At 68.6% G+C, this 54,862-nt stretch carries 55 protein-coding genes and 1 pseudogene (2 of these 56 running past the window's edge); 31 read left to right on the top strand and 25 right to left on the bottom strand.

All coding sequences use genetic code 11. The features are described 5' to 3' along the window. Nucleotides 1-1,304: the 3' portion of a Dyp-type peroxidase gene (locus AC4HOU_RS01575; protein WP_490724030.1), read on the top strand. Its footprint begins 10 nt before the window's first position; 1,304 of the gene's 1,314 nt are visible here — the last part of the coding sequence; its start codon lies beyond the left edge, outside the window; the stop codon is at nucleotides 1,302-1,304. Between the two features lie 552 nt (nucleotides 1,305-1,856). Here the strand turns inward: AC4HOU_RS01575 and AC4HOU_RS01570 are convergent. Both AC4HOU_RS01570 and AC4HOU_RS01565 read right to left on the bottom strand, forming a co-directional pair. Continuing rightward, entirely contained in the window at nucleotides 1,857-2,309 is a 453-nt protein-coding gene (locus AC4HOU_RS01570) for a MaoC family dehydratase (RefSeq protein WP_195007105.1), read from the bottom strand. A 122-nt stretch (nucleotides 2,310-2,431) separates the two neighbouring features. After that, on the bottom strand, nucleotides 2,432-2,863 hold the full coding sequence (locus tag AC4HOU_RS01565; RefSeq protein ID WP_194991168.1) for a MarR family winged helix-turn-helix transcriptional regulator: 432 nt from the start codon (nucleotides 2,861-2,863) through the stop codon (nucleotides 2,432-2,434). Between the two features lie 107 nt (nucleotides 2,864-2,970). On the opposite strand from AC4HOU_RS01565, the gene AC4HOU_RS01560 reads away from it, so the two are divergent. After that, complete coding sequence (locus AC4HOU_RS01560) at nucleotides 2,971-4,098, top strand: NADH:flavin oxidoreductase (protein ID WP_195019435.1); 1,128 nt, start codon at nucleotides 2,971-2,973, stop codon at nucleotides 4,096-4,098. Nucleotides 4,099-4,187: 89 nt separating this feature from the next. On the opposite strand, the gene AC4HOU_RS01555 is transcribed toward AC4HOU_RS01560, so the two are convergent. After that, the gene (locus AC4HOU_RS01555; RefSeq protein ID WP_490724029.1) at nucleotides 4,188-4,718 is read right to left on the bottom strand and encodes a hypothetical protein; all 531 of its coding nucleotides are present in this window, start codon (nucleotides 4,716-4,718) and stop codon (nucleotides 4,188-4,190) included. Between the two features lie 386 nt (nucleotides 4,719-5,104). Between AC4HOU_RS01555 and AC4HOU_RS01550 the strand changes: the two genes are divergently transcribed. Next, on the top strand, nucleotides 5,105-5,527 hold the full coding sequence (locus tag AC4HOU_RS01550) for a Zn-ribbon domain-containing OB-fold protein (RefSeq protein WP_195020762.1): 423 nt from the start codon (nucleotides 5,105-5,107) through the stop codon (nucleotides 5,525-5,527). Further along, complete coding sequence (locus AC4HOU_RS01545; protein ID WP_195019433.1) at nucleotides 5,520-6,722, top strand: lipid-transfer protein; 1,203 nt, start codon at nucleotides 5,520-5,522, stop codon at nucleotides 6,720-6,722. The genes AC4HOU_RS01550 and AC4HOU_RS01545 overlap by 8 nt, the downstream gene beginning before the upstream one ends. 274 nt (nucleotides 6,723-6,996) lie before the next feature. On the opposite strand, the gene AC4HOU_RS01540 is transcribed toward AC4HOU_RS01545, so the two are convergent. Both AC4HOU_RS01540 and AC4HOU_RS01535 read right to left on the bottom strand, forming a co-directional pair. Continuing rightward, nucleotides 6,997-7,356, bottom strand: coding sequence for a hypothetical protein (locus tag AC4HOU_RS01540; protein WP_195019432.1), 360 nt, complete (start codon nucleotides 7,354-7,356; stop codon nucleotides 6,997-6,999). Between the two features lie 173 nt (nucleotides 7,357-7,529). Further along, nucleotides 7,530-8,102, bottom strand: coding sequence for a hypothetical protein (locus tag AC4HOU_RS01535; protein ID WP_195019431.1), 573 nt, complete (start codon nucleotides 8,100-8,102; stop codon nucleotides 7,530-7,532). Nucleotides 8,103-8,394: 292 nt separating this feature from the next. Between AC4HOU_RS01535 and AC4HOU_RS01530 the strand changes: the two genes are divergently transcribed. After that, the gene (locus AC4HOU_RS01530; RefSeq protein WP_490724028.1) at nucleotides 8,395-9,117 is read left to right on the top strand and encodes a class I SAM-dependent methyltransferase; all 723 of its coding nucleotides are present in this window, start codon (nucleotides 8,395-8,397) and stop codon (nucleotides 9,115-9,117) included. 84 nt (nucleotides 9,118-9,201) lie between these two features. Here the strand turns inward: AC4HOU_RS01530 and AC4HOU_RS01525 are convergent, their stop codons facing one another. Beyond that, complete coding sequence (locus tag AC4HOU_RS01525) at nucleotides 9,202-9,966, bottom strand: SDR family NAD(P)-dependent oxidoreductase (RefSeq protein ID WP_163813246.1); 765 nt, start codon at nucleotides 9,964-9,966, stop codon at nucleotides 9,202-9,204. Nucleotides 9,967-10,196: 230 nt separating this feature from the next. Here AC4HOU_RS01525 and AC4HOU_RS01520 point away from each other — a divergent pair, with 230 nt between their 5' ends. Together AC4HOU_RS01520 and AC4HOU_RS01515 are read left to right on the top strand one after the other, a co-directional pair. Beyond that, nucleotides 10,197-11,831, top strand: a complete 1,635-nt coding sequence (locus AC4HOU_RS01520; protein WP_490724242.1) for an acyl-CoA dehydrogenase family protein — start codon at nucleotides 10,197-10,199, stop codon at nucleotides 11,829-11,831. A gap of 28 nt (nucleotides 11,832-11,859) precedes the next feature. After that, nucleotides 11,860-12,864 carry an AurF N-oxygenase family protein gene (locus AC4HOU_RS01515; RefSeq protein ID WP_163813245.1) on the top strand — a complete coding sequence of 335 codons (1,005 nt, stop codon included), beginning with the start codon at nucleotides 11,860-11,862 and terminating at the stop codon, nucleotides 12,862-12,864. Between the two features lies 1 nt (nucleotide 12,865). Here AC4HOU_RS01515 and AC4HOU_RS01510 read toward each other — a convergent pair whose 3' ends face one another. From AC4HOU_RS01510 to AC4HOU_RS01500, 3 genes are all read right to left on the bottom strand, one after another. Continuing rightward, nucleotides 12,866-13,621, bottom strand: coding sequence for a PaaX family transcriptional regulator C-terminal domain-containing protein (locus tag AC4HOU_RS01510; RefSeq protein ID WP_490724027.1), 756 nt, complete (start codon nucleotides 13,619-13,621; stop codon nucleotides 12,866-12,868). A 38-nt stretch (nucleotides 13,622-13,659) separates the two neighbouring features. Then, nucleotides 13,660-14,244: a TetR/AcrR family transcriptional regulator gene (locus AC4HOU_RS01505; protein WP_194991160.1), complete on the bottom strand. Its 585-nt coding sequence runs from the start codon at nucleotides 14,242-14,244 to the stop codon at nucleotides 13,660-13,662. Between the two features lie 82 nt (nucleotides 14,245-14,326). After that, nucleotides 14,327-16,099, bottom strand: coding sequence for an N-acyl-D-amino-acid deacylase family protein (locus tag AC4HOU_RS01500; RefSeq protein ID WP_490724026.1), 1,773 nt, complete (start codon nucleotides 16,097-16,099; stop codon nucleotides 14,327-14,329). A 113-nt stretch (nucleotides 16,100-16,212) separates the two neighbouring features. Between AC4HOU_RS01500 and AC4HOU_RS01495 the strand changes: the two genes are divergently transcribed. Genes AC4HOU_RS01495 through AC4HOU_RS01485 form a run of 3 tightly spaced genes read left to right on the top strand, consistent with a single transcriptional unit; the run spans nucleotide 16,213 to nucleotide 19,122 of the window. Continuing rightward, nucleotides 16,213-17,124 (top strand): alpha/beta fold hydrolase, encoded by a 912-nt coding sequence (locus AC4HOU_RS01495; RefSeq protein ID WP_194992585.1) that lies wholly within the window; start codon nucleotides 16,213-16,215, stop codon nucleotides 17,122-17,124. Beyond that, complete coding sequence (locus AC4HOU_RS01490) at nucleotides 17,121-18,029, top strand: metal-dependent hydrolase (protein ID WP_163813240.1); 909 nt, start codon at nucleotides 17,121-17,123, stop codon at nucleotides 18,027-18,029. Before AC4HOU_RS01495 ends, AC4HOU_RS01490 begins: the two co-directional genes overlap by 4 nt. 4 nt (nucleotides 18,030-18,033) lie before the next feature. Continuing rightward, nucleotides 18,034-19,122 carry a PDR/VanB family oxidoreductase gene (locus AC4HOU_RS01485; protein WP_490724025.1) on the top strand — a complete coding sequence of 363 codons (1,089 nt, stop codon included), beginning with the start codon at nucleotides 18,034-18,036 and terminating at the stop codon, nucleotides 19,120-19,122. A 64-nt stretch (nucleotides 19,123-19,186) separates the two neighbouring features. Here the strand turns inward: AC4HOU_RS01485 and AC4HOU_RS01480 are convergent, their stop codons facing one another. Both AC4HOU_RS01480 and AC4HOU_RS01475 read right to left on the bottom strand, forming a co-directional pair. After that, a complete protein-coding gene (locus tag AC4HOU_RS01480; RefSeq protein ID WP_195019426.1) occupies nucleotides 19,187-19,888 on the bottom strand; it encodes an enoyl-CoA hydratase/isomerase family protein in 702 nt (233 codons plus the stop codon). 26 nt (nucleotides 19,889-19,914) lie between these two features. Next, nucleotides 19,915-20,745, bottom strand: a complete 831-nt coding sequence (locus AC4HOU_RS01475) for an SDR family oxidoreductase (protein WP_280212809.1) — start codon at nucleotides 20,743-20,745, stop codon at nucleotides 19,915-19,917. Nucleotides 20,746-20,976: 231 nt separating this feature from the next. Here AC4HOU_RS01475 and AC4HOU_RS01470 point away from each other — a divergent pair, with 231 nt between their 5' ends. Next, nucleotides 20,977-21,576 carry a TetR/AcrR family transcriptional regulator gene (locus AC4HOU_RS01470; RefSeq protein WP_163813236.1) on the top strand — a complete coding sequence of 200 codons (600 nt, stop codon included), beginning with the start codon at nucleotides 20,977-20,979 and terminating at the stop codon, nucleotides 21,574-21,576. An 84-nt stretch (nucleotides 21,577-21,660) separates the two neighbouring features. On the opposite strand, the gene AC4HOU_RS01465 is transcribed toward AC4HOU_RS01470, so the two are convergent. Together AC4HOU_RS01465 and AC4HOU_RS01460 are read right to left on the bottom strand one after the other, a co-directional pair. Next, nucleotides 21,661-22,515 carry a helix-turn-helix transcriptional regulator gene (locus AC4HOU_RS01465; RefSeq protein ID WP_490724024.1) on the bottom strand — a complete coding sequence of 285 codons (855 nt, stop codon included), beginning with the start codon at nucleotides 22,513-22,515 and terminating at the stop codon, nucleotides 21,661-21,663. Between the two features lie 224 nt (nucleotides 22,516-22,739). Beyond that, a complete protein-coding gene (locus AC4HOU_RS01460; protein ID WP_490724023.1) occupies nucleotides 22,740-23,321 on the bottom strand; it encodes a hypothetical protein in 582 nt (193 codons plus the stop codon). Nucleotides 23,322-23,512: 191 nt separating this feature from the next. On the opposite strand from AC4HOU_RS01460, the gene AC4HOU_RS01455 reads away from it, so the two are divergent. Then, the gene (locus tag AC4HOU_RS01455; protein WP_490724022.1) at nucleotides 23,513-24,835 is read left to right on the top strand and encodes an APC family permease; all 1,323 of its coding nucleotides are present in this window, start codon (nucleotides 23,513-23,515) and stop codon (nucleotides 24,833-24,835) included. Between the two features lie 17 nt (nucleotides 24,836-24,852). Here the strand turns inward: AC4HOU_RS01455 and AC4HOU_RS01450 are convergent, their stop codons facing one another. Together AC4HOU_RS01450 and AC4HOU_RS01445 are read right to left on the bottom strand one after the other, a co-directional pair. Continuing rightward, the gene (locus tag AC4HOU_RS01450; protein ID WP_490724021.1) at nucleotides 24,853-25,599 is read right to left on the bottom strand and encodes an IclR family transcriptional regulator; all 747 of its coding nucleotides are present in this window, start codon (nucleotides 25,597-25,599) and stop codon (nucleotides 24,853-24,855) included. Continuing rightward, a complete protein-coding gene (locus AC4HOU_RS01445) occupies nucleotides 25,596-27,056 on the bottom strand; it encodes an APC family permease (protein WP_490724020.1) in 1,461 nt (486 codons plus the stop codon). The genes AC4HOU_RS01450 and AC4HOU_RS01445 overlap by 4 nt, the downstream gene beginning before the upstream one ends. Nucleotides 27,057-27,304: 248 nt before the next feature. Here AC4HOU_RS01445 and eat point away from each other — a divergent pair, with 248 nt between their 5' ends. Genes eat through eutC form a run of 3 tightly spaced genes read left to right on the top strand, consistent with a single transcriptional unit; the run spans nucleotide 27,305 to nucleotide 30,939 of the window. Continuing rightward, on the top strand, nucleotides 27,305-28,744 hold the full coding sequence (gene eat, locus AC4HOU_RS01440) for an ethanolamine permease (protein ID WP_195019421.1): 1,440 nt from the start codon (nucleotides 27,305-27,307) through the stop codon (nucleotides 28,742-28,744). Further along, complete coding sequence (locus tag AC4HOU_RS01435) at nucleotides 28,741-30,147, top strand: ethanolamine ammonia-lyase subunit EutB (protein WP_490724019.1); 1,407 nt, start codon at nucleotides 28,741-28,743, stop codon at nucleotides 30,145-30,147. Before eat ends, AC4HOU_RS01435 begins: the two co-directional genes overlap by 4 nt. Nucleotides 30,148-30,162: 15 nt before the next feature. Beyond that, nucleotides 30,163-30,939: an ethanolamine ammonia-lyase subunit EutC gene (gene eutC, locus AC4HOU_RS01430; protein ID WP_490724018.1), complete on the top strand. Its 777-nt coding sequence runs from the start codon at nucleotides 30,163-30,165 to the stop codon at nucleotides 30,937-30,939. Here the strand turns inward: eutC and AC4HOU_RS01425 are convergent. Then, nucleotides 30,907-31,338, bottom strand: a complete 432-nt coding sequence (locus tag AC4HOU_RS01425; RefSeq protein ID WP_490724017.1) for a MarR family transcriptional regulator — start codon at nucleotides 31,336-31,338, stop codon at nucleotides 30,907-30,909. The two genes, eutC and AC4HOU_RS01425, sit on opposite strands and share 33 nt — an antisense overlap. Before the next feature lie 109 nt (nucleotides 31,339-31,447). Here AC4HOU_RS01425 and AC4HOU_RS01420 point away from each other — a divergent pair, with 109 nt between their 5' ends. Beyond that, a complete protein-coding gene (locus AC4HOU_RS01420; protein WP_490724016.1) occupies nucleotides 31,448-32,521 on the top strand; it encodes a substrate-binding domain-containing protein in 1,074 nt (357 codons plus the stop codon). Between the two features lie 48 nt (nucleotides 32,522-32,569). Here the strand turns inward: AC4HOU_RS01420 and AC4HOU_RS01415 are convergent, their stop codons facing one another. From AC4HOU_RS01415 to AC4HOU_RS01395, 5 genes are all read right to left on the bottom strand, one after another. After that, entirely contained in the window at nucleotides 32,570-33,619 is a 1,050-nt protein-coding gene (locus AC4HOU_RS01415) for an AAA family ATPase (RefSeq protein ID WP_195019417.1), read from the bottom strand. 8 nt (nucleotides 33,620-33,627) lie between these two features. After that, nucleotides 33,628-34,665: an aliphatic amidase gene (locus tag AC4HOU_RS01410; RefSeq protein WP_195019416.1), complete on the bottom strand. Its 1,038-nt coding sequence runs from the start codon at nucleotides 34,663-34,665 to the stop codon at nucleotides 33,628-33,630. A 45-nt stretch (nucleotides 34,666-34,710) separates the two neighbouring features. Further along, nucleotides 34,711-35,331 carry an AmiS/UreI family transporter gene (locus AC4HOU_RS01405; protein WP_195020760.1) on the bottom strand — a complete coding sequence of 207 codons (621 nt, stop codon included), beginning with the start codon at nucleotides 35,329-35,331 and terminating at the stop codon, nucleotides 34,711-34,713. 258 nt (nucleotides 35,332-35,589) lie between these two features. After that, the gene (locus AC4HOU_RS01400) at nucleotides 35,590-36,933 is read right to left on the bottom strand and encodes a DoxX family protein (protein WP_163813223.1); all 1,344 of its coding nucleotides are present in this window, start codon (nucleotides 36,931-36,933) and stop codon (nucleotides 35,590-35,592) included. Further along, nucleotides 36,930-37,535: a M15 family metallopeptidase gene (locus AC4HOU_RS01395; protein ID WP_195019415.1), complete on the bottom strand. Its 606-nt coding sequence runs from the start codon at nucleotides 37,533-37,535 to the stop codon at nucleotides 36,930-36,932. Before AC4HOU_RS01395 ends, AC4HOU_RS01400 begins: the two co-directional genes overlap by 4 nt. Nucleotides 37,536-37,624: 89 nt before the next feature. Here AC4HOU_RS01395 and AC4HOU_RS01390 point away from each other — a divergent pair, with 89 nt between their 5' ends. The 6 genes from AC4HOU_RS01390 (at nucleotide 37,625) to AC4HOU_RS01365 (ending at nucleotide 42,922) form a co-directional block, all read left to right on the top strand. After that, nucleotides 37,625-38,314, top strand: coding sequence for a response regulator transcription factor (locus AC4HOU_RS01390; protein WP_490724015.1), 690 nt, complete (start codon nucleotides 37,625-37,627; stop codon nucleotides 38,312-38,314). A 10-nt stretch (nucleotides 38,315-38,324) separates the two neighbouring features. Next, a complete protein-coding gene (locus AC4HOU_RS01385; protein ID WP_228815085.1) occupies nucleotides 38,325-39,386 on the top strand; it encodes a sensor histidine kinase in 1,062 nt (353 codons plus the stop codon). Nucleotides 39,387-39,492: 106 nt separating this feature from the next. Beyond that, entirely contained in the window at nucleotides 39,493-40,647 is a 1,155-nt protein-coding gene (locus tag AC4HOU_RS01380; RefSeq protein ID WP_490724014.1) for an esterase-like activity of phytase family protein, read from the top strand. Between the two features lie 107 nt (nucleotides 40,648-40,754). Then, on the top strand, nucleotides 40,755-41,090 hold the full coding sequence (locus AC4HOU_RS01375; RefSeq protein ID WP_163813218.1) for a YciI family protein: 336 nt from the start codon (nucleotides 40,755-40,757) through the stop codon (nucleotides 41,088-41,090). Then, a complete protein-coding gene (locus AC4HOU_RS01370; protein ID WP_195019413.1) occupies nucleotides 41,087-42,304 on the top strand; it encodes an RNA polymerase sigma factor in 1,218 nt (405 codons plus the stop codon). Before AC4HOU_RS01375 ends, AC4HOU_RS01370 begins: the two co-directional genes overlap by 4 nt. A 114-nt stretch (nucleotides 42,305-42,418) precedes the next feature. Continuing rightward, entirely contained in the window at nucleotides 42,419-42,922 is a 504-nt protein-coding gene (locus tag AC4HOU_RS01365; protein WP_163813214.1) for an SRPBCC family protein, read from the top strand. A 290-nt stretch (nucleotides 42,923-43,212) separates the two neighbouring features. On the opposite strand, the gene AC4HOU_RS01360 is transcribed toward AC4HOU_RS01365, so the two are convergent. Continuing rightward, complete coding sequence (locus AC4HOU_RS01360; protein WP_195019412.1) at nucleotides 43,213-43,959, bottom strand: IclR family transcriptional regulator; 747 nt, start codon at nucleotides 43,957-43,959, stop codon at nucleotides 43,213-43,215. A 259-nt stretch (nucleotides 43,960-44,218) separates the two neighbouring features. Between AC4HOU_RS01360 and AC4HOU_RS01355 the strand changes: the two genes are divergently transcribed. The 8 genes from AC4HOU_RS01355 to AC4HOU_RS01320 are packed head-to-tail and all read left to right on the top strand — an operon-like array spanning nucleotide 44,219 to nucleotide 51,802. Next, nucleotides 44,219-45,253, top strand: coding sequence for an NrtA/SsuA/CpmA family ABC transporter substrate-binding protein (locus tag AC4HOU_RS01355; protein ID WP_195019411.1), 1,035 nt, complete (start codon nucleotides 44,219-44,221; stop codon nucleotides 45,251-45,253). A gap of 1 nt (nucleotide 45,254) precedes the next feature. Then, nucleotides 45,255-46,103 (top strand): ABC transporter permease, encoded by an 849-nt coding sequence (locus AC4HOU_RS01350; protein ID WP_163813206.1) that lies wholly within the window; start codon nucleotides 45,255-45,257, stop codon nucleotides 46,101-46,103. Then, nucleotides 46,100-46,849: an ABC transporter ATP-binding protein gene (locus AC4HOU_RS01345; protein ID WP_195019410.1), complete on the top strand. Its 750-nt coding sequence runs from the start codon at nucleotides 46,100-46,102 to the stop codon at nucleotides 46,847-46,849. Before AC4HOU_RS01350 ends, AC4HOU_RS01345 begins: the two co-directional genes overlap by 4 nt. After that, on the top strand, nucleotides 46,846-47,868 hold the full coding sequence (locus AC4HOU_RS01340; protein ID WP_490724013.1) for an ABC transporter substrate-binding protein: 1,023 nt from the start codon (nucleotides 46,846-46,848) through the stop codon (nucleotides 47,866-47,868). Before AC4HOU_RS01345 ends, AC4HOU_RS01340 begins: the two co-directional genes overlap by 4 nt. Then, nucleotides 47,865-48,968, top strand: coding sequence for an LLM class flavin-dependent oxidoreductase (locus AC4HOU_RS01335; protein WP_490724012.1), 1,104 nt, complete (start codon nucleotides 47,865-47,867; stop codon nucleotides 48,966-48,968). The genes AC4HOU_RS01340 and AC4HOU_RS01335 overlap by 4 nt, the downstream gene beginning before the upstream one ends. Continuing rightward, nucleotides 48,965-50,134, top strand: coding sequence for an LLM class flavin-dependent oxidoreductase (locus tag AC4HOU_RS01330; RefSeq protein ID WP_195019407.1), 1,170 nt, complete (start codon nucleotides 48,965-48,967; stop codon nucleotides 50,132-50,134). Before AC4HOU_RS01335 ends, AC4HOU_RS01330 begins: the two co-directional genes overlap by 4 nt. 12 nt (nucleotides 50,135-50,146) lie before the next feature. After that, nucleotides 50,147-50,854, top strand: coding sequence for a class II aldolase/adducin family protein (locus AC4HOU_RS01325; RefSeq protein WP_195007110.1), 708 nt, complete (start codon nucleotides 50,147-50,149; stop codon nucleotides 50,852-50,854). Between the two features lie 18 nt (nucleotides 50,855-50,872). Continuing rightward, nucleotides 50,873-51,802 carry an ABC transporter substrate-binding protein gene (locus AC4HOU_RS01320; RefSeq protein WP_490724011.1) on the top strand — a complete coding sequence of 310 codons (930 nt, stop codon included), beginning with the start codon at nucleotides 50,873-50,875 and terminating at the stop codon, nucleotides 51,800-51,802. 143 nt (nucleotides 51,803-51,945) lie between these two features. On the opposite strand, the gene AC4HOU_RS01315 is transcribed toward AC4HOU_RS01320, so the two are convergent. After that, on the bottom strand, nucleotides 51,946-52,863 hold the full coding sequence (locus tag AC4HOU_RS01315; protein WP_195007111.1) for an NAD-dependent epimerase/dehydratase family protein: 918 nt from the start codon (nucleotides 52,861-52,863) through the stop codon (nucleotides 51,946-51,948). A gap of 23 nt (nucleotides 52,864-52,886) precedes the next feature. Then, nucleotides 52,887-53,339, bottom strand: a complete 453-nt coding sequence (locus tag AC4HOU_RS01310; RefSeq protein ID WP_490724010.1) for a nuclear transport factor 2 family protein — start codon at nucleotides 53,337-53,339, stop codon at nucleotides 52,887-52,889. 364 nt (nucleotides 53,340-53,703) lie between these two features. Here AC4HOU_RS01310 and AC4HOU_RS01305 point away from each other — a divergent pair. Continuing rightward, nucleotides 53,704-54,090 (top strand): annotated as a pseudogene (locus tag AC4HOU_RS01305) (MFS transporter); the annotation flags it as partial. A 93-nt stretch (nucleotides 54,091-54,183) separates the two neighbouring features. Here the strand turns inward: AC4HOU_RS01305 and AC4HOU_RS01300 are convergent. After that, a protein-coding gene (locus tag AC4HOU_RS01300) for a DNA/RNA non-specific endonuclease (protein WP_228815084.1) crosses the window boundary here: on the bottom strand, nucleotides 54,184-54,862 show its 3' portion. The gene runs 1,157 nt beyond the window's last position; only the last 679 of its 1,836 coding nucleotides appear in the window; its start codon lies off the right edge, out of view — the gene reads right to left on this strand; it ends in the stop codon at nucleotides 54,184-54,186.

Here is a 54,862-nt window from a genome sequence, read left to right as displayed (position 1 = left end):
CTACTACTGATCGTAGTAATGGTGTCGGCCCCGGCGGCTTCTCCCGACGCGTCCTGTTCGGTACCGCGCTCACCGCGGCCGGTGCCGCGACCGCCGGCGCGGTAGCAGGCCGAGCTACCGCGCCGCAGCGCAGCGCCTCCGTGATCGAGGCCTTTCATGGTGCTCATCAAGCCGGTATCGCCACCCCGGTCCAATCCCACGCGCTGTTCCTCGCGTGCGACCTCGCGAGACCCGACCTCGGGGCACTGCGTGAGCTGCTCTCCGCATGGACCACCGTCGCCGCGGCAGTGACCGCGGGGGAGCAGATGCCCGAATCCGCCGATGCTCTCCCGGGGGCGAGCGCTGAGACCGATGTCGCCGCCGGGCTCGCGCCCGCTCGGCTGACGGTGACGTTCGGGTTGGGCCCGAGCGTGTTCGACGACAGATTCGGGCTGGCCGCTCGCCGACCGAAATACCTGCACCCGCTTCCCGAATTCGCCGGCGATGCGCTGAATCCGGCGTGGTCGGGTGGCGACCTGCTGGTGCAGATCTGCGCCGATGACGCCCAGCTGGTCAGCCACACCTTCCGGGCCTTGCGCGCCCGCATGCCCGGCCTTGCCCGCATGCGGTGGACCCAGCACGGTTTCCTGAGCCGCCCGGGCGGCGACGGCACCCCACGCAACTTCTTCGGATTCAAGGACGGAACCGCCAACCCCCGCAACGGAACCGTCGACTTCGATCGCGCGGTGTGGGTGGACGCCCCGGACGAGCCGGACTGGTTTCAGGGCGGAACGTATCTGGTGTTCCGCAAGATTCGGATGAAGACCGCCGAATGGGATCAGCTTCCGGTGTTCCAGCAGGATCAGATCATCGGCAGGCGCCGCGGCGACGGTGCCCCGCTGGGTGCGCATTCGGAGTTCGATCCAGTCGACCTGCGTGCCCGGGACGCCAGGGGAGAGCTCGCCATCCCGGACGACGCGCACGTGCGCCTGGTGCACGGCATCCCCATGTTGCGCCGCGGCTACAACTACGACTACGGAGTCCTGATCGCCAACGCGGGCGGTGCACCCGACCCCGAGCCCGCCCGCCCGCACACCCACGCGCCCGGCACCCCCGAACACACCCACGGCGGCCACAGCCAGCTCGACGTCGGCCTGCTCTTCGCCGCGTATCAGAACAACCCGCCCGAGCAATTCATCAGAGCCCAGCAGGCCATGACCACCGACCGTCTGAACCCGCTGATCCAACACACCGGCAGCGGATTCTTCGCCATGCCACCGGGCGTTCGACCGGGCGAGACGATCGGCGCCGGGCTGTTCGGTTGACCGGCGGGGCGGTTGCGGGAGCGCCGCTGCCGCGGACCGATCACTCCCTCGCCGACAACACCACGCCACCGTCATCGACCGCGGCGGCGAGTTCGCCGAGCAGACCGAGCGAGCGGGTCAGCTGGATGGAACCGTTCTTCTCCAGCGCACGGCTGAGCGCGCAAGCGATAAGTTAATGTGTATTCTGTCACTGAAACGAGTTCTAACAGGCAATATAGCCGTCTATGTTAGGTTCAGAACTCTCATAGCAATAGCAGGATTGGGGATGCGTCGGCACTACGAGGGGTCGGTTTCGGTGGTGGCTTCGACACCGTGGAGAGCGCCGTGGGCACGGCGGGTTTCGCGGCGTTGATCTGCTCGAACAGCCGATGGGGGCTGCCCCGTTGCGCACGCGTTCGGGCTGCTGGTCTTGCTCGCCCGGGGGGCGGTGGTGCTCGTTCTGGAAGCAAGATCAGGAGGGCCGCGGGGAGAGCCGTTGCGCGGCTGTATCTTTCGGCGGGAAGAGGCGTCAGGCGCGATAGGGGGCGGCAACCTCCGCTGTGCCGGCTGCGATCAGTCGACGATGAGCACGAGGGTTTCGGCGACGCAGGCCGGCTTGCTCGCTCCGCCGTCCACCACGTACTTCGTCCTGACCAGGGCGCCCGCGGGGGATTCGGTGACGTCGGTGAGGGTGACCGTTGCGCGCAGCGTTGACCCAGCGGGCACCGGCGCCGGAAACCGGACCTTGTCCACCCCGTAGTTGATTCGCGCCGAGCCGAATTCGAACGAGACCAGTGATCGGCTGAAGTGCGGCAGCAGCGACAGGGCGAGGTAGCCGTGGGCGATAGTGCTGCCGTAGGGGCCGGTGGCCGCGCGTTCGGGGTCGACATGAATCCACTGCAGGTCGCCGGTGGCCTCGGCGAATGTGGTGATCCGCTGTTGATCGATCACGAGCGGCTCGCTGGGGCCGATCGGGTCACCGAGCGCGGCGCGGACATCGTCGAGTGAGGTGAAGACCGTGGTCACGGCGAACTCCTGTCTATCGGGCGATGCGATCGACGGTAGCCCGCCGGGGATGCGGACGCCTGTCGCGACGGCGCGGGAATGTCCGGCCGGTAGGCGGCGATGACGTCCGCGAGTGGCCCGGATCAGTCCGGCCGGTGGCAGAAAACTCGCTCCAGGAGAACGCGCAGCTGATCGCGCTCCTGGTCGCTGAGCCGGTCCAGCCCTTCTCGGGTGGTGCGCATCTTGGCGCGGATCGCGTCGGTGACGCGCTCGCCCTCGGGGGTGATGACCAGGGTGGTGACGCGCCGGTCGACCGCGCTCGGCTCGCGGCGCACCAGACCGCGCTTCTCCAGACGGTTGATGATTCCCGTCACGTTGGACGCGTCGCAGGCCAAAGTGTCGGCCAGGGCGCGCATCGCGACCGGCCCCCGGCGCAGCACCGTCAACGTTTTGCCTTGGCTCGCAGTGAGGTTCTCGCTCGCGGCCGCGACGGTGAAGTCCCCGTAATAGGCGCCGAGCGACACCGACAGCAACTCCATGAGCCGGGCCGTCTCGACGTGGGGTGCTTGCGTCATGTCACCACCCTATCCGCAGAAACTTGACTATCTCAAATAGTTACCTCTAGCGTGGCCATTGCTTGAAGTGCTCAACCATTGATGTTGTCAAGTAATAGGAGTATTCAGTGACCACCACCGCGTCCGCGGCTTCCCGCACCGCCGAGGTCTTGTCACGGCCCGTCCAGCTCAACGGCCTGACCGTCCCCAACCGCATCGCGATGGCGCCGATGACGCGCATGTTCTCGCCCGACGGTATCCCCGGTGACGATGTGCGGTCCTACTACGCCCGCCGCGCCGCCGCCGGCGTGGGCCTGATCGTCACCGAAGGGACCTATGTCGGCCACGAGTCGGCAGGCAACCATGACCGGGTGCCGCGCTTCCATGGCGAGGAACAGTTGGCCGGGTGGGCGAAGGTCGCCGAGGACGTGCACGCGGCCGGCGGCACCATCGTGCCGCAGCTCTGGCACATCGGCATGGTCCGCAACCAGGGCGAACAGCCCTACCCCGAGGCTCCGGCCGTCGGCCCCTCCGGCATCCGGGTCGACGGCACCGAGAGCGCGGGCAAGGCGATGACACAGTCCGATCTCGACGATGTCATCGGCGCCTTCGCCGAGGCCGCTGCGGCCGCCGAGCGCATCGGCTTCGACGGCGTCGAATTGCACGGTGCGCACGGCTATCTCATCGACCAGTTCCTGTGGGAACGAACCAACCGCCGCACCGATGGCTACGGCGGTGACGCGGTGGCCCGCACGAAGTTCGCCGCCGAGATCGTGGCCGCGGTGCGAGCGGTCGTCTCGCCGGAATTCCCGGTGATCCTGCGCTACTCGCAGTGGAAGCAGGAGGCCTACGACGCGCGGCTGGCCGAGACCCCGCAGGCGCTCGAGGCGATTCTCGCGCCGCTGGTCGCGGCCGGTGTGGACGCCTTCCATGCCTCCACTCGCCGCTACTGGCTGCCGGAGTTCGACGGTTCGGACCTGAACCTGGCGGGCTGGACCAAGAAGCTCACCGGCAAGCCGGCCATCACCGTCGGCTCGGTCGGTCTCGACGGCGATTTCCTGCACGCGTTCCGGGGCCGGGGGGCCGAGCTCGGCAACCTCGACAACCTGCTCGATCGCATGGAGCGCGACGAATTCGACCTCGTCGCCGTCGGCCGCGCGCTGCTGCAGGATCCGGAGTGGGCGTCGAAGGTGCTCGACGGCCGCTTCGACGAGCTGAAGCCATATGAGGCGACGGCACTGAAAACGCTGAGCTGAGCGAATTACGCTGTGCGATAAGAGGTCTGGTTGTCGGCCGCCGGAGCTGCGCCCTTCGCGCGTTGGGGGTCGGCTCCGGGTGCGGCCCGTCAGTAGTCGAGCGCGTGTGCGGGCTGACAGACCTGCAGTGGCGACGGTAGATATCGCGCTACGGCATCCAGTAGCGGTGTGACGTCGCCGCGAGCGGCCGCATCGCACAGCACGGGCACCGCGTCGCCGACGTGGGTGAGGCGGCGGACATGGTCGTGCACCCTCTCCGGTGGCATATCCGGCCTACCGGTGTCGGCGGACGCGGCGTCGGAATGCATGATCGCCGCCCGCAACCGGCGATACCACGGCTCGGCGAAACTCCACTGCCGTCCGTAGTAGGCGGCGGCCACCGGCTCCATCGCCCACATCGAAATCAGCTGTACGACGCCGTCGAAGAGCGTGCCGAGTCCGTGCGGAACGTGCAGCACCAGCGGCACCGCGCCGTGGGTGCCCGCGATGGTGCCGACGCAGCGATCGAAATCGGCGCCGGGCCGATCGAGGCCGGTCACCAGGCACAGTCGCGCGACCTGGTGATCGTCGGCGACGCGCAGCGCTGCCTCGAGCCGCGGGGAGTCGGCAGTGGCGTTCATGACGGCCAGCATGCCGTCGGCCAGGCGGATGGATCGTTCGAGCAGGGGGATCGGTGCGTGAGTCGACAGTTCGTCCAGTCGTATCGTGTGCCCGGTCGGCCACGCGGCCGATACGGGCCCGGCCCCGGTGGAGGCGCGACGCAGACGGTGGACGACGCCCCTCGTATCCTCCGGGTCGCCGACGACCGTGACATTGCGAATCGACTGCGGGTCAATGAGTTCGGTGCCCATCGCGTGGTGATCTCCAGATCGACTCCAGGAGGCGATCGCCTTCCCGATCCGGCCTCACCGTACCTGCCGCACCGAATCCGTGAAGCGGAATTCCGACCCAAAATAGAACGTGTTCCTATAACGTCGGGTTCGTGCAGAAAGAACAACGCCCCGCCGTGGCCGACTGGTTCACCGCGGACGACGGCACGGTGCGCCTGAAGGGAAGCCGCTGCACGACCTGCGGCACGCCATACTTCCCGCGCAACATCCTGGCCTGCCGGAACCCGCAGTGCGCCGGTCCGAAGGACGGCTCCGAGCTCACGGAGTATCTGTTCTCCACTCGTGGCCGGATCTGGTCGTATGCCGACGCCAGGTACAAACCGCCGGCGCCGTACGTCTCGCCCGATCCATTCGAGCCCTATGTCGTGGCGGCGGTGGAACTCGAGGTCGAGCAGATGGTGATTCTCGGCCAGGTCGTGCGCGGTCTCACCGTCGACGATCTGGCCGTCGGCATGCCCGTCGAGCTGACCCTCGGCGTGCTGTACGAGGACGAGGACGCCGAGCACACGGTGTGGATGTGGAGGCCGGTCGATGCCTGAATCGAATGACCGCGATATCGCCGTCCTCGGTGCGGGCATGCACCAGTGGGGCAAATGGGGGCGCAACTTCGTCGAATACGGGCTGGTAGCGGCGCGTGCGGCGCTCGCGGATGCCGGGGTGGATCACCGCGACGTCGGCTACATCGCCGGTGCCGACACGATCCGCAACGGCTACCCCGGGTTCGTGGCGGGCGCCACCTTCGCGCAGGCGCTCGGCTGGTCGGGTGCGCGGATTTCGAGCAGCTACGCCGCCTGCGCCTCCGGGGCCCAGGCCATCGCCAACGCGCGCGCCCAGATCCTGGCCGGACTGTGCGACGTCGCCCTGGTGGTCGGCGCGGACGCCGCCCCCAAGGGCTTCTTCCAGCCCGTCGGCGGTGAACGCCGCGACGATCCGGACTGGCTGCGCTTCCACCTGCTCGGCGCGACCAATCCCATCTATTTCGCGTTGTACGCCCGCCGCCGGATGGCGCTGCACGGCGCCACGCTCGACGATTTCGCCGCGGTCAAGGTGAAGAACGCCCGGCACGGGCTGAACAACCCGTATGCCCGGTACCGCAAGGAGGTCTCGGCCGAGGAGGTCGCGGCTTCGGCCATCGTCTCGGATCCGCTGCGCCTGCTCGACATCTGCGCGACCAGTGACGGTGGCGCCGCGCTGGTGCTGACGTCGATGGAGTACGCGCGCCGCCACGGGGCCACCGATCCCGTGCGCATCCGGGCCCTGTCCACGGTCACCCCGACCTTCCCTAAAACCGTGCTCGATCTTCCCGATTTCGCGACCGACTCCGCCGTGGCCGTCGAACCGCCGCCGCGCGAATTCCGCTCCGCTGTCGCGCACGCCGCCTACGAGGAAGCCGGTCTCGGCCCCGACGAGCTGTCCCTCGCGGAGGTGTACGACCTCTCGACCGCACTCGAACTGGACTGGTACGAGGACATCGGCCTCTGCGACAAGGGTGGCGCCGAGGACCTGTTACGCAGCGGCGCGACCACGCTGGGCGGTCGCGTTCCGGTGAACCCGAGCGGTGGCCTCGCCTGCTTCGGCGAGGCGATCCCCGCCCAGGCCATCGCTCAGGTCTGCGAACTCACCTGGCAGTTGCGCGGACAGGCCGACGGCAGGCAAGTGGAGAACGCCCGCGCGGGAATCGCGGTGAATCAGGGCCTGTTCGGCCACGGTTCGGCGATCATCGCGACCCGCTGAAACCGCGGCGATCCCGCCCCGGTACCGCACGGAGAACGCTCGACGACTCTCGACAACGCCCGACAGCGGAGCCCGGCCGTCTCGCCGGAGCTCCGCTGTCGGTCTGTGCCGGTGCTATGTCTGGCAGTTACCCACCGGAGTGGCCGGCGCGGCCGGCGTCTGCGATGCCAGCATGGCCGCGATCAGATTCAACAACACGTCCATACACTTCTCCTTGTCTCAATTGTCCGCCGGGGTGACGCTATTCGGCCGGCGGTGTACCCATGTGGGCACGTTATTTCTGATCGAGCTCGACGAGTTTGCAGACACAGAGCGTCACGGTATGCGCGAGGATGCCGCCGAAGTATCGTGTGCAGAACTCGGCGTACCCGACGGGGTCGCATTGGTGCGCGTGCCAGGCCGAGTCGACTTCGAGATCATCGGGCAGGTAGTTGCCCTTCATCCCACTCGCGCGGTATCGCTCGAGTGATTTCCGGTAGCGCGAGACCCGGTCATCGATCTGGGCCTCGGTCAGCGCGGTCGAGCCGGGCCAGAACAGATGCCCCCACCGCAGGTTCTCCCGGATATGGGAGTCATCGAAATCGGCTGGGGGGACCGGTGTTTGCGTTTCGGTCAGAATGGTGCCGGTGGTCATAGCCTGGTTCCTCGATTCGATCAGAACTCACCATGTCGGCCAACAGGTCTCCAGCAGCGCCGGAGCTCCTCGATCTTCGAGGCATCGGTGTGGTGCGTCAAACATCACATGATTCACCTTTGGGAATGTTGGTTGGCTAAATAGCTTGTGCAACAACTTTGTTCGTCTGGACGTCACAGTCCGGGAGGGAACTCGTAGCTACTCGGGACGGCGGGCGTCATCCATCGCGTGCCGACGACGAGTGCGACTTGATCGTGGTGTACGAAGCGGTAGGCGGCCGGGTCGCCCTCGTACCGGGTGCCGTTGACATAGAGCTGAACGGTCTCCAGTGGAGTCAGCTGGATGGGGCCGACCCGGTCGGACGTCAACGGCTGGCCCCACTCGGTGAAGAACTGTCCGAGGGTGAAGGGGATGTCTTCGCCGGACTCGATGTGCACGATGCCGGAGGTGTCATGAGTGTGCAACGGAGACCCCATCTTCCGGGCTTCGTCGATGCCGACCGACGCCGGGACGGTGACGTGCTGTCCGTACACGATGACATCGAGGTGCACGTGGTAGTGATACGTCGTCATGACCGTGTGTGAGAGTGTGAGCCCGGCGGCATGGACCGCGGCTTCGACGTCGGTGGGTAGCGGCCAGGCGGGCTGGAGCAGCGCGGATCCCGACGGAATCGGTTGAGCGGCAGCGAGTCCGGTGCCGGACACGGTGAGGGCGACGGCGGTGACTAGTGATGATGCGATTCGCATCTGTCGACAATTACGCACGAGCACCCACCGGCCCGCACGTGCGCTTCCCATGATCGGGAAACGGCCTGGCTATTGCGCATCGGTATGCTCTCTCGACATCCGGAACGATACTGCCGACCGCGACGCGGTGGACATGGGATTGTCTCGGCGACAACTACTTTCGCTGGCTCTGGCGACGGCGATGGCCGGATTCCAGGGGACTCGGAGGTGGGATTTCTGGTAACCAGAATTGGCACTCTCCCAGTTATACTCGCCGCCGTGCCGTAGTCGGAGGGCTGCTTATGGGAGCATCATGCGAGGACAATGGGCAGTCGAATTCTTCGACGGCGGATTCCGTGAAACCTTCTCCACGCTCGGGATCTACGACGATACCGACGCGGAGGTCGATGCGATCGTCGCCCTGCTCGATCTTCCCCGCGGAGCTCGAATACTCGATATTCCCTGCGGATTCGGCCGGCATGCCGGTCCGCTCGGCCGCCGGGGCTACCAGGTCGTCGGGGTGGACAATTCACCGAGTCAACTCGACGATGCCCGGCGTGGATACCCCGACTGCACGTTCGTTCTGGCGGACATGCGGACGCCGCCGGCCGGGCCCTACGATGCCGTACTGAACCTCTGGACCAGCTTCGGCCTACTCGACACCCGTGACGACGACCGCGCCGCGCTGGCTGCGTGGGCCGACGTGCTGGCGCCGGGCGGCAGACTCGTCATGGATATCGATGTGCTCGAAAGCTTCGAGCATCGGGTGCGTAGCGGCGACGAACCGATCAGCCATCAGCTCATCCGACGACACGACCTGCTCGGCCGAGCTCGATTCGATTGGGCCGAACAGGAACTCGCCTTGCACTGGGCCCGCCCAGGATGGTCGCGACGGTGTCGGCTCCGCATGTACTCGAGGCGGCAACTCGAAACGGCGCTGCGCGACGTCGGCTTCCTCGACATCACATTCGCGGGCGATCTGTACGGCGGCCCGGTCGATCCGGACAGGCGAACCGTGATCGTCGCAACCAAGTAACCGGATCCGACGTGCCGAGCCGCCGCGGCCCGCTCCACGTCCGTCCGGCCCCGCCCGAAACGAGCGGGGCCCGACGGTGTGGCGCTACTCGGACTGCCCGCTGGGGAACGACCCCACCAGTCCACCGTCGACGACGAGATCCTGGCCGGTGATGTAGGAGGCGTCGTCGGAGGCGAGGAATGCCACGGCGGCGGCGACTTCCGCGGCGTGGCCGACGGTGCCCAGCGGTACCTGGGCCGCGTTGCGCGCGTCGGCGTCCGGGTCGGTGTTGGCGTCGCGGTACATCTCGGTGTCGATATAGCCGGGGCTGACCGAGTTGACGCGGATACCTCGTGGCGCGAGGTCGGAGCCGAGGGTGCGGGCCAGATTGTGCACCGCGGCCTTGGTCGCCGAGTACACCGAGGCGACCGGCAGACCGCGGTGCAACGTCCATGAGGCATTGAGGACGATCGCGCTGCCCTCCCGCAACAGGGGCAGTGCCTTCTGGACCGTGAAGAACACGCCCTTGAAGTTGACGTCGACCGAGCGGTCGAAGTCGTGTTCGGTCAGCTCGGCGCTGGGTTTGAAGATGCCGGTGCCGGCGTTGGCGAAGACCGCGTCGAGCCGGCCGCGCCAGGTCTGGATGGCGCGCATCAGGGCATCCAGGTCGTCGAGGTCGGAGACGTCGGCGCGCACGGTCAGCACTCGGGGGCCGGCATCGAGGTCGGCGGCGGCCCGCTGCAACCGGGCGTCGTCGCGTCCGGTGATGACGACGTAGGCGCCTTCATCGAGCAGGCGGCGGGCCGTTGCCAGGCCCATGCCGGAGGTGCCGCCGGTGATCAGGACAGTGCGGTTGGTGAATCGTTGCATGCGAATGAGCCTGCCGCCGGGGCGCGGCTTGCAGCAGTGCGCGCTGAACATGGGTCTGACACCACCACCTTCGGGACCGGGGCAACGCCCTCACCTACGGCTGCTTCCGCGTGCTGGTGGACCCGGACCGCCGCGGCTCTTGCAAATTCTCGTCGAGCGCTTCAAACTCGTAATACACCGGGCGTGACTCGTGCGGTCATCGTCGTCCGCCCCGCGAAGGGAGAGCTCTCATCATGTCCACCCATATCGTCACCAACCAGGTCCCGCCTCTGGTCGACTTCGACGCCGCCGATCAGCCGGTGGTGCTGGAGGCGCTGCGGCGTGGCGGCGCCGAGCACGCGCTGGCCGAACTGCACGAGGTGGGCAGGCTGGCCGGCAGCGCGCACGCCCAGGAACTGGGTGACCTCGCCGAAGAACACCAGCCGGTGCTGAACACCCACGACCGGTACGGCCATCGCATCGACGAGGTTCGCTACGACCCCGCCTACCACGAACTCATGCGGCACGCGGTCGGCTTCGGACTGCACGGCACGCCATGGGCCGACACCCGGCCGGCTCCGCACCTGGTGCGGGCGGCGAAGTTGAGCGTCTGGGGCCAGGTCGACGCCGGGCACGGCTGCCCGATCTCGATGACCTACGCCGTCGTCCCGGCGTTGCGCGCGAACCCGGAGCTGGCCGCGCGATACGAGCCCCTGCTGACCTCCCGCGTCTACGACCCGGTCCTGGCACCGCCCACGGAGAAGGCAGGGCTGCTCGCCGGCATGTCGATGACGGAGAAGCAGGGCGGCTCCGACGTCCGCGCGAACACCACCTCCGCCGTGCCGCAGCCGGACGGGACGTACCGCATCACCGGGCACAAATGGTTCACCTCGGCGCCCATGTGCGATTTCTTCCTGGTGCTCGCTCAGGCGCCGGGAGGCCTGTCGTGCTTCTTCGTTCCGCGGGTGCTGCCCGACGGCACCCGCAACACCTTCCGGCTCCAGCGGCTGAAGAACAAGCTGGGCAACCACTCCAATGCCAGCAGCGAGGTCGAATACGACGACACCGTCGGCTGGCTGGTCGGTGACGAGGGCCGCGGCGTACCGACCATCATCGAAATGGTCAACCTGACCAGGCTCGACTGCACCCTCGGCTCCGCCACCGCCATGCGGGCCGGCGCGGTCGCGGCCATCCACCACGCGATGCACCGGCGGGCCTTCGGCGCGAGCCTCGTCGACCAGCCGCTGATGCGGAATGTGCTGGCGGATCTGGTGATCGAGGCCGAAGGCGCGAGCACGGTCGCGCTCTGGCTGGCCGAGCTGACCGACCGCGCGGTGACCGGCGACGAGCAGGCCGACCTGCTGCGCCGGATCAGCCTGGCGGTCAGCAAGTACTACGTGTGCAAGCGCGGGCCGATTCACGCCGCCGAGGCGCTGGAATGCCTGGGCGGCAACGGCTATGTCGAGGACTCGCGCATGCCGCGGCTCTACCGCGAGGCGCCGCTGATGTCGGTGTGGGAGGGCTCGGGCAACGTCGCCGCATTGGACACGCTGCGCGCCATGGCCAAACAGCCCGCGGCGCTCGGCGCCTTCCTCGACGAGGTGAAACTCGCGGCCGGCGCCGACGCCGAGCTCGACGGGGCGATCGCTCGGCTGGAGTCGCAGTTCACCGATTTCGACACCGCGCAGCATCGCGCCCGCCGCATCGTCGGCGACATGGCACTCGTGCTGCAGGGCTCACTGCTGGTCCGGTTCGGTCATCCCGCTGTCGCGGAGGGATTCACCCGGACCCGGCTCGGCCGCGACCGCGGCGACGTCTTCGGCACGCTGCCGGTGGGGCTGGACACCGGCGCGATCATCGATCGGCTGACCCCGAAGCTCGGCTGAATCGACCGGCACGAGAGGAGTAAGCACGATGACCGCGACGAACCCGATCGCCGGCCCCCGCAACCGTGCCGGCGAACCCGCCGACTACGCCCGCCTGCTGCACGAACTGGCCGATGCCTCGGTGCACCGGCATTTCGACCCCTACCGTGATGTCGCCTGGGATGCGCCGGAGGTGCAGGTCGTACCCGACGACCCGCGCTGGATCCTGCCGAAGTTCGACCCGCTCGGCGGCCATCCCTGGTACCGCGCCCAGCCGAGGGAACGGCAGATCGCCATCGGCATGTACCGCCAGGCGAACACCGCGCGGGTGGGCCTGCAATTCGAGCAGCTGCTGATCGCGGGCTTCATGGTCTACCTCGGGCAATTGCCCAACGGGTCGGCCGAATTCCGCTACGCCACCCATGAGGTGATCGAGGAGTGCAACCACACCCTGATGTTTCAGGAGGCGGTGAACCGGTCCGAGATCGACGCGCCCGGATTCGGGAAGCTGTTCCACGCGGTCTCGCCCCTGGTGGCGCTGTTCCCGCGGATCTCGTCGTCCTTCTTCTTCATGTGTGTTCTCGCCGGTGAGGAACCGATCGACCACATCCAGAAACAGTATCTACGCGAGCAGGACGGCTATCACCCGATGGTGCGCGCCGTCATGCGGATCCATGTGGCAGAGGAAGCCAGGCATATCTCCTTCGCGCACGAATTCCTGCGCAGGCATGTGCCGAGGGCGTCGGCGCCCGCGCGGCTCGCGCTGTCGCTGGTGTTTCCGGTCGCGCTGCGGGTGGCCTGCGATCTGATCGCAGTGCCGCCGCGGGATTTCTGGCGCGAGTTCGACATCCCCGATCACGTCCGGCGCGAAGTGTTCTGGGGATCGCCGCGATCGCGCGCGACCCTGCGCGGCTATTTCGGCGATGTGCGGATGCTGGCCGAGGAGATCGGCATGATGAACCCGGTATCCCGCAGGCTGTGGCAGGCGCTGGGCATCGACGGCCGGGTCTCGCGGCACCGCAGCGAGCCGGACCGCACGCCCGGTCCACGCTGAATCAGGCTGTCTGCTGCGGGTTCTCGCCGATGTGGTCGGCGGCGAAGGCATAGAACTCGGCGCGGAACTCGGCGTAGCGGGCGCGGATCGCCGCGCCCGGCCAGTCGGCGGGCAGGAGTTCCACCGGCAGGACCGGGTCGTCGAGAATGTGGCGGACGGTCGCGGCCGCCACTTCGAACCGGGCGGTGATCGTATCCGCCGCGGCGAAGGCCGCGAGCAGCTCGCCGGCGCGGGCGGCCCAGCGTTCGGGACGGAAGAGGCGGCGAGCCAGCTCAGGGGAGGGTTCCTCGGGATCGCCGTGGAAGATGACCAGGCGTTCCCGCGCTGCGGCGGGCATGGTGAGCCCGATGTTGTCGGGTCGGCACCACACACCTTCGCGGAGCTCGCCGAGGCGGGCCTGACGCAAGGCGTCCCGGAACGCGGCCCGATCGGTGGAATCGGCGGCTCCGACGGTGACCACCCCGAGAACCCATCGGCCGTCCCAGGGTCTGGGATCGGGGGAGACGGCGGCGTCCTGGCGGCGTTGACGTTCGGCCAGGCGCTCGGAGAGTCGGTAGGTGGCATCGCTGCGTTCCAGGTCGCCCGCCGCCACCATGCGGGTGAGCGCCGCGCGCACCGCCGACTCTTGGAGGCCGAGACCGGTGCCCACCCGCACGATCCATCCGACCGGCGCCTCGGCCGGATGCGCGCCGAGCAGGACGCTCAGGATCGCCGAGCGCGCGGTGAGAGCGCGGACGGGCGTGCTGGCGGTGGGCATTCGCCGATCGTATCCGCTCGGCCGACGCTCGACCGGCCTCACCCGGCGGGGGTGGCCGCGATGGCGAACAGCGCGTCGACGTGCGCGGCGATCGCCTCGGGTGAATCGAGTTCGCGATTGGGGCTCGGCATGGTGGCCAGCGACAGGCTCACCCGCACCCCCCACTCGAGCACCAGCTCGATCGGCACCGGCGAATCCGCGGTCGCGGGATGGATGGCGTGCAGCAGCGGCGCGGCCAGCCCGGTGCCCTCGGCCAGAACCGGAGCCAGATCGATGGTCAGACTGCGGGCCAGTTCCTCGGGAGCGGCCTCGAGCATGGCACGGAACAGATCGTTGCCCCGGAAATAGGACACCGTGAACACCACCAGCTCACGAAAGTGCTCCCGCAACGGCAAGCGGCGGGCGAAGGCGGGTTGCAAGGCGACCAGGTAGTCCATCGCCTCGGAACGCATGAGCGCACGTTTGATCGCGGCCTGATCGCCCAGATACTTGTACACCGTCGGGCGCGAGACCCCGGCGCGTTCGGCGATGAGGGTGTGCATGCGCTCGGCGCTCGGCTGCTCGATGTAGCAGAGCCTGGCCGCGGCGAGGATGCGGGTGCGGAACTCCTCTGCGGTCGTCACGGCCCTCTTCGCTCGCTACCGGTGGGTCGGCCACCGTTCCTGCCTGCTGTCGTCGAGCAGTGTAACGGGGGCGAATGCGCGGTCAGGAACGCTGACCGCGCACCTGGGCCCCGGCAGGCAGGAAACGGCCGGGGCCCCAGGACCGACCCAGTCCCTCGGCGAACTCGCCGTCGCGATAGACGACGCGCCCGTTGACGATGGTGGCGGTCACTGCCCCGTTGTCCCGGTTGACCATCCGGCGGATGCCGCCGTACTCGGGCATCTCCTGTTGGCCGAGCTCGTGCACGTTGTGGTCCAGCCGCTCGGGGTCGATCACGGCGATGTCGGCGCGGTCGCCCGCACGCAGGTGCCCGGCGTCGATGCCGAACCAGTCGGCGAGTTCGGCGGTGAGCCGGTGCACGGCGCGCTCCACGCTCAGGAACGGTGTGCGCACGGTCTGCGCGGACCGAACGCGTTCGAGCAGACGCAGGTGATAGTTGTAGAAGGCCATGTTGCGCAGATGTGCGCCCGCATCGCCGAATCCCATGTGGACGCCGCTGCTGGCGGCCAGCTTGTCCAGGTATTTCGGGCGGTCGTTGGCGATGGTGGTGCGCCAGCGGATCTGCCTGCCGTATTCGACGACCAGGTCGAGGAAGGCGTCGACCGGATGGATGCCACGTTCGCGGCCGATCTCGCCGAAGCTCTTGGCGATCAGGGATTCGTCGGGGCATTCGACGATGACGGCGTCGAAGAGGTTGCGGTGCCAGATCTTCGGTGAGAATTTGTTCTCGTAGTCGCGCCGGAACCAGCGCCGGTACTCCTCCGATTGCAACAGTTCGTTACGTTCGATCTGATCCTTGATATCGAGAGCGGCCGCGCCGGAACCGAATTCCTCGAACACGACCAGGTCGATCCCGTCGGCGTACACGGTGAACGGCACCGGCAGATGCTGCCACCGGAAATCGCCCTTCAACAGCTTGTTGAGCACCGGAGCGCTGTAGAGCATGAAGTAGATCAGCGGCGGGTAGGCCTTGGAATCGGCGGCGGCGAGCAGCGAGACCTTCAGTTTGCCCTTCTTGAACCGGCTGCCCGCGGCCAGGAAGAACTTGCCGATATTGGGCGTGAGCGAGATGCGCGGGGTGCTCTGCAGAATCCGGCCGCGGCGGCGCAGCACCTTGTTCAGCGCGCGGAACTCCTTGCCGCGCACGAAGGTCGAGGGCAGCGACCGCGAGCGGTAGAGATCGCCGTCGAGCTTGTCGATCCAGTTGGTGGTCGCGGACAGGCCGAGGAATCCGGCGTCGAGGGCTTCCTCGAGCAGGGCGGTCATCCGCTCGAGTTCGGCGGCGGTGGGGCGGACCTTCTCGTCGACGGCGCGGTCCATGCCCATGACGTGCACGCGCATATCGGATTGACCGAGGAAGGCGGCGATATTGAGGCCGAGATCGAGTTCGTCGATGGCCTTGGCGTATTCGGCCGGGGTGGACCAGGTGCGGTTCTCGTCGAGCACGCGGATGACGGCCTCGCGTGGCACCGCCTCGACCCGGCTGAAGATGTCGGCGCATTCGATGTTGCTCGCCAGGATGGTGGTCAGCGAACAGTTGCCGATGATCGCGGTGGTGACGCCGTGGCGGATCGATTCGGTGAGCGCGGGGGAGACCAGCATCTCGGCGTCGTAGTGGGTGTGGATGTCGACGAAGCCGGGCACGACCCATTTGCCGCGCGCCTCGATCACGGTGTCCACGCCGGTGGTGTCGAGGGTGGCCGTGCTGATCTCGGCGACGACACCGTCGCGCACGCCCACGTCGGCGATCTGCGGCGGGCGACCGGAACCGTCGAACACGATGCCGTTCCGGATTACCAGGTCGAATGCGGTCATGGGGCGGGCTCCTCGCGGGTTGTGTGTTACCGTCCGTCGCGGACATTTACAATTGTGGCATATTTGGAAACGAAGGTCGATTCCCGGCCTGTCGTCATCGGAGCGGAGGAGCGGTGTCCGAACCCGTTGAACTGCGGTTTTCCCTCGATACCGCCGAGCTGGCGGCGCTCGCCTGGGGCGACCCCGGCGATCCAGTGGCCCTGCTGGTGCACGGCTTCCCGGACTCGGCGTGGACCTGGTCCGAGCTCGGACCCGCCTTGGCCGCGGCCGGCTGGTACGTCGTCGCGCCCTTCACCCGTGGCTACGCGCCCAGCTCGCTCGCCTACGACGACGACTACTCGATCGGCTCGCTGGTCGGCGACATCATCGCCCTGCACCGTGCCCTCGGCGCCGACGAGCGCGCCGTGCTCATCGGCCACGACTGGGGTGGGGCGATCGTGAGCGCGACCTCGAGCAGTCATCCGGAACTGTTCGCCCGCACCGTTGTCATCGGGATTCCGCCGCTGGCGGTCATCGCGGACCTGCTCGATCCCCGCAACATCCGCCGCAACGCTGCGGTGATCGTGCGTCAGTTGCCGCGCAGCTGGTACATGAGCGTGGTCTCGACGCCGTTCTCGGAGTACCTCGGTGGCCCGCTGATCCGGCTGCTCTGGCGTCTGTGGGCGCCGGGCGTCGACCTGTCGGCGACCCGCGAGCTCGGCCTGCGGGCTCTCGGCACCCGGCCGCGCCGCCGAGCGGCGTTCAGCTACTACCGAGCGGTCTGGAACCCGCTGTATCGCCGCACGCGTGGTTTCGAGACCGAGCAGCGCGCCGCGTTCACCCCGATGCGGCACCGCACCCTGCTCATCCAGGGCCGCGACGACACCTGCGGGTTGGCGCGCACCAGCGCCCGAGCTCTCGATCATCTGCCCGGCGGAAGCGTCCGCGAGGTCGTTCCGGACGCCGGTCATTTCGCTCATCTGGAACAACCCGAGGCAGTGGCCGCACTCGTCCTCGGTTATCTCGGCAAAGGAGCCGACGCATGAAGAAGCTGCGTTTCCGTAAGTCCAAGCCCGTGATGGACGCCCACGAATTCGGTCCGCTGCGGCTGAGCGCGCGCAACGTCTCCTTCGATCTGAGCCGGACTCCGCTGCACTGGATCCCGGATTACCCGGTCGCCTCGCACATGGTCAGCACCTACCATCTGCTGTTCCCCGAGGTCGAACGCTTCTTCATCGATGCGTTCACCGAAGCTCTGCCGCACATCACCGATCCGACCCTGCGGTCGGATGTGCTCGGTTTCATCGGCCAGGAGACCATGCACGCCAACACCCACGACGAGTCGCTGGCCGACTTCTTCTCCCGCAACGGTATCGATCCCGAGCCGCCGCTGGAACAGGCCCGCTTCCTGCTGCGCCGCCTGCTCGGGCCCCGCGAGTTCACCTCCCACAAGCAGGCCCGCCAGTACCTGAACAACCGTCTCGCGATCACCGCCGCGCTGGAGAACTTCACCGCCTTCCTCGGCCACTTCGTGCTGAACTGCTCGTGGCCGGAGAAGGGCGCCGACCCGAACATGACGGCGCTGTTCACCTGGCACGGCGCCGAGGAGATGGAGCACCGCATGGTCGCCCACGAGGTCGCCGAATACTTCGACCCGCGCTACGTCCGCCGCCTGCGCATGACCCTGGTGACGCTGCCGCTGACCATCTGGATCTCTGCGCGTTTCGTCTGGTACCTGGTGAGTAACGACCCGACCCTGCAGCGCACCCGCCTGCAGACCCTCCGCGACATCCTGCGCGCCTGCAGGGAGGGTGTGCTGCCCTCGGTCGGGACCGTCCTGAAGTCGATGGTCGACTACCTGCGCCCCGGCTACACCCCCGACGGCACCGGCTCGATGGCTCAGGCCCTCGGCTACCTGGCCACGGTCGAGGCCCGCGGAAAGGCGGCCTGACGTCATGGGTTTCCGCACCGCCGACTTCCCGTCGAGTCTGCACCGCCCCGGCCGGCCGGACCGCCTGATGCGGTTCCTGTCGGTGGGATTGAACGGTTTGATATTCGCCGAGAAGTTCGCCCATCTGCCGCCGGTGCCGAGCGTGGACCACGTCGACTTCCACGAGGTCACCGTGATCGGCCGGGAGATCGTCGCCCTGGACGAGAACGTGGTCGCACTGACCTTCGCAGGCACCGAACCGCTCGGCCGGTGGTCGGCCGGTGCGCACCTGGACGTGAAGCTACCCTCGGGCGCGGTGCGCCAGTACTCGCTGTGCGGGGACGCCGGCGATCATTCGACCTACCGCATCGCCGTGCGCCTGGTACCCGACGGTCGCGGCGGATCCGCGGAGGTGCACAGCCTCGCCGTCGGGGACCGGATCGAGGTCAGCAAGCCGCGCAACGCCTTCCCGCTCGCCCTCGGCGGCTACAACCAGGCCCATCCCGCGGTTCGTTTCATCGCGGGCGGTATCGGCATCACGCCGATCCTGCCGATGCTGGCCGCCGCCGACAAGCTCGGTGTCGAGTGGACGATGATCTACGCGGGGCGTAGCCGCGAATCCCTGGCGTTCCTCGACGAACTCGCCCCCTACGGCGACCGGATCACCCTCCACGTCGATGACGAGCAGGGCCTGGCCGGCGCCGAGGAACTGTTGGGTCCCTTGGTCCCCGGTGCCGCCGTCTACACGTGCGGACCCGCTCCCATGCTGGATTCGCTCAGCGCCGCGCTCGCCGAGCACCCGACGGTCGAATTCCACTTCGAGCGCTTCAGCGAAGCGCCCGTGGTCGACGGCAAGCCCTTCGAGTTGCGACTTGCCCGCACCGGCGAGCGGATCACCGTCGACGCCGACACCACGGCCTTGACCGCGCTGCTGGAGAAGCGGCCCGACGCCACCTATTCGTGCAGGCAGGGTTTCTGCCGCTCGTGTGCGGTGCGGGTCCTCGACGGTGCTCCCGAGCACCGTTCGGCCGCGTTGAGCAAGGCCGAGGAGGAAGAGGGCTACTTCCTGCCGTGCGTCTCCCGCGCCGAAGGCACGCTCACCCTCGATCTCTGATCGGCCCGCGCTTCCACCGCAGCTCGGTGCCCCGGCCCCGAAAGGAGCCGGGGCACCGGTGTTTTCAGGAGTCCGTCGACAGTGCCAGGGTGCGCAGCGAGGCGACGACTTCGCGGTACATCCAGGATTTCATCGCGCCGAGCGCCGGGCCGCGAGTGCTCGCCCGCGCGGCCGCGATCTCGATCGCGTGCGGCAGGACCTGCTCGGCGGGGAGCGCGGCGTCCACCAGACCGGCGGCCAGCGCGTCGTCACCGCCGTAGCGGCGGCCGGTCAGGATGGCCTCATGCGCCGCGGCCCCCGGCAGGCGCGCGGTGAGCAGATCGGCCATCCCGCCCGGGATGACCAGCCCGCCCGGCATCCCGAAGCCGAGGCTGATCTCGGGGAGGCAGAAGAAGCCGCGGTCCGCGCGCATCACTCGGGCGTCGTGCGCCGCGGCGAGAATGGCGCCCGCGGCGAAGCAATGGCCGTTGAGCGCGGCCACCGTCGGCACCGGCAGGGTCAGCAGGCGGGCGAACAGCCGTTGGCCGGCCAGCAAATACTCCCCGGCGCCTTCCGTGGCGAAGCGCTCGGGCTCGAACCCGTTGGAGTAGAACTTGCCGGTGCCGGTGGTGACGAGGGCGGCGTCGCCGGAGCTCTGCTCCACCTCGTCGAGGCAGGCGCCGACCGCGGCCATCCAGTCCGGGCTGAAACGGTTCTCGGTATCGGCGACTCCGGGTTCGCCGAGGTCGAGGATGAATACCGAGGCGTCACGGGTGAGGTAGGGCATGGCTCTCCTGTGCTGGTGGGTGGGGATCAGCGGGCCGGATCGACGAAGATGTCGAAGGCCAGGTCACTGCTGGGGCCGTATTCCGACAGGTCGGTGATGCCGTTCTCGGCGAGCACGTCGACGTCGAGGAAGGTCTCACCGGTGGTGGCCGCGGCACGGCCGGCCAGTACCAGCATCGCGGCGTCGGCCACGATCTCGGGCTTGCGCGCGGTGGCCACCGCCTCCTCGCCGCCCAGCAGGTTGCGCACCGCGGCGGTGGCGATCAGGGTCTGCGGCCACAGGCAGTTGGCGGCGATGCCCTCCTTGCGGAACTCCGAAGCGAAACCGAGGGTCAGCAGGGTCATGCCGTACTTGGCCAGCATGTACGGCGGATGCTCGCCGAGCCACTTCTCGGACAGGTTCAGCGGCGGCGACAGCGACAGGATGTGCGGGTTGTCGGACTTGCGCAGGTGCGGCACCGCGGTGCGGGTCAGCAAGAATGTGCCGCGCAGCTGGATCTGCTGCATGAGCTCGAACTTCTTCAGCGACAGCTGCTCGCTGCCGGACAGGTCGATGGCGCTGGCGTTGTTGACGACGATGTCGATGCCGCCGAAGCGGTCCACGGTGGCGTCGACGGCCTCGCGGACCCGTTCCTCGTCGCGGACGTCGCCGACCACGGCGAGGGCCTGCCCGCCGGCCTCCTCGATCTCGGCGGCGGCGGTGTGCACGGTGCCCGGCAGCTTGGGATGCGGCACATCGGTTTTGGCGAGCAGCGCGATATTGGCGCCCTGGCGCGCGGCGGCGATGGCGATCGCCAGTCCGATGCCGCGGCTGCCGCCGGACATCAGCAGGGTGCGTCCCTTCAGGGGATTGTTCACGGGTCTTCCTTCGCTGTTCGGAGGCGATCGGCGGGGTGCGGTGTAGATTTGCTTCTGCATGGTTAACCGGCGTTGATCCCACAGTTGTGGTATTTGATCTGCGATTATGCGGATCACCATCCACGATGGATAACCATGCAGAAGTGCATGGTATCCGAACGGGTCGCGTCACGCTGCTTCGGTGCCCGGGTGGTCGCGCCATCTGCGCGACGCGCTCTCTACAGTCGAGGGATGACGATGACGCCGAGGCAGCCGCAGCAGGAACGTGGTTTCACGACGCGTCGGCGCATCCTGGAGGCGGCCGCGGCGGTACTGGCCGAGCGCGGCTGGTCGGCGACCTCGGTGAGTGATGTCACCAAGCGCGCGGGCGTCACCCGCGGCGCGGTGCAGCACCATTTCACCGATCGCGAGGGCATGCTCGCCGCCGCGATCGCGCACCTGCTCGACATCCGCATCGAGGAATTCCAAGCCGCGGCCGCCGACCTCCCGGCCGGCGCGGGCCGCACCCAGGCGGTGGTGCGCATGCTCGTCGAATATCACCAGGGCGAAGCCTTCGCGGCCACACTGCAACTGTGTGTGGCCGCCGCGGCGGACCCACTGCTGCGCCCGCGGGTGGCCGCGATGGAGGCGGAGATGGGCGCCAAGATCTTCTGGACCGCGGTGGACCTGCTCGGCCTGGACGGACGTGACCGCACGGTCCGCGCCACCATCCAGGCCTTCCTCGACAGCGCCCGCGGCCTCGGCCTCGCCGGGTTCATCGGCGACGACACCGTCCGCCGGGAAGCGGTCACCGCGCGCTGGGCCGAGATGATCGATCAGCTCCTGTTCTGACCGCTACCGAGCGCTGGGGGTGTGCACGTCTCACCGCAACGGTAGGTCCGGGGTGCCGCGTGGTGGGCCGGACACCCTTGCCCGCTATCGGACTGCTGCCCCCAGCAGGGCGGCCAGCCGCTGCTCGGTCTCGGTGCCGGCCGACGGCGTGTGCAGCAGCAGCCGGTGGTCGGGCAGGTCGGGCAGCAGCAGGGTGGTGTAGTCGAAGACGAGTTCGCCGACCTCCGGGTGGGTGAGCACCTTCGTCCCCGTTGTGGTGTCGCGAACGTCGTGCTCAGCCCAGATCTCGGCGAATTCGGCGCTCACCGAACACATGTCGTTCGCGAGCCGGCCGAACTCCGGGTCGTCCGGATAGCGTGCGGCGTCGGCGCGGAACTGGGCGACGATGGCGCGGGCGGAATCGTGCCAGTGGCACAGCGATGATCGGTAGCGGGTGCTGGTGAAGAAGGTGACCAGGCAATTGTGGTCTTCTTCGCGGTATCCGAAGACCAGCTCGGCCGCGCGGTTGACCGCCACCAGGTTCCAATGCCGGTCCAGCAGGTAGGCCGGGCGCGGCAGCCAGGAGTCGATGAGGCGGCCGAGGCCCTCGGGCACCGGACGGCCCGCAGGGCCCGGCCGCGGCGGGTTGAGCCCGGCCAGTAGGTAGAGATGTTCCCGCTCGGTCGCGTCCAGGCGCAACACCCGTGCGATCGCATCCAGGACCTCGCCGGACACATTGATGTCACGCCCCTGCTCGAGCCAGGTGTACCAGGAGACCCCGACTCCGGCCATGATCGCGACTTCCTCGCGGCGCAATCCGGGGGTACGCCGGCCGCGGGTATCACCGACCGCCAAACCGGCCTCCGTGGGCGTCACCCGGGCTCGCCGGGACCGCAGGAACTCCTTCATCTCGGCACTGCGACGAGCCCGAGCCTCGGCGGGCAGCTTGGTCGATCTCATGCCGACGATCGTATGCACCGCCCGGTCCGTGCTGTCGACCGTCCGGTGTGCCGCCAACCGTCCTTTCTCGCCCCGGACGACTCCCGGGTCATCATCTGGAGCAAGTAGGGGACCGGGAAGCCCGCAAACAGGCCGGAAATATCGTTGACGGCGCGGACGGGCTCGGCGCCGGGCATCCCGTCTGTGGGACTGGCCGAGGCGCTGACTACCAGACGCGAGGCCCCTCACCGCGCCCGCTGATCGCGGAACCAGTCGTCGATGAGACCGGAAGCGCCTTCCGGCGTGGGATCGTTCTTGATCATGGCGCTGATGCGCTGGGCTTGTGCGGTTGTGGGCAAGAACCCGACCAAGAGCGCAGGAAGAAGGAGTCGGCGGGCCACGAGTTCCTGCGCCGATGTCACGTGAGGTCTGCGGATTACCGAAACGTTGACGCGGATCGCGTGTTCGTTGCCCGGTGGGACGCCCGGCCGGTCGGATTCTCGTGCGGCGTAACGGAAACCATGCGCGAGGTTGCAGGGGGAGCAGTCGATCGGACCGCGGCTGAGGCGGCCACCGCAGTCGCCGCAGACGATCCGGTCGAGCGCGCCATCGACGATTCGCCAGTCGTGCTGGTCGGGTTCGGCGGCTATCAAGCGGGCAACGTCCAGTTCAGTGTCATCTCGCCACTGATCGACGAAGCCCTGCCACTCCTCCTCGACCAGGGCGTCGACGAGGAACCGACATCGACGGCAATCGGGTGCGCCACTGTACTCATAACCGCCACATTCGACGCATCGCATCAGGGCGGCACCGACCTCCGGTCTCACCCACATCATTGTCGTGCCGACTCCGCGATCAGCGCCAGCGAATTGCTCGCGCCACACACTGGTTGCTCCAGCCGGGCATCTCGAGCGCTGACAACGCATTCACCAGGGCGGATGAGACGATCCGCAAGCCGGTCCGGGGGCCGCTGTTCGCATCGACGCTTGCCGAGAGAACGCGCGGGTATGTGTCTCCCATGGCGGTCATGCTGAAACGGGCGGTAACCACCCCGCTGCTGTACTTCTTCATCCTGGGCGACGTCCTCGGTGCCGGGGTGTACGTGCTGGTCGGCACTATCGCACGCGAGTCGGGTGGGGCGGTGTGGCTTCCGCTGCTGATCGCGCTCGGGCTGGCGACGCTCACCGCCGGTTCGTATGCCGAGATGGCCACGAAGTATCCGCGGGCAGGCGGCTCGGCACACTATGTCACCAGAGCGTTCGGTCCCGCGGCGGGATCGTTCATCGGCTTCTGCATGCTGGCCGCGGGGATTGTCTCGGTGGCGGCGTTGGCCCGAGGCTTCGCCGGTGACTATCTGCGGGCACTGGTGTCGCTGCCGACGTTGCTCGTGGTGGTGATCTTCCTGGTCGCGCTGGCCGCGCTCAATATCCGTGGGATCAAGGAATCCCTCGGCGCCAACGTCGTCGCCACCGCGATCGAGCTGTCCGGGCTACTGCTGATCATCGGCCTCGGTGTGTGGGTGATGCTGCGCGGTGACGCCGACCCGGCCCGGCTCGCGCAGGTGGGCACCCCCGGCCACGGAGCGGCCGCGGCGGTACTGGCCGGAGCGGTGCTGGCCTTCTACTCGTTCGTCGGGTTCGAGACCTCGGTGAACCTGGCCGAGGAGGTCAAGGATCCGCGGCGTTCGTATCCCATGGCGTTGTTCGGCGCGCTGCTCACCGCCGGCGTGGTGTACGCGCTGATCGGTGTGGTCGCCAGTGCGTGTGTGCCCACCGAGCAGTTGGCGGGCTCCAGTGGACCGCTGCTCGAGGTCGTCCGAGTCGCGGGGTGGGTGCCGGACTGGTTGTTCAGTGTCGTCGCACTGGTGGCGGTGGCCAACGGTGCGTTGCTCACCGGCATCATGTCGTCGCGGTTGGCGTACGGCATGGCAGGTGACGGACTCCTGCCGCCGGTCCTGGCTCGGATCTCCCCGCGTACACGCACGCCGTGGGTGGCGATCGCGGCGACGTCGTCGGTGTCGCTGGTGTTGGCGCTGACCGGTGAAATCGATTCATTGGCAGCGACATTGGTGCTGTTGCTGCTGTTCGTCTTCGCCGCCGTCAACGCGGCGGTGCCGGCACTGCGCCGGGACGCGGGCGAGCCCGGGCATTTCCGCATCCCCACCGCCGTTCCCTGGCTCGGCTCGGCCTCGTGCCTGTTCCTGTTCACCCGAATCGAGGGCGAGGTCTGGGCGCGCGGTCTGCTGCTGCTCGCGCTCGGTGCGGCACTGGCCGTCGCGAACGCTATCCGCGCTCGCCGGCACGGCGCGATGCAGCCGAGTCGCGTCGCGGGCGGCGAGTGATCAGCCGGGCCAGTCGATCAATACAGCAGTGGCCCAAGGGATTTCGCACACCTGTCGGCGGCATCGACGTGGGCTTGGATCACCTGGGCGCGGGCCGACGTCCCCGCCAGGCACAGGGCGCCGCGCACCACCCCCTCCGCGTCCCTGATCGGCAGCGCGGCGCAGCTCAGTGCGGGCTCCAGTTCGTCGATCTGGGTGGCGACGCCGTCGCGGCGCACCGCCTCCAGCTGGGCGCGCAGGGCAGCGTGGTCGGTGACCGTGGCGGGTGTGAGGCGGGGGAGCCGGGAGGGGAGCGCGTCGAGGGCCTCGGGGTCGTGCGCGAGCAGCACCTTGCCGGCTGCCGAGGCGTGCGGATACCGGACGAGTTCTCGCTCGGCCCGCACCGGATGATCCGGGTCGGCATCGATGACGTGCACGGCGCCTGCCCGGAACCCCATCACGTGCACCCCGAAGCGCACCGACGAGCGCAACTCCTCGATCGCCGAACGGGCGGCGAACGGCATGATCGGGCGCGCGGCCGCGGTGATCAATCCGTCCAGCCGCGCGCCGAGCCCGAAGCCGCGCAGATCGGAGGTGCGCACCAGATACTCCTCGGCGACCAGGGCGTTGAGCAGCCGGTAGGCCGTGGCCGCGGGCATGTGCAGCGCCGCGGCGATCTCCTTGGCCGTCACGCCGAGTCCGAGAGTGGCGACCACCTCGAGGATGCGCAGCGAATTGGAGACGGTACTCGGGTGACGCCGGGAGGGATCGCGCAGCGGACTCATCGGAACGTGGCCGCCCGTGCGAGGTCGGAGCGCTGGGTCTCGTCGTAGATGCCGACCGCGGCCAGCCGCGCGGGCCGGACGACGGCCAGATAGCCGGTGTAGAGCACCGCGGCCGCCATGATGAGCCCGTAGACCAGGATCACCCGGTTGCCGTCGCGCACCGTCGAGATCGCCGCATTGCCGGCGAGGAACACCAGCAGCGTCGCGGTGAGCCCACCGAGCACCCACAATCGCGCACTGTTCTCCCCGATGCGCCGCAACAGCACCGGCGCCGAGAGGCAGACCGCGAAATAGCTCCCCAGATATCCGCACGCACTCAGGGTGAGGAAGGCGCGCAGGCCGTCCTCCGGCGTCGCACCCAGGGCCAGCACTACCACCGGCACCACCGCGACCACCGCGAGCGCGGCCAACGCGGCGTGCGAGGGCGTGCGGAACCGCGGATGCACGTGACCGAACGTGCGCGGCGCGACCCCCTCCCGGCCCATGCAGAACAGCACCCGCACCAGCGCGTTCATCGAGGCCAGCGTGCAGGCGAAAAAGGAGGCGGCGATGCCGAGATCCAGGAACGCGGCCAGTGTGCGGGAGCCATCGGCGATGAGCAGTTCGACCAACGGTGTGGAGCTGCCCGAGGCAGGCGCCTGCCGCAGCGCGATGGCCAGGATCGGCACCGCGGTCAGATAGATCGCCGCCGACAGAGCGGGCGTCCACGCCACCGCGCGCGGGATCGACCGAAACGGTTGCTGCGCTTCGCCGCTGAGCGTCGTGGAGCTCTCGAACCCGACGAACGCGCTCACCGCCACCACCACACCGACCGCGAGCAGTTGGAGATCACCGTCGAAGGTGAACGCCGAACGCACCGGTTCGCCCGTGTGCTGCCGCGTCAGCAACACCAACAGCACCGCGGCGACGATCACGATCGACACGCACTCCACTCCCAGCGTCGTCCACGCCGACATCCGGATGCCACGAATGAGGACCAGCCCGACGGCCAGCGCCGCCACCACCGCGACCGCCCCCACGGTCACGGCGGGCGTCCCGCGCGCCGGCCCCACACTCGCCGCCACGTGCGCGAGGTAGGCGCCCACCGCGATCAGGCCCGCGATGGACACCGCCCCGTAACCGACGATCGCCGACCACCCGGTCGGCACCGCGGCTTTCGGCCCGAGCCCCCGGGCGACGTAGGTGTAGAGCCCGCCCACCGACGCCATGCGCTGCGCCATCGGCCGAATGCAGGCCGCGACCAGGACGGCGAGCACCGCCGCGCACACGAACGCGATCAGCGCGCCACCGCCGCCCGCCGTCGCGAGCACCAGCGCGGGCGTGACCCCCGCGGTGCCTGCCGGCGCCACCGCCGCCACCGATTGGGCCAGTACGGGCGCGAACGGCAATCGCCGCCGGTCCAGTCCGCGCACCGGCGACTTCTCGGCGATCAGGTGCCGACCCTGCCCCTCGGGCATCGCGCTCCGTCCTGTCTGCACGACGCCGCGGGCCGGCGCCGTAACGACGATTATCACAAGCGCGCAGGATGAATGTTTCCGCCGTGTTACGCGGGGTGGGAATTTCCGGCGCACGATTTCTCACAACAGATTCGACAAACGTAGGCAGCGCGTCATATCCGCTCAGTACGTTGTGCCGACACGAGCATTTCCGGGTTGTGCCCGCGATTGCTCGCAACCGAATATCCGATGTCCGTATGGAGCCGCAGATGTCTGTTCTCGACGCCGACAAATCCCGGGATCAGGGGAGTGAATCGCACGAGGAATCCAGCGATTACCTGGCCAGACGCCAGCTGAAGCGCGGCAGCGCCGGCTGGCTGCTGCTGGCCGGGCTCGGTGTGAGTTATGTGATCTCCGGCGACTATTCCGGCTGGAACTTCGGCCTGGAACAGGGCGGTTTCGGTGGGCTGGCGATCGCCGCGGTGATCATCGCCGCCATGTATCTGGCGATGGTGCTCGGAATGGCCGAGATGAGTTCGGCGCTGCCCGCCGCGGGCGGTGGATATACCTTCGCCCGGCGCGCGCTCGGTCCGTGGGGTGGATTCGCCACCGGCACGGCCATTCTCATCGAATACGCCATCGCGCCCGCCGCGATCGCCACCTTCATCGGCGCCTACGTGGAATCGCTCGGACTGTTCGGCATCCAGGACGGCTGGTGGGTGTATCTGGCTGTCTACGCGGTGTTCATCGGCATCCACCTCAGCGGTGTGGGCGAGGCGCTGAAGGTGATGTTCGTGATCACCGCCGTCGCACTGGTCGGGCTGATCGTGTTCGTCGTCGCCGCGATCGGGCACTTCGATGTGGCCAACCTGACCGACATTCCGGTCAGCGACGCCGCGGGCGCCTCCAGCGTGCTGCCGCACGGCTACCTCGGCATCTGGGCGGCGATCCCGTTCGCGATCTGGTTCTTCCTCGCGGTGGAGGGGGTTCCGCTGGCGGCCGAGGAGACGAAGAATCCCGAGCGCAATGTTCCGCGCGGTATCGTCGCGGCGATGGGTGTGCTGCTGGTGACGTGCGCCCTCGTGCTGGTGCTCACCACCGGCGCGGGTGGAGCCGAGGCCATGCAGTCCTCGGGCAACCCGCTGGTGGAGGCGCTCGGCGACAGCGGCGCGGCCACGGTCGTGAACTACATCGGTCTGGCCGGCCTGATCGCCAGCTTCTTCTCCATCATCTACGCCTACTCCCGCCAGCTGTTCGCGCTCTCGCGGGCGGGTTATCTGCCGAAGTCGTTGTCGGTCACCAACTCTCGCAAGGCGCCGGTACTCGCGCTGATCGTGCCCGGCGCGATCGGGTTCGGGCTCACCTTCACCGGTCAGGGCGCGATGCTGCTGAATATGGCGGTGTTCGGCGCCGCGCTCAGCTATGTGTTGATGATGACCAGCCACATCGTGCTGCGCCGCCGCGAGCCGGGGATGCCGCGGCCCTACCGCACCCCGGGTGGCATCGCCACCACCGGTTTCGCGCTGGTTGTCGCCGCGTTCGCGGTCGTGGCCACCTTCCTGGTCGATACCAAGGCCGCGCTGTGCTGCCTGGCGGTGTTCGCCGCCTTCCTGGCCTACTTCGGCCTCTACAGCCGCCACCGGCTGGTCGCGAACTCGCCCGATGAGGAGTTCGCCGTGCTGGCCCGCGCCGAGGAGGAACTCGAATGACCTATCACCAGAGCGTGTCCGGCCGGAATTTCAGTTTCGGCTCGCTGGTGGAGGTGCTGGCCAAGGCCACCCCGCTGCGCTCGGGCGACCAGCTCGCCGGCTGCGCGGCCGAGTCCGACGCCGAGCGCGCCGCCGCCTGCTGGGTGCTGGCCGACCTGCCGCTGACCATCTTCCTCGACGAGCAGGTGGTGCCCTACGAAACCGACGACGTGACCCGGCTGATCGTCGACGGCCACGACCGGACGGCCTTCGCCCCGATCGCGCACCTCACCGTCGGCGGCTTCCGGGATTGGCTGCTGGCCACCGCGGCCACGCCCGATGCCGCGGCGACCCTGTCCGGGGTCGCCGCGGGCCTGACCCCGGAAATGGTGGCGGCGGTCTCGAAGATCATGCGCAATCAGGACCTGATCGCGGTGGCCAAGGCGATCACCGTGACCTCGGCGTTCCGCACCACGATCGGTCTGCCCGGCCGGATTGCCACGCGCCTGCAACCGAACCATCCCACCGACGATCCGCGCGGCATCGCCGCCGCCACCCTCGACGGGCTGCTGATGGGCTGCGGCGACGCCGTCATCGGCATCAACCCGGCCACCGATTCACCGAGGGCGACAGCGGATCTGCTGTATCTGCTCGACGACGTGCGCACCCGCTTCGACATCCCGATGCAGTCCTGTGTGCTCTCCCACGTGACCACGACGATGGAACTCATCGACAAGAACGTCCCCGTCGACCTGGTGTTCCAGTCCATCGCGGGCACCGAGGGCGCCAACGCGAGCTTCGGCGTCACGCTGCCGCTGCTGGCCGAGGCGAACGACGCGGCCCGTGCGCTGGGGCGGGGGACGGCCGGGAACAACGTGATGTATCTGGAGACCGGTCAGGGCTCGGCGCTGTCGGCGGGAGCCCACCTGGGCACCGGCGGGCGACCGGTGGATCAGCAGACGCTGGAGGCGCGGGCCTACGCGGTGGCGCGGGCCCTGGACCCGCTGCTGGTGAACACCGTCGTCGGCTTCATCGGACCCGAATACCTCTACGACGGCAAGCAGATCATCCGTGCCGGGCTCGAGGATCATTTCTGCGGCAAATTGCTCGGACTGCCGATGGGCGTGGACGTCTGCTACACCAACCACGCCGAGGCCGACCAGGACGATATGGACACCTTGCTCACCCTGCTCGGCGTGGCGGGAGCGGCGTTCGTGATCGCGGTGCCCGGCGCCGACGACGTCATGCTCGGCTATCAGAGCCTGTCTTTTCACGACGCGCTGTATGTGCGTCAGGTGCTGGGGCTGCGGGCCGCACCCGAGTTCGAGGCCTGGCTGCACGGGCTCGGTATGGCCGACGAATCGGGCCGGATCCTGCCGGTGGACGCCGCCGCGTCACCGCTGCTCGCCCTGACCGCTCGCTGACCAGGAGGATTGCCCGTGGAGATCGACAACGCCGCCGATTCCCCGCCCGACGTGTGGGCGCCGTTGCGCCGCACCACCCAGGCCAGGATCGGGCTCGGCCGCGCCGGCAGCGCGCTGCCCACCCAGCGGGTGATGGAGTTTCGTGCCGCGCACGCCGCCGCCCGTGATGCGGTGCATCTGCCGTTCGATGCCGAGGTGCTCGGCGAGCGGATCGCGGGTCTGGGGCTCGGCGCGCCGGCGGTGGTGCGCAGCAAGGCCGGCGACCGCGGTGAGTACCTGCGCCGCCCCGATCTCGGCCGCGCCCCGGCCGACCTGTCACCGCTGTCGCAGACCGGTGCCGACATCGGCTTCGTGCTGGCCGACGGGTTGTCGCCGCGCGCACTCGACGACCACGGCCCCGGCCTGCTCGCGGCGCTGGCCGAGGAACTGCGCCCGCACTACAGCCTCGCCCCGCCGGTGCTCGCCGTGCAGGCCCGGGTCGCGCTGGGCGACCATATCGGCGCCGCGCTCGGCGTGCGCACGCTGATCATGCTCATCGGTGAACGCCCCGGCCTCTCGGTCGCCGACAGTCTCGGCATCTATCTCACCCACCTGCCCCGGCCCGGCCGCACCGACGCCGACCGCAACTGCGTCTCCAATATCCACCCGCCCGAAGGCCTCGGCTACCGCCGCGCGGCGGCCATCACCGCGGGCCTGGTCGCGGGCGCCCGCGCGCTCGGCCGCTCCGGCGTCGCCCTCAAAGACACCTCGGACGACGCGCTAGCGGGTACCGAATCCGTGGCGCTGGAGTGAGGTGAGCAGCAGGTTGCTGTCGTTCGCGGCGGTCCACTCGCGTTCGGCGGCCCGGATCACGGGGTCGAGCTTCTGATGCAGCTCCGCGCCGCGTTTGGTGAGGTGCAGGCGTACCCGCCGCCGGTCCGCGGCGTCGACCTCCCGGAACAGCAGCGCCCTCGACACCAGGCGATCGGTGACCCGGGAGAGCGTGGGCGCGGAGGTCAGGGTGCGGTGGCGCAGTTCGGTCATCGTGAGTTCGGGCTCGGTGGCCAGCGTGGCGATGACCAGCCAGTCGTCGATACCGAGTCCGGTGTCGGAGAGGTGCCCTTCGACGGCGGCGGTCAGTTCGCGGGTGGTGGTGAGGAGCAGCGTCGTCAGCGAAGGCTCGCTGTCGGTCGTTGCGACGTGGTGCTCCATCGAATCCTCTCGAACCGTTGCGGCCGGGTCGATCGACCTGAATACTTTCACTTGAAATGATATCAGCCTCGATCGGGACAGCACGCCTGTCGGTCTGCGGGAGAAGTCGATGACCGGCGGACCGGTGCTCGGGCGCGCCCGCGCCGATGTCTGGCGGCTGGCCCTGGTGATTCCGCTGCAAGGGCCGGCGGGGTTGTTCGGCGCTTCCTGCGAGGCGGTCGGCGAACTGCTCGCCCATGATCTGAATGCCGGCGGTGGGGTCCTCGGCCGCGAAGTGGAGCTCGGGATCGTCGACGGTGGTGCGGCGCCGGAGCGGGTGGCCGCGGAGGTCGCCCGGCTGGCCGATGCCGGCCATATCGACGCGGTGAGCGGATGGCACATTTCGTCGGTGCGCAATGCGCTGGCTCCGGTACTGGCCGGGCGGATCCCCTATGCGTACTGCTCGCTGTACGAGGGCGGGGAGACCCGGCCCGGTGTGTATTGCTGCGGCGAGACGCCGCGTCAGCAGATCGCGCCGGCGCTGCGATGGCTGCGTGACCATACCGGCACCCGGAAGTGGTTCGTGGTGGGCGACGATTACGTGTGGCCGCAGCAATCGCTGAGTGCGGTGCGGCACTTCGCGAGTGAGCTCGGGCTGGATCTCGTCGGGGGCGCGTTCGTGAAGCTCGGGGGCGGCAATATGCGCACGGTGGTCGAGCGGGTCGCGCGTTCGGGCTGTGAGTCGGTGCTCATGCTGCTGGTCGGCCAGGACGCCGTGCAGTTCAATCGAGCGTTCGCGCGGCGGGGCCTGCAGGACTCGATCTTGCGATTCAGCCCGCTGATGGACGAGAACATGCTGCTGGCCAGCGGCGCGGACGCGACTCGCGGGCTCGTGGTGGCCTCGGGCTATTTTCGTTCGCTGACCGACGGCAATGCGATGGAGCTGGTGCGCGGATACACCGGATTGCACGGCGCGGTCGCTCCCGCTATCGGCGCGGCAGCCGAATCCTGTTATGAGGGAGGGCAATTGCTGGCGGCGATGGCTCGGCGATCGGGCCGGTTCGACGATCCCGACCCCGTCCCCCACGGCCTCGCCTTCGAGGGGCCGCGGGGGACGGTCGAGTTCCACGGGAACGAGGCCCGTCAGCGGATCCACCTGGCCGTGGCGAACGGTTTCGATTTCGACATCGTGACCTGCCTCTGATCGGCGTGCCGGGAGTATCCGGAGCGGGGCACGCCGATCAGCGCAGCGTCAGTCGATCTCGTCCATGCGATAGACCACAACCCGGCCGTCGCGAACGGCCGCCGACAACGTCAGTGGTTCGCCAGGGGTTCGATACCGCACGATCGTGTCGGCGACCGGCGCGGCGACCCGGCTCCGGATCCGCCGCCGCATGGCGCGAGCACCGAACGCGGGGTCGAATCCCTCCACGGCCAGCAGATCGATGACCGAATCCGCACAGGTGAGCTGTACGCCCCGGCGGCGGAGCCGGGCGGCGAGCCGATCGGTCTCCAGTCGCGCGATGCGCCGTGCGGTGTCGGCGGTGATGGAGTTCAGTACGACGATTTCGTCGATCCGGTTGAAGAATTCCGGATCCAGGAACCGTTGCACCGCCTCGAGTGTGAGCTCTCGATGCCGCGCGCCGTCATCGGTGCGGCCCCGCGGCATCGACGGCCGCCACCGGCGGGCCCGCCGGTGCACCCATTGAGCGGAGCCGAGATTGGAGGTCATGAAGACATAGCAGTTGCGGAAGGAGATGCGTTCCTTACCGTTGGCCAAACGCAGTTCTCCGGTGTCGAGGACATGCAGCAATGCCCGCAGCACGGTGACGTCGGCCTTCTCGATCTCGTCGAACAACACGATTCCCGGCCGATAGGTTGTGCCCTCGACGGTGTCCCGGTCGAACACCGTCAGCGACTCCTTGCTGCCGGCGTACCCGGGCGGCGCGCCGCTGAAGGACGCGGCGTAATGCTCTTGCGCGAACGCGTTCATATCCACTCGGCACACATCGTCCGGGCCGCTGCGCAACTCGGCGGCCAGCCGGCGGACGAGTTCGGTTTTGCCGACTCCGGTGGGTCCTGCGAGCAGCACGCTGGCCAGGGGGCCGTGCGGGTCCGTGGCGCCGACGTGCGCGAGGGTGACCGCGCGCACGACGGCGTCGACGGCGTCGGCTTGTCCGAGGACGGACTCGTTCAGACGTGCTGCCAGCGCCTGCCGATCGAATCCGGTGGCCGAATCGGTGCGCGCCGGTGCGGCGGGTGACCGGTTCTGGTCGTGGAGCATGTCGGTCAGGTACGGCACGGGTCCTCCTACGCTTCGGTGGTCTGCTCGACGGGTAGCGCGCCGACCCGGCACTCGGCGACGCCGACGGTGTCGCGGGTCATCTCCTCCACCTGTTGCTGGGCCTTGACCGCGTCGGTCACCCACAACTTGTAGAACTCGAAGGGGCAGTCGGCCACGCCGCGATCGCCGTCGCCGGCGGCATGCACGCCGGAGTAGCCGCGGTGCAGCAGTTTGAACAAATGGTTCTGGGATTGGTCGTTCGCGCGCGCGTCGCGAATCGCCGCCACCGACAGCTGGGCGTACTGGATTCCGTACTCTTCCTCACCCGTTTCGCCGAGGGTGCGGCCATCGAACCCGATGATGGCCGAATGCCCGAAGTAGGAGTAGACGCCGTCGAATCCGGCGGCATTCGCCACGGCGACATAGCAATTGTTGGCCCAGGCCATGGCTTTGGCCATGAGTACCTGCTGATCTTTGGCCGGATACATGTAGCCCTGGCAGCGCACGATCAGCTCCGCACCTTTCATCGCGCAGTCGCGCCAGATCTCCGGGTAATTGCCGTCATCGCAGATGATCAGCGATACCTTCAGGCCTTTGGGTCCCTCGGTGACGTAGGTGGTGTCACCCGGATACCACCCCTCGATCGGGCACCAGGGCAGGATCTTCCGGTATTTCTGCACGATCTCGCCCCGGTCGTTGATCAGGACCAGCGTGTTGTAGGGCGGCTTGTTCGGGTGGTCCTCGTGCTGTTCGCCGGTGATCGAGAAGACGCCCCAGACGCCGGCCTGCCGGCACGCGGCCGAGAAGATCTCGGTTTCCGCACCGGGAACCGTGGCCGCGGTCGCATACATTTCCTGCTCGTCGTACATGATGCCCTGGGTCGAGTACTCCGGGAAGATCACCAGATCCATCCCCGGCAGACCCGTTTTCATGCCGATCAGCATCTCGGCGATCTTGTGCGCGTTGGCGATGACCTCTGCTTTCGTGTGCAAGCGCGGCATCTTGTAATTGACCACCGCCACGCCGACGGTATCGGGACTGGACGAGATATCACCGTGTCGCATTCGATTTCTCCTTTTATCGGGCCCATGGCGGGCGGTTGGCGCTGTTCAGGACGCCGCGGGAACATTTGTGGTCGCGAGGTGGTAGCGGCCGGCGAGCAACCAGGCGCCGCCGAGAGCCGCGAGGAGCCCGGCGGCCCAGATCGCCGCCATGCCCGCGGTGGGGTGGTAGGTGCCGGTCAGCGCCAACAGGGCGGGGACGGTGCAGGTCGGCTGGCTCAGTAGGACGGCGGCCCAGCCGGTGAAGCGCGTGAGCCCGACCCTGCCGAGGCCGAGGACGAGAAAGAACAAGCCCCACAGCAGCGACCATGCGAGCCAGATGACGCCGAAGACCGGGTCCTCCGTGCGTGCGAAGCAGATCCAGGCATACACCAGGGCGGTCGCGGCGACGAAGGCGGAGAACCAGCCGATTCCTTGTGCCTCACCTCCGGCGAGGGTGCTGACTCCGACGTAGAGATAGGTGAAACCGAACAGATACACCCCGGACGCGGCCAGGATCGCCGCCTTATCGCCGCCCGCCTGGGCCAGTGCGACGGTCGGCAGGACGCATTGCAACGCCCCGACGAACAGATTGAGCAGGGCGGCCGAGCGCGGCGGGACGACCCCGAGCAGCATGAGCCCGTTGACCAGGAGAACGGCTCCGACATAGAGCAGACCGACGTCGGCCATGACCACCACCAATGTTTTCATGTGAAATGATTTCAGATGAAAATACGTGTGGTGGGTCACAGAGTCAAGGGCCCGGATCGTGCGAGTGCCGTGTCGACGAGGCACCGGAGCCACGGCGATCGGCGGGATGAATTCGACCCGGCGCCCGCATCGGCTTCCGCCTACCGCCGATCTCGTCGTAGCTGATGACGAGCCGCCGGATGTGACCGCCGCTGAGAACGCCCGGGCTTCCGGAGAAGCCGAGTGCGGAACTCGCGCCTACCGGAGGTACGGGTAGTCCTGTACCCAGTGGAATCCGCGGCTGCGCAGTGTGAAGGTGTTCGGATCGACGCGTTCGAGGGTGATCGCGACCGTGCGGTCCTTCAGGGTGCCCCGGAGGATCAGCCGGTCCGGGTCGGGTTGTTCGGCTGACACTGTGGCGAACGGCGGGCCGGGTTCGGCGTGGCGGTTCGATGGGATGGTGGTGAGTTCCAGTCGGCCGTCGGGGCGGAAGTGGGCGTGTGCCGGTACCAGATCACCGTTCATCCGCTGATACGTCGCTTCCTCGGGCCCGTCGAAAACCACTCGCTGCCAACGGTTCTCGTCGGTGATGAGCGGAGCCACCGGCTGCCCGTCGAGGCGGAAGTCCCGCACGTCCCATATCCCGTACAGCGGGGATCTGGGGCTTCCGGCGCCGTACTGGTCTTGCCAGACGCGCCAGTTGTCCTGGATGCCGCTCAGCGTGACCCAGACGGCGAGGGCCACCTGGAGCCAGGTCGCGATGCGGTTCCTGCGGGCATCGGTGAACAGCGCGGGCGACGTCAGCGGCGCGCAGGCACGGTGCCGCACGAACACGTCGAACAAACGACGCAGATGTGGAGCGAGCAGAACCAGGCTGATCATCAGCAGGTGGGCCGACAGCAGCTTCTCCGGAACATCGAAGGCCATATTCAGCAACAGGATCTGCGCTGTGCCCGCCAGGCTCACGATCGCGCCGAGGATCGCGGTCCGCGGCACGAACAGCAGCAGCCCGGCGACCACTTCGACCGCACCGAGTGCCATCTCGTAGGCAGGCGCGCTACCGACCTGTAACCACAACACCGACATGGGACTGAACTCGCCGTACGGCTGCAACAGCTGAGCGAGACCGGGTCCGGGCATCTGGTTGGGGATCAGCTTGGCGAGCCCGAACGACAGCATCTGCCCGGCCAGGCACAGCCTGAGAAATAGCGTGAACCACGCCAGCAGCCGGGGATAGGAGCTGCGGCGGTCGACGAGCGTCCACACCGCGGTGACCACCGCCGAGACGATCAGCAGGCAGAACACCAGCACCCAGATCGCCGTCTGGTCGCCCGCTCCCGAGTCCCGGTGCAGTAGCGCGTCGACTCCGAAGATCGTCTCGCCCACCCATCCGGTGACGGGGTCGGTCATGGCCGTGGTCCACAGCCCGGCGTGGCCCTGGACCCAGCGGCCGAAGGCACCGAGCAGTGCGGCAGGAATATAGGGGATGAGCAGACAGAACAAACCGAAGTAGAGGACGCAGAATCGGAACGCGATACGCGTCGCCGGATGCCAGGCCGCTCCTCGGGCGCCGGCGGCCGTGGCTTCCCGCGTGCCGGTCACCGGCCCATCCTCGGGTCTTCGGTGGGGTCGGAGTACTGGGCCGGGCAGCCGTCGTCGACGGCAGCGGGACGCAGTTCGAAGTGCCAGGGCTCGTTGCGATAGATCTGGCACAGCCCGTACTCGGCGCCGTGCGCCGACAGCCAGGCCGTGGCTTCGGTGGGCCCGATGTCGACCGCGTCGCCCGATACATGGGCCGACGTTTCCGCGGTGGCCACCCATCGCGCGGCTTCGGCCGGCGAACCGTACTTCGCGACCGCCGCACGCAACAGCTGGTCCTGGTATTCCGGGGACCGCCGGCCGCTGGTGACGACCAACTCGACGCCGTCGGCCGCGGCGTCGGCCGAGGCGCGCCGTAGCGCGTCGAGCAGCGCGGGGTCGAGGTCGGACACGGACGGAATCCCGTCGTCGAACGTGGCGGCACCCGGCGGGCCCTGGCGTTCGCCGCGAAGGGCCTCGATGGCTGCCGCGGTCGAAGCCGACAGCTGTGCCGGCGACTGATGGACGAGGGCACCGGCCAGCGCCGCACCGGCGAGGACGCAGGCGGCGATGACGCCGGATCGGCTACGGTGAGGCGCGGTTCGTGCTGGTTCGCTGTGATTCATACGGTCAGTGAAGACAGCCTGGTGTTGCCGGCACGTATGCGATTTCGGATACGCCGACGATATGCCCGGACTGAGAAGATCGAGGGCCTATGCGTGTACTGATCGTCGAGGACGAACCCTATCTGGCCGAAGCCATCCGCGATGGGCTGCGCTTGGAAGCGATCGCCGCCGATATCGCCGGTGACGGCGGGACGGCTCTGGAGTTGCTCAGCGTCAACGCCTACGACATCGCCGTTCTCGACCGTGACATTCCCGGGCCCTCCGGCGACGAGGTCGCGCGGCGCATCGTCGCCTCCGGCAGCGGTCTTCCCATCCTGATGCTCACCGCCGCCGACCGGCTCGACGACAAGGCGAGCGGGTTCGGCCTCGGCGCCGATGATTACCTCACCAAGCCGTTCGACCTGCGCGAGCTCGTGCTCCGCCTGCGAGCCCTCGACCGCAGGCGAGCACACAACCGGCCGCCGGTGCGCGAGATCGCGGGGTTGCGGCTGGATCCGTTCCGGCGCGAGGTCTACCGCGACGGCCGCTACGTGGCGCTGACCCGCAAGCAGTTCGCGGTGCTCGAGGTGCTCGTCGCCGCCGAGGGTGGTGTGGTCAGCGCCGAAGAGCTGCTGGAACGGGCCTGGGACGAGAACGCCGACCCGTTCACCAACGCCGTGCGGATCACCGTGTCGGCGCTGCGGAAACGTCTCGGCGAACCCTGGATCATCGCGACCGTCGCCGGCGCCGGGTATCGCATCGACGCGCCATCGAACCATGAGGGCGACACCGGTGGATAGAGCTCCTGGATTGAGCACCCGCCTCAAGCTCACGCTCAGCTACGCGGGCTTCCTCATGCTCGCCGGTGTCCTCCTGCTGGCAGCTGTGCTGGTGTTCTACCTGTACCTCCTACCCGCCGGCTGGATCAACGCCAGTGGCAATTTCTGGATCGACCGCTCGCTGCTCCTGCGGGCCTTCGCTCCGTTCATGGGCCTTGTGCTGGCCTTCCTTCTCGTTTTCGGTCTGCTGGGTGGGTGGCTGCTCGCGGGTCGCATGCTCGCCCCGCTGACGCCCATCGCGGCCGCCACTCGGCTGGCCGCGCATGGCTCACTTTCCCACCGCATCCGATTGCCGGGCCGCCGCGACGAGTTCCGCGAACTCGCCGACGCCTTCGACACCATGCTCGCGCGTCTGGAAGCGCATGTCGTCGAGCAGCAGAGATTCGCGGCGAACGCCTCCCATGAACTGCGCACACCGCTGGCGATCACGCAGACCCTGCTGGACGTCGCCCGCACCGATCGCGACGCCGACCTGGGTGAACTCGTCGACCGCCTCCACGCGGTGAACGCCAGGGCGATCGACCTCACCGAAGCGTTGCTCGTGCTCAGCCGGGCCGACCGACGATCGTTCACCCGGGAGCCGGTGGACCTGTCCCTGCTCGCCGAAGAAGCCGTGGAAACGCTTCTCCCGCTGGCCGAGCGCCACGGCGTCGTCCTCGAGACCGCCGGCGAGATGGCGCCGACCATCGGCTCGTCCGCTCTCCTGCAGCAGTTGACGACCAACCTCGTGCACAACGCGATCGTCCACAATCTGCCCGAGGGCGGCACGGTCTGGATCACGACCGGCGCCCACTCCGCAGGTGTGCTGCTCACCGTCGAGAACACCGGCGAGATGCTCACCCCGCAGGTGGTCGCCACCCTCGTCGAGCCGTTCCAGCGTGGCACCGAGCGCATCCGCACCCACCACGCGGGCGTCGGCCTCGGCCTCGCCATCGTCGACAGCATCGTTCGCGCACACGGCGGGGCACTCACGCTCACCCCGCGCACCGCCGGTGGACTCCAGGTGACGGTGCGACTATCCCAGCCGTCCTAGGGCTGTTGCCCATCGCGCTCAGCGCTGAGCGACACCCGGACAACATCCTCCCGGCAGATGGGAGGAAGGGTCGGCGCGCGACCGGAACCGGGTTTCGATGCCACCCATGATTGCCAGATCCTTGACCGCGACGGCGGTAGCGGCACTACTGACCTTGGTGTACCCGGCACACGCGACGGCCGCCGACGGAGTGCGGCTGCTCGGCGAGCAGCTGCTACCCACGGGGCTCGAGTATGCGGGCACGACGGTCGGCGGGCTCTCCGGTATCGACCGGGATCCGAAGACCGGCTCGTTCGTACTGCTGTCGGATGATCGGTCCGCGATCGATCCGGCCCGGTTCTACACCGCCGAGATCGAGGTGACCGAAGCCGGGCTCGGACCGATCCGGCTCACCGGGCAGCACAGCCTGCGGCGTGCCGACGGCCGCACCTATCCGTCGGCTGCCGAATGGGCTGCGCAACCGTGTACCGAATCGCGTGCGGTGTGCGATCGGCTCGCTCCGGTCGATCCGGAAGACATCCGGATCGACCCACACGGCGCGCACGTGTGGTGGAGTCAGGAGGGCGACCGTAATCCACCGCGTCTGCTCACCGATCCCTCGATCCGGCGAGCGACACCGGACGGCGCCGCTGACGGCGAACTCGAACTGCCCGCGAACTACCACATCGACGACAACGGCAAGGGCCCGCGCGCCAACCAGGGCATCGAAGGCTTCACCTTCAGTGCCGGCGGCAGCCGCATCGCGAGCATCCTCGAGGGTCCGCTGGCCCAGGACGGTCCGGAGGCCACACCCGATCACGGCGCGCTGGTGCGACTGACCGTGCAGGACCGGCAGGGAGGAGTCCGTCAGCAAGTCGCCTATCCCGTGGAGCCGATGGCCGGGCCCGGCCCGGGGATCAACAGTGTGTCCGCGATCCTGACCTCGGGCAGCGAGGACCCGCACCGCTATCTCGTACTGGAACGCGGAGTCAGCGCGGCGGGCGTCACGATCCGGATATTCGAGGCCGATCTGCGCGGCGCGACCGATACCGCTCAGATCGACTCGCTCACAGCCGGATCGGATCTTCGGCCGGCCCGCAAGAAGCTCGTAGCCGATCTCGGCACGCTCGGCCTCGCCCGCCTCGGCATCGTGGAAGGCATGACCTGGGGCCCGAAACTGCCCTCCGGTGAGCGCACGCTGATCCTGGTCGCCGACGACAACTTCGGCGCCACCCCGGGCGCCGACACACCCACGCAGTTCATCGCCCTCGCCGTGCGCTGACCCGGCCGGCGAGGCCCGCGAATCCGTGCCGAGCCGGCGGCTCGGACATGCCGCGGGGCGTTACGGTCGGCATGGTGGCGGGCGACGTGGTCCGGCATAGTGGGCCTATGAAGTACGTGCTGCTGATCTGTGACGACGAGTCGGTGTCGCCGTCGATGGCGGAGATCGCGGCGGATCCGGCGCACCAGGCGTACTCGGCGGAGCTGGATCGGCGGGGCGCCAGGCGCGGCGGTGCGCGATTGCGTCCGGCGCGGGACGCGACGACGGTCCGGGTTCGCAATGGGGAGACACTGATCTCCGATGGCCCGTTCGCGGAGACGAAGGACTTCATCGGCGGTATCGACATCATCGAGTGTGCGGATCTGGACGAGGCGCTCGCCCTCGCGGCCAAGCATCCCTACGCGAGCTGGGGTTGTATCGAGGTCCGCCCCGTGTGGGAATGACCGCGCCCGAGGCGGTTCGTGCCGCCGTCGCGGCGGCATACCGGAACGAGTGGGGCCAGGTGGTCGCCACGATGATCGGGTTGACCGGAGACTGGGATCTGGCCGAGGACTGCGCGCAGGACGCGTTCGCCGCCGCACTGGCGACGTGGGCCCGCGACGGCATTCCCGCTCGTCCGGGTGCGTGGCTCACGACAACGGCGCGGCACCGGGCGACCGATCGGTTGCGGCGGGAGACCGCCGGCGCGGCGAAGCTGCGGCAGCTCGCGGTGCTGGCGCGTGATCCGATCGAGCCGTGGTCTGAGGAGATCCCGGACGAGCGGCTGCGGCTGATCTTCACCTGCTGCCACCCGGCGCTGCCGTTCCCCGCCCGGGTGGCCCTCACGCTACGTACGTTGGCGGGACTGAGCACCGACGAGATCGCCAAGGCGCTGCTCACCACCGAACCGGCGATGGCGCAGCGCCTGGTGCGCGCCAAGCGCAAGATCGCCGAGGCCGGCATCCCGTACCGGGTGCCGCCGGCCGAGCTCCTGCCGCACCGGCTGCCTGCCGTCCTCGCGGTGCTCTATCTGATCTTCAATGCCGGGTACGACGAAGCCGACGGGCGCCGGGCGCTGGCGGCCGAAGGGATCCACCTCGGCCGGGTACTCGCTCGCCTGATGCCAGCGGAACCCGAGGCGCGCGGGCTGTTGGCCTTGATGTTGCTGCTCGAGGCCAGGCGCGCGCGGCGCACCGACGACGGCGTGCTGGTCACGCTGGAAGACCAGGACCGGTCCCGCTGGGATGGCGCGCTGATCGCCGAAGGAGTCGCGACGCTCGAGGCAGCGCTGACGATGCGGCGTCCAGGTCCGTATCAAGTGCAGGCCGCGATCGCCGCCTGCCACGCCACCGCTCCCGACGCGGCGGCTACCGATTGGCCACAGATCGCTGCCCTCTATGCCGAGCTCGCCCGGCTGGCGCCGTCTCCGGTGGTCGAGCTCAACCGCGCCGTGGCGGTCGCCATGGCCGAAGGGATCGGCGCCGGGCTCGGCCTGGTCGATCGGCTCGCGGAGTCGGGCGAGCTCGATGGCTACTATCTGCTGCCCGCGACCCGGGCCGACCTGCTCCGCAGAGACGGCCGCCGCGCCGAGGCGCTCAGGTCCTACCACGACGCGCTGCGCCTGGCGCCGACCGAGGCCGAACGCAACTATCTGACGCGGCGAATTTCCGAACTCTGACCAGGGCGAAGGTCGTCGCGGTCGATCGTGCCGAAAATTCTTCCCGGCCGATGTCGATCGCCGGCCGCCTCGTTCGTCGGTGGGGCGAACCCACCGAACAGAGAGGCAAGAACAATGTCGAACACCGAGCACCTGACCGCCACCGTGACCGTCGACCGGACGCCGGCCGAGCTCTTCGATGCCATCACCGACGTCCGCGGCTGGTGGAACGAGAACCTCATCGGCGACAGCGCCGCCGTCGGCGACGAATTCATCTTCACCGACGACGCCGAGTACGCCGGTGAGACCGCCACAGCCGGGGGAGGCATCCGATTCGCCCGCTTCCAGGTCACCGAGGCCGTCCCCGGCCGCCGGATGGTCTGGCACGTCGTGGACGCATACCTCAACTTCATCGACGACCACGAGGAGTGGACCGACACCAAGGTCATCTTCGACATCGCGGCAACCACCGACGGCACGACGCTGCATTTCACCCATCAGGGCCTCACCGCAGCGGAATCCGAATGCTTCGATGCCTGCTCGCGCGGCTGGACCTTCTACATCACCAAGAGCCTGCCGCAACTGCTCACCACCGGCGCAGGCGACCCCATCCGCCGATACCGACTCGCTGAGAGCTGACGAGGACACCGGACCACGGCGGTCATCGCTCACCCCACGAGACCGCCGCTGGTTCGCGTCATAGCCGCGCCGTACCTGGACGGTTGTCCGTCTGCGGGAACCAGAGATCGACCACGGGCCACACCCGACCCGCGATCACCCAGCCGATGCCCGGCCGGGCACAGCGCCTCGGCATTTTGCAAACGAGCCGGGTCTCGACGCGATCGCTCGGTTTGTCGGCGCCCCCGGCAAGGCCGGACCTCGGCCGGCCGGTGTGCCACCTGGCAAATCGGCCGGGTCATGACCGGCGGTCATGGCGTGTTGAATTCACTCGCGATATCGCGGGCGGTGACCTTGGCGAGCTCGACGAAGAAGGGGACCCGCTCGGGAATCATGAGGCTGGTGGCTCCGCGCAGGCCGAGCGCGAAGCGGCAGCCGCCGTTCGGATCCGGAATGGGCAGGCCGATGGTGCGGAACCCGGGATCGAGTTCTTCGTCGTTGTAGGCGTAGCCGCGGGTGCGGGTCAGCTCCAGTTCGGCGCGCAGTTCGGCGGGCCCGCTCACCGAGCGCTCGGTGCCCTGCTCGTAGGGGAGGGCGCTCAGGTCCTCGTTCTCGTCGGCGGACCAGGCCAGCAGCGCTTTGCCCAGGGCGCTCGCGTGCAGCGGCAGGCGCAGACCCTGTAGCCGGTGTCCTTCGGATTCACGCCATCGGCTGGTGCCGAGCAACACGGCGTGGATGCCGTGGCGGGTGGCGATGGAGGCACTGGCGCCGGTGGTGGCGGCGAGTTGTTCGAGCAGCGGTTCGGCCAGATATATGCGGTGTTGCCGGTAGGCGATCTGCCCGTACTCGGCCAGCGCCCGGCCGATGCGATAGCGGCTCGAGACGGGGTCCTTCTCGAGGAACCCCGCGTGCACGAGCGCGGTGAGCAGGCGATGGGTCGTGCTGACCGGAATTCCTTGGGCGCGAGCGACTTCGGAGACGCCGCGGGTCTCGCCGCCGCGGAAGCAGTCCAGGACCGACAGCGCACGGGTGACGGTCTGCACACCGGAGGGTTCCACGGACCGACGGTAACACGGCCGGCTGGTCAGCAGCAGTCCACCTTTCCGCTATATGGAAAGAAGTGGTGCGTCTTTACGCCCGCTGATAGGTACCGGGTCGGTGAATCTGGGGGTAATCGGGCTATTCCGGGCTACGCACGCCCGTCAGCGATTGTCAACCTTTCCGATCTCCGGCAAGGATTACCTGTCGGCCGGGGGGTGGTCTCCCTACTCTCGAGGGCATTCGCTCGATCACGTCCCCGAACAGGAGTCACCCACGATGTCCCGCAGGCGCGCCTTCTTGCGTATCGCATTCGCGATCGCCCCCGTCGTCGCACTCGTCGCCGCCTGTGGCTCCGAGTCCGGTCCGGCATCCGATCCCGGCACCTTTGTCCTGAAGGTGACCGACCCCGGCAACTCCGGTCCACTCGCCGTCGGCAAGCGCGACGGTCTTTTCGACCAGGCACTCGCCCCGCTCGGCGCGCGGATCGAATGGGTCGGCACGACACCGGGTTTCAGCTCCAACCTCAAACTGTTCAACACCGGCGAACTGGATGTCTCCGGCGCCGCGTTCAGCCCGGTGGTCGGCGCACTGTCCAAGGATGTCGGGGTGCGCATCATCGCCGCGCAGGACCCCGCGGGCAAGGACCAGAGCGGCATCATCGCCACCCCGGAATCGGGCATCCGCACGGTGCGGGATCTGGTCGGCAAACGCGTCGCGGTGAACCCGGCGGGTAAGGGGGAGTACATCCTGCTGCGGGCTCTGGCACAAGCGGGCGTGCCCGCCGATCAGGTGACCCGGGTTCCGTTGCAGCAGAAGGAGGCCGCCTCCGCCTTCGCGACCGGCAAGGTGGATGCCTGGGCGTCGTTCCTGGTGCCCTATCAGGAAGCCAAGGCCAACGGCGGGGTGGAGATCGCCACCGAGGCCAGGATCGGGTCCCGCGACAACACGGTAGTGGTGTTCCGGACGGAGGTGCTCGACGAGCGCCCCGACATCGCCGCCAAGTACCTCGAGGTGCTACAGCAGCTCAGCGAACGGCAGCGGGCCAACCCTGCGGAGTTCGAGAACGTCTTCGAGCAGACCGGACCGCGTGCGTTGTCGGGCCAACGGCTGGCCGACGCGCTCCGGGTCGGCGCCGAGGCCACCGTGCCACATCTGCCCGATCAGGACGACGCCGACGCGCTCGCCGACGTTGTGGAGGTTTTCGCCGCCAACGGCGTGATCAGCCGCACGATCACCGCGGCGGATATCTTCTACGATCTGCGTTCCAAGTTGAACCGGGATCAGCTGGCGGCCGTGCGAGCGGGGAACTGACATGGCCGTGCTCACCCCACCACTGCCCACAGCGGCGCAGGCGACCCCGCTGACCGCGCCGCGTGCCCGCACCGCCAAGCCCAGGCCCGCGTGGGTGTCGGTGCCGCTGCGCTTCCTGTTGCCCGCGGTGTTCGTCGCCGCCTGGTGGATCGGCTCGGCCACGGGCGCGATCTCCGAGCGGGTCATCGCCGGACCGCCCGCGGTGTGGACGGCGTTCACCGAACTGCTCGGCAACGGCCAGCTGATCGATTTCGCCACCGCCTCGTTCGTGCGGGCCGCGCTCGGCGTCGGGATCGGCGTCTCGGCCGGGCTGCTGCTCGGGCTGGTGTCGGGGTTGTCCGCGCTGGGCGAGGAACTGGTCGACTCCACCATGCAGATATTGCGGGCCGTGCCGTTCCTGGCACTGGTGCCGCTGTTCATCGCCTGGTTCGGCATCGACGAGCTGTACAAGATCCTGCTCATCGCGGTGGCGACCGTGGCGCCGATGTATGCCTATACCTACCTCGGTGTGCGCAACGTCGACCGGAAGATGGTCGAGGCCGCCCGCGGCTTCGGGCTCTCCGGTCCGCGGCTGGTGCGCGAAGTGGTGCTGCCGTCCGCGTTGCCCGGTGTGCTCATGGCCCTGCGAGTCTGCTTGTCCATCAGCATCACCGGTTTGATCGCCGCCGAGCAGGTGGGTACCCGCGAGGGCGTCGGCTATCTGGTCACCCTCGCTCAGGAGTACAACCGCACCGACTACATGGTGCTGTGCGTGGTGCTCTACGCGCTGCTGGGTCTGGTCTTCGACGGCCTGGTCCGGCTGCTCGAGCGGTTCGCCATGCCGTGGCGCAAGCAGGTGGCGATCCGATGAGCGAGGACCTGGGCAACCAGCCCGTCGCGGTGTCACTCACCGGGCTGCGGAAGTCCTTCGGCGACAAGACCGTGCTGGACGGGATCGACCTGACCATCCGGCGCGGCGAGTTCGTGGTGCTGCTCGGACCCAGCGGCACCGGAAAGACCACACTGCTGCGATTGCTGACCGGGCTCGAGACCCCTGACGCGGGCGAGATACTCGTGCCGGGCCGGCGGACCACGGTCTACCAGGAGCCGCGGCTCATCCCGTCCAAGCGGGTGCTGGCCAACGTGCTGGTCGGGTTGCGCCGCAACCGGATCACCCGCGAGGCGGGGCTGGCCGCGCTGGCCGAGGTCCAGCTGGACGGCAAGGCGAACCAGTGGCCCGCCACCCTGTCCGGCGGTGAAGCCCAGCGCGCTGCGCTGGCCCGAGCGCTGGTCCGCGATCCCGAACTACTGCTGCTCGACGAGCCGTTCGCCGCCCTCGACGCGCTGACCCGGCTGCGGATGCAGGACCTGGTCGGCGACCTGGTCGCCCGGCACCGGCCCGCCGTGCTGATGGTCACCCACGATGTCGACGAGGCGGTGCGGCTGGCCGACCGGGTGATCGTGCTCGATCGCGGCCGCTTCGCCGTCGACACCAGCATCGGCCTGCCGCGCCCGCGGCAGCGCACCGACCCCGCCATCCTGCGCTACCACACCGATTTCCTCGCCCATCTCGGCGTCGGCGACCCCGACCGCCCTCTCCTCAGGAGCGCCCCATGACCGACACTCTCTGGTACACCCGCTGCCAGGTCCCCACCGCCAGCGGTCTGGCGCACAGTCTCGGCTGGCTCGGCGAGACCGCGTCGGCCGCGGGCCTCGACTTCGGCGTATTGCAGGACGCCGGGCCGGAACTGGCCGGCCACCACTTTCTGCACGAGCTGCCGAGCCTGATCCGCGAGGGTGGCAATGTGCCCGCATTGGCTGCCCGCGCGCAGGGTTCACCCACCCGACTGGTCGGGCTCACCTGGATCGACGAGGCGCAGGCCATCCTGGTCGGCCCCGACTCGGCGGTCGCGGGCCCCGCCGACCTGCCCGGCATCCGGATCGGTGTCCCCGCGTGGGCCGCCGACCAGGCGCGGAGTTTCCCACGGGCGATGGCGCTGCACGGCTTCGCCAACGCCCTGCGGCTGAGCGGGCACACCTTGGCCGATGTGACCGTGGTCGAGCTCGCCGTCGATCGGGATCCCCAGGTGCGCAACGGCATTGCGCGCGACCGGTCCACCACCTGGGGAGTGGCCGAGCTGCTCGACGGCCGGGTCGACGCGATCTACGTGAAGGGTGCGCGCGCCAAGGACGTGGCCGCCGAACACGGGCTGCGGGTAGCGGTGGATCTGGACGCCACCACCGACACCCGGTTGCGCGTCAACAACGGCACACCGCGCCCGATCACGGTGCACGCCGAGCTGCTCGACCGCCGGCCCGAGGTCGTCGTCGGATTCCTTGCGCAGAGCCTGCGCGCGGCGGACTGGGCCGCCGACAACCCCGACCGTGTCCGCGACGTACTCCAACGGGAGACCTTCGCCGGGCCCGAGGGCGTACTCGCCGCCTATGGCGCCGGGCTCCGGCATGGCCTGCACCCCTCGTTGTCGCAGGACCGGCTCGAACTCCTCGGGGTGCAGAAGCAGTTCCTCTACTCCCACGGATTCCTGGCCGAGGACTTCGATCTGGATTCCTGGGTGGCGGCCGAACCACTGGCACGGGCGCGCGAGCTCGTCGAGGCCGAGAAGGCGGCGGCATGACCGAATTCCTCTGGCGCCTGCCTACTCGCGGCGACGGCAGGCGCGCCCGGCCCGAGCTACGGCACCGAGGCGGTTTCGGCGCGCAGCGGCCGCCGAGTCCCGCCACCGATCCGTGCCCCGGCCGCTACGGACCCTTCGATGATCTGGCCCAGATCATCGACGCCGCCGAACTCGCAGGCCTCGACGGTGTGCTCGCACCCTACGACCCGTTCGGCGAGGAGTCCTGGATCGTCGCCGGCGGTGCGCTGCGCGGCACCCGTCACGCCACCGTGGTGGTCGAATTCGACCCCGCCTTCGGCACACCGGTATACGCCGCGAAGATGTCGGCCACCCTGCAACGGATCTCGCGCGGCAGACTCGCCTGGCGGCTGGTCGTCGACACCGACGACGACGCGGCGGCCGCCCGCGGCGACACCGTGGCCGGGGCCGACCGCTATGCCCGCGCGGCCGAGTTCCTGACCGTGGCCCGTGGTGTGTGGAACGCCGACCCGGTGCCGGGCGCCGGCTTCGAGGGGACGGGCTTCGCCTTCGAGGGCCGCTTCTACGACGTGGTCGACGGCGGCTTCCGCGGCATCCTGTCCGGCCTGCCGTTCCCGCTGGTCCACCTGACCGGCGATTCGGCTGCGGCACTGGATCTCTCGGCTCGTCACGGTGACGTGCACGTGTTCACCGAATCTCCGGAAGGTGCCACCGCGGCGGTCGGCGCCCTGCGCGAGCGCGCCGCCGCGGCGGGCCGCACGGTCCGGGCAGCGGTGGAGGTACCGGTGGTGGCCAGGCAGACCGAGCAGGAAGCGTGGGCACGAGTCCGCAGACAGTGGCACGAGCTGGGGCACGACGCCGGTGCGGCGCACACGCTCGATCTCGGCGACGGGCGCTGGGCCGGCTTCACCGATCTCGGCTACCCGCAGCCGATCGGCCTGGTCGGTAGCTATGAGCAGGTGGCCGCGCGGTTGCGCGAGTACACGGCGGCGGGCATCGACACGGTCGTGCTCAGCGGCCATCCGCACATCGAAGAAGTACATCGCGCGGGCGAGCACCTGCTGCACCTGGCCGATCCGGCCGGGCGCACGCTCACCGCCGCCGAGGAGGTTCCGGCGTGACCATCGACATCTACTGGCGCATCGGGATGGAGGGCGACCACGCCTCCCTGCGCACCCCGCGCCGCTACAACCGCGGCCACGCCAACGGTTATCGCCCCGGCAATATCGCCCCGGCGATTCGAGGGGGCAGGCTGGACGACTACGGCTACATCGACCATATGGCCGCCGTCGCACGCGCCTCCGAATCGGCGGGCTTTCTCGGTGGGCTGCTGCCGTCCTTCCCGGTGACCGACGATCCATGGGCGGTCTCGGCGGCGCTGGCCCGCGAAACCACCACCTACCGCTTCATGGTCGCCTTCCAACCCGGGTTTCTGCATCCGGTGCAGGCGGCGCGGATGTCGGCGAGTCTGCAGCGGGCCACCGGTGGCCGGCTGGTCTACAACATCATCAGCGGCGGCGGGGGACCGGCGCAGCTGTGGTGGGGCGATAAGGTCGCCCACGACGATCGCTACGGGCGCACCAGCGAATTCCTCGACGTGCTGCGCGGAGTCTGGGACGGCGAGCCCTACGACCATGACGGCCGGTTCTTCACCACCCACGGCGCCGCGCTGCCGCCCGGCCTGGCCGGGCAACCGTTCCCCGAGGTGTACTTCTCCGGCTCTTCCGGCGCCGCCGTCGCCGCCGCCGGGCGGCACGCCGACTACTACCTGTCCTGGCTGGAACCGTTCGACGATCTGCGCGCGAAATTCGACGGCGTGCGCGCGCATGCCGAAAATCTGGGCAGGACACCGAAATTCGCGGTCCGCATCGACATCGTCGCCAGGCACACCGAGGAAGCCGCCTGGGCCGAGATCGAACAAGGCTGGGCCTTCGTCGACCGCGGCGCCGCCGAACGCGCGGCCCGCGGCGACTCGGTCGGTGCGGCCCGCATCAAGGGCTGGGTGCCCGAGACCATCACCGGCTACCGCGATCTCGAGGTGTCGCCGAATGTGTGGTGCGGGTTCAGCCTGATCCGCGGCGGACCGGCCTTCGGGCTGGTCGGCAGCTACGAACAGGTCGCCGAACGGCTCGACCACCTCATCGCGCTCGGCGTCGACGCGTTCATCCTCGCGGGTAACCCGCATCTCGAGGAGGCCTACCGCGTCGGCGAAGAGGTGCTGCCGCTGCTCGGTCGCTCCCGGCTCACCGCCCGAGCCCAATCCACCGCGCTCACCACAGTCCGATAAGAGGAGAACACCGTGACCACCACCGAGACCCGGCTACCTGCCGCCGTCGCCGAATTCGCCGCCGCCGCAACCCGCGACGCCGAGCGGGCACTGCGGGTGTTCCGCGACACCGGCACCGTCACCGGCAACGGCACCGTCAACTTCGTCGAACGGGTACCAGGCGAGGAGATCGCCATCGCACTCAACGCCCCGGGCCCCTGGGCCGAGGACCAGACCGTGCGCCCGATCGTGGCCGCCTTCGACGGCACGGTGCTCGACGGCGCCGGCCCGGCCGGTTTCGTCACCGGCTACGCCGAGGTGTTCCGCCGTCACCCGGAGATCACCTCGATCGTCCACGTGCACAGCCCTTGGCTTGGCGGCTGGGCCCAGACCCACCGAACGCTGCCGATCCGCTACGCCGCCGCCCAGCGGCTCACGCTCTCCCGGGAAATCCCGCCGCATATCGATCGCAGCATCGGCGCGGGGGAGTTCATCCTGCGACGGCTGGCCGAGGACCCCGACCTCGTCGCCATCTTCGAGGCCAACGGCGGCGCCAACGTCATCGGCCGGGCCGGCCTGCTCGAGCTGGCGAAGTTCGTCGTCCTGCTGGAAGAAGGCGCACAGTATCAAGCCATCGCCGAAACCCTCGGCGGCTCGGTCGAATTCGACCCCTCCAACCTCGCCGTGCAGTGGGGCCGCACCGGCCTGGCCGACGAGGCCCGCCGCCGCGGCCTCCTCTGAGCCCACAGGAGCACTCCCATGACCATTCGCATCGGCTACTTCCCGCACAACAACTCCCTGTTCGTCCTGCGTCACCGCGGCATCCTCGAGCGCCGCCTGCCCGACGTGGAATGGGTCGATCTGCGTGACCTGCCCGCAGGCCAGCGCGTCGACCCACGATCCGGCCTGCCGACCCTGCATTCGGACTGGCTGTTCACCGAGGGCGGCTACGACGTGATCGGCACCGGCTTCACACCGCCCATCACCGGCCTCGCCCACGGCCGCGACCTGGTGTACCTCGGCATCTCCGGGCCGCGGGTGGAAAACGGCAGGCTGGTCACCACCGCCGCCAGCGGCATCCGCACCCCGGCGGATCTGCGTGGCAAACGAGTCGGCATCGCGCACGGTTCCTGGCAGACCACGCTGTTGCTGTTCGCGCTCGACCAGGCCGGGTTGCGCTGGTCGGACATCACCCCGGTCGACACCGACGTCCACGACGGCGGCGCCGCGCTGCTCGACGGCTCGCTCGACGCGTGGGTGGGCGCTTACCCGGGCCTTGCCGCGGTGGAAGCAACCACCGATCTGCACACCCTGGTGGCAACCGAACCGCTGTTCAGTCATCCCTCACTGTGGTTCACCCGCCGCGACTTCGCCGAGTCGAACCGCGTGGCGATCGCCGAAATCCTTGCCGCACTAGAGGAATCCGACACGTGGATCACCGAGAATCCCCGTGCGGCCGCCCAGTACTTCGTCGACGACGCACGCGCCAAAGGCGCCGGCGCGGACCTCGACGCCTGGGAGGCAGCGCTCCGCGGCCGCCCCTTCGGCGTCCACCCGGTGGACGAGGCCTTCCTGGACGAGCAGCAGCGCGCGGCAGACCTACTGGCCGCCAACGGCCTGCTGCCGCGCACAGTGCGCGTGCGTGACGCGGTTCTACCGTGGGTCGGCGAGGTGGCGACAGCCGTCTGACCTGCACCGCGCCGCTCGGCTGGGGTAACGCCGACCGGCCATTATCGGTCGGATCCGGCTCAGCTCAGGGGCATGGATGGTCGACGGCCTGTCCGCGCGCTGCCGCTCGTTGAGCACGTCCGTTGGCGTCGCTCGATGAGGGATCACACAGCCGGTTCTGCCCGGACCGTTTCGTACATTTGCTCGATCGCCCGCGAACAGTCATTGCGGTCGTAGCCGAGCAGCTCGGTCTCGGTCGGGTCCGGCTGGTAGCTGATCACATTCCCGCGGCCTTGGACAATGAATCCGTCGGGCAGGAGTGGATGCTCGTCATCGCGCTCAACGATCACCCGGCCACCGCCCGCGGCGTCGACGAGCATCTGGAAGTACTCCCGGAAGGTGAGGTTCTCATCGCCGATCAGATAAGCCCTTCCCGGTTCGGCATGTTGTAACGCACCCCGAATCGCCTGGGCGAGCGATCGAGCGGACATGTAGTTCGTGCCACCGGGTGGTGCGAAATCAGGGATCTGTGGTTCGGTGCCTGCCGCCCAGGAGAACAGCTTGCGATAGCGCTTGGCGGAGCGGCCGCTGATGGCGCCGAGGATGTTCGGAGGGTTGAGCGTCGAGACGTTGAAGGAATCATCAGCGAGTGCCCTTGCGCCCTCGTCGGCGGCTCGGCGGGCCGCGACGTAGGGCAGCGCGTCGGCAAGGTCGGGCCGCACATGATGGTAGTAGCTGCCGATCTGGACGAAACGGTGCACGCCGGCCGCTTTGGCCAGCGCCGCGAATCGCGGGACACCCTCGGATTGCGTCTTCTGCCAGAACTGTGATTCGTCGGCTCCGCGACCCATATGGCGGAAGTCCTGGCCGGCGGCGAAAACGATGGCGTCGAACGCCGCGAGCTGGGTCGCGGTGAAGGTCTGCTCGGTGTAATCGCCGATGAGCACGGGGAAATCGTGGACAGGGGAACGGCTGTCCAGCCGATTGCGTGCCGCCACCGTGACCTCATTGCCGTGCTCGCGCAGATGTAGAGCTGCGTGCGCGCCGATCATGCCGGTGCCGCCGACGATCAGAATCTTCATGAAAACCCTTTCAGGAGTCGAGATCACCCAGTGCGAGAACCGGTCGCCGCTCCGTCCATCCCAGGTGCAGGACCCGGCGCGCGATCAACCAGCGTCCGTCGACGCGCCGATAGCGGTCTCGGTAGCGCAGATGCCACACGACATCGACGGCATTGCCGGGGCTTGCCGGTGAGATGGTGCGCGATGCACGCGACGTCGCCGGTCGCCGTGTCGGGTGCCGCGGCCATGTCGAAAACGTTGCCCACGATGGCATGCAGGGTGGCGTGGGTGCGTTCGAGCGTGCGGCAGGTCTCGATGATCGCGGCGCGGCCGCGCGCTTCATGCGTCGGGCGCATGGTGCGCGGTGGATCCGGCACGGCGAGCACCGCGTCTTCGGTGAACAAGTGGGCGAGCTCGCCCAGTTCCCTGCGGTCGGCACAACTCGCGTACCGGTGGACGAGATCGGACAGCTCGGCACGGTCCTCAGCGGTGATCACGGCGGGCCTCCTCGGTCACGGGTCGCGGGGACGGTTCGTCCAGCCACCCGAGGCACGCGGTACCCACCCGCCGCTGCCAGGCGTGCCGCCGTCGACGAGCGGCCGGCGATACCGCGATAGGCGTGCCGATCCCGCCGGCACCACCGGTGACCACTGCGCGCCGGCCGTTCAGCAACCGACCGGGAGTCGCGATCGCTGGATGGGGCATACGCCCATCTCACTGACCCCCCGAGTTCGGCGCGAGCCCTGCTCCCGGTGGGCGGGAAGTGCGTGCCGGGCGCGCATTCCGCTGAGCGGGCCTCAGCCTTGCCCATTGTGCGCCTGCGTTGGAGCCTTGCCGAGCGTCCGCGTGGCCGCGGCAGTATCGAGATCGGCGCTCAGCACAATCGCTTCCTTCGGCACCCTCGCGACCGGCTATATCGCTCGTCCGCTCGGCGGGGAGACATTCGGGCATTTCGGTGACCGGCTCGGCCGCAGATCGATGCTGATGATCACCATGGTCATGATGGGCCTGTCCAGCGCGGCGATCGGCCTGCTACCGACGTATCACGCGATCGGTGTTGCTGCGCCAATCGTGCTGGTGCTGCTGCGGATCGTGCAGGGAATCGCGGTGGGAGGGGAGTGGGGTGGCGCGGCGCTCATGGTCGTCGAGCACGCCGACGCGGGCAACCGCGGGCGCTGGGCCGGAATCATGCAACTGGGCACACCTTTCGGGTTCCTGCTGTCCACCGCGGCCGTGACCATCGTGACCCCCAACTGTCGAACCCTCTGTGGGCGATGGGCGCCGCACGCCCGAGTCGTTCGCCGCGCGCCAGACCGAATCGATCCGGAATCGGCTCGGCGGCTACCAGCGGATGCCCTCGACGGTGTCGAGTGGTGTTGGTTGTGTGGTGGTTTCGGTAGTGGAGTCGCTGGTTCGGATCGTTTCGGGGAAGGTGAGTTGTGTGCGTTTCTCGATCTCGGTGACGGTGACTTGGTAGGTGCGGAATTCGTCGAGGTCGAGTGCTTCGAGTTGGTCGAGGTTCTGGGTGAGAAGGAACGCGCGGCTGTGTAGTCGGCCGTTGGTGATGTAGGTGATGATTTTGAAGAACTCGCGGGGGATACGGAAGCCGCGGTAGCTGCGGTCGTCGTCGTGGAAGATCGGGCCGGCGATGATGGTGACGCGGAGGTTGTCGAGGTCGACATCGGCGAAGACGGCGTCTTCGAGTTGCCCCCAGATGCCGTTGCGGCCCGACTGGTTGAAGTCGTCCATGTGTGGGGTGATGTTGGTGTAGTAGAACGAGTCGCGGTTGGCTTGTTCGGCCTCGGGGCGCGGACCCCACAGTAGGTCGGCGCGGCGGGCGATGTGCCCGCGATCGATGCGGTTGTCGCGGTAGAGCTCGTTGCCGGCTTGATATTCGGCCGGGATCCGAGGATCGAGGGTGAAATCGATTCCGTTGCGGCCGAGACGTTTGACGTCACTGCCATCGATATTCCAGGCGACCCAGCGGGCGAACCGCCGCGACTTGCTCAACGCCAGCGAG

The sequence above is a fragment of the Nocardia sp. JCM 38205 genome (genome assembly GCF_058222935.1).
This window is presented reverse-complemented; position numbering and strand designations above follow the sequence as displayed.

Excerpts from the sequence above, each read along its gene's own strand:
- AC4HOU_RS01455 (WP_490724022.1), top strand. The coding sequence starts at position 23,513 with ATGGCGGTCATGCTGAAACGGGCGGTAACCACCCCGCTGCTGTACTTC.
- AC4HOU_RS01375 (WP_163813218.1), top strand. The coding sequence starts at position 40,755 with ATGAAGTACGTGCTGCTGATCTGTGACGACGAGTCGGTGTCGCCGTCG.
- AC4HOU_RS01535 (WP_195019431.1), bottom strand. The coding sequence starts at position 8,102 with ATGCGAATCGCATCATCACTAGTCACCGCCGTCGCCCTCACCGTGTCC.
- AC4HOU_RS01450 (WP_490724021.1), bottom strand. The coding sequence starts at position 25,599 with ATGAGTCCGCTGCGCGATCCCTCCCGGCGTCACCCGAGTACCGTCTCC.
- AC4HOU_RS01435 (WP_490724019.1), top strand. The coding sequence starts at position 28,741 with ATGACCTATCACCAGAGCGTGTCCGGCCGGAATTTCAGTTTCGGCTCG.
- AC4HOU_RS01420 (WP_490724016.1), top strand. The coding sequence starts at position 31,448 with ATGACCGGCGGACCGGTGCTCGGGCGCGCCCGCGCCGATGTCTGGCGG.
- AC4HOU_RS01525 (WP_163813246.1), bottom strand. The coding sequence starts at position 9,966 with ATGCAACGATTCACCAACCGCACTGTCCTGATCACCGGCGGCACCTCC.
- eat (WP_195019421.1), top strand. The coding sequence starts at position 27,305 with ATGTCTGTTCTCGACGCCGACAAATCCCGGGATCAGGGGAGTGAATCG.
- AC4HOU_RS01470 (WP_163813236.1), top strand. The coding sequence starts at position 20,977 with ATGACGATGACGCCGAGGCAGCCGCAGCAGGAACGTGGTTTCACGACG.
- AC4HOU_RS01315 (WP_195007111.1), bottom strand. The coding sequence starts at position 52,863 with ATGAAGATTCTGATCGTCGGCGGCACCGGCATGATCGGCGCGCACGCA.
- AC4HOU_RS01480 (WP_195019426.1), bottom strand. The coding sequence starts at position 19,888 with ATGCCCTACCTCACCCGTGACGCCTCGGTATTCATCCTCGACCTCGGC.
- AC4HOU_RS01350 (WP_163813206.1), top strand. The coding sequence starts at position 45,255 with ATGGCCGTGCTCACCCCACCACTGCCCACAGCGGCGCAGGCGACCCCG.
- AC4HOU_RS01490 (WP_163813240.1), top strand. The coding sequence starts at position 17,121 with ATGAAGAAGCTGCGTTTCCGTAAGTCCAAGCCCGTGATGGACGCCCAC.
- AC4HOU_RS01320 (WP_490724011.1), top strand. The coding sequence starts at position 50,873 with ATGACCATTCGCATCGGCTACTTCCCGCACAACAACTCCCTGTTCGTC.
- AC4HOU_RS01515 (WP_163813245.1), top strand. The coding sequence starts at position 11,860 with ATGACCGCGACGAACCCGATCGCCGGCCCCCGCAACCGTGCCGGCGAA.
- AC4HOU_RS01485 (WP_490724025.1), top strand. The coding sequence starts at position 18,034 with ATGGGTTTCCGCACCGCCGACTTCCCGTCGAGTCTGCACCGCCCCGGC.
- AC4HOU_RS01545 (WP_195019433.1), top strand. The coding sequence starts at position 5,520 with ATGCCTGAATCGAATGACCGCGATATCGCCGTCCTCGGTGCGGGCATG.
- AC4HOU_RS01530 (WP_490724028.1), top strand. The coding sequence starts at position 8,395 with ATGCGAGGACAATGGGCAGTCGAATTCTTCGACGGCGGATTCCGTGAA.
- AC4HOU_RS01540 (WP_195019432.1), bottom strand. The coding sequence starts at position 7,356 with ATGACCACCGGCACCATTCTGACCGAAACGCAAACACCGGTCCCCCCA.
- AC4HOU_RS01340 (WP_490724013.1), top strand. The coding sequence starts at position 46,846 with ATGACCGACACTCTCTGGTACACCCGCTGCCAGGTCCCCACCGCCAGC.
- AC4HOU_RS01465 (WP_490724024.1), bottom strand. The coding sequence starts at position 22,515 with ATGAGATCGACCAAGCTGCCCGCCGAGGCTCGGGCTCGTCGCAGTGCC.
- AC4HOU_RS01500 (WP_490724026.1), bottom strand. The coding sequence starts at position 16,099 with ATGACCGCATTCGACCTGGTAATCCGGAACGGCATCGTGTTCGACGGT.
- AC4HOU_RS01345 (WP_195019410.1), top strand. The coding sequence starts at position 46,100 with ATGAGCGAGGACCTGGGCAACCAGCCCGTCGCGGTGTCACTCACCGGG.
- AC4HOU_RS01395 (WP_195019415.1), bottom strand. The coding sequence starts at position 37,535 with ATGAATCACAGCGAACCAGCACGAACCGCGCCTCACCGTAGCCGATCC.
- AC4HOU_RS01390 (WP_490724015.1), top strand. The coding sequence starts at position 37,625 with ATGCGTGTACTGATCGTCGAGGACGAACCCTATCTGGCCGAAGCCATC.
- AC4HOU_RS01410 (WP_195019416.1), bottom strand. The coding sequence starts at position 34,665 with ATGCGACACGGTGATATCTCGTCCAGTCCCGATACCGTCGGCGTGGCG.
- AC4HOU_RS01425 (WP_490724017.1), bottom strand. The coding sequence starts at position 31,338 with ATGGAGCACCACGTCGCAACGACCGACAGCGAGCCTTCGCTGACGACG.
- AC4HOU_RS01370 (WP_195019413.1), top strand. The coding sequence starts at position 41,087 with ATGACCGCGCCCGAGGCGGTTCGTGCCGCCGTCGCGGCGGCATACCGG.
- AC4HOU_RS01445 (WP_490724020.1), bottom strand. The coding sequence starts at position 27,056 with ATGCCCGAGGGGCAGGGTCGGCACCTGATCGCCGAGAAGTCGCCGGTG.
- AC4HOU_RS01335 (WP_490724012.1), top strand. The coding sequence starts at position 47,865 with ATGACCGAATTCCTCTGGCGCCTGCCTACTCGCGGCGACGGCAGGCGC.
- AC4HOU_RS01380 (WP_490724014.1), top strand. The coding sequence starts at position 39,493 with ATGATTGCCAGATCCTTGACCGCGACGGCGGTAGCGGCACTACTGACC.
- AC4HOU_RS01555 (WP_490724029.1), bottom strand. The coding sequence starts at position 4,718 with ATGAACGCCACTGCCGACTCCCCGCGGCTCGAGGCAGCGCTGCGCGTC.
- AC4HOU_RS01510 (WP_490724027.1), bottom strand. The coding sequence starts at position 13,621 with ATGCCCACCGCCAGCACGCCCGTCCGCGCTCTCACCGCGCGCTCGGCG.
- AC4HOU_RS01405 (WP_195020760.1), bottom strand. The coding sequence starts at position 35,331 with ATGGCCGACGTCGGTCTGCTCTATGTCGGAGCCGTTCTCCTGGTCAAC.
- AC4HOU_RS01355 (WP_195019411.1), top strand. The coding sequence starts at position 44,219 with ATGTCCCGCAGGCGCGCCTTCTTGCGTATCGCATTCGCGATCGCCCCC.
- AC4HOU_RS01565 (WP_194991168.1), bottom strand. The coding sequence starts at position 2,863 with ATGACGCAAGCACCCCACGTCGAGACGGCCCGGCTCATGGAGTTGCTG.
- AC4HOU_RS01365 (WP_163813214.1), top strand. The coding sequence starts at position 42,419 with ATGTCGAACACCGAGCACCTGACCGCCACCGTGACCGTCGACCGGACG.